47 protein-coding genes (1 of these 47 running past the window's edge) are annotated in these 57,671 nt (G+C 53.8%); 27 read left to right on the top strand and 20 right to left on the bottom strand.

Annotated features, from left to right (window positions below; translation table 11 throughout):
- From EKM86_RS01180 to EKM86_RS01150, 8 genes are all read right to left on the bottom strand, one after another.
- A protein-coding gene (locus EKM86_RS01180; RefSeq protein WP_125754687.1) for an oleate hydratase crosses the window boundary here: on the bottom strand, nt 1-1,394 show its 5' portion. It extends 301 nt beyond the left edge of the window; only the first 1,394 of its 1,695 coding nucleotides appear in the window; the start codon lies at nt 1,392-1,394; the stop codon falls past the left edge of the window.
- 52 nt (nt 1,395-1,446) lie between these two features.
- Entirely contained in the window at nt 1,447-1,581 is a 135-nt protein-coding gene (locus EKM86_RS12540; RefSeq protein ID WP_263853467.1) for a hypothetical protein, read from the bottom strand.
- An 88-nt stretch (nt 1,582-1,669) separates the two neighbouring features.
- Nucleotides 1,670-2,440 (bottom strand): hypothetical protein, encoded by a 771-nt coding sequence (locus EKM86_RS01175; protein WP_191988007.1) that lies wholly within the window; start codon nt 2,438-2,440, stop codon nt 1,670-1,672.
- A gap of 134 nt (nt 2,441-2,574) precedes the next feature.
- Nucleotides 2,575-3,132: a TetR/AcrR family transcriptional regulator C-terminal domain-containing protein gene (locus EKM86_RS01170; protein ID WP_125754686.1), complete on the bottom strand. Its 558-nt coding sequence runs from the start codon at nt 3,130-3,132 to the stop codon at nt 2,575-2,577.
- Between the two features lie 3 nt (nt 3,133-3,135).
- Nucleotides 3,136-3,798, bottom strand: a complete 663-nt coding sequence (locus tag EKM86_RS01165; RefSeq protein WP_125754685.1) for a histidine phosphatase family protein — start codon at nt 3,796-3,798, stop codon at nt 3,136-3,138.
- Between the two features lie 97 nt (nt 3,799-3,895).
- Nucleotides 3,896-4,849, bottom strand: a complete 954-nt coding sequence (locus tag EKM86_RS01160) for an aminoglycoside 6-adenylyltransferase (RefSeq protein WP_125754684.1) — start codon at nt 4,847-4,849, stop codon at nt 3,896-3,898.
- A gap of 82 nt (nt 4,850-4,931) precedes the next feature.
- A complete protein-coding gene (locus EKM86_RS01155; protein ID WP_125754683.1) occupies nt 4,932-5,837 on the bottom strand; it encodes a proline-specific peptidase family protein in 906 nt (301 codons plus the stop codon).
- 83 nt (nt 5,838-5,920) lie between these two features.
- Nucleotides 5,921-7,744: a monovalent cation:proton antiporter family protein gene (locus EKM86_RS01150; protein ID WP_125754682.1), complete on the bottom strand. Its 1,824-nt coding sequence runs from the start codon at nt 7,742-7,744 to the stop codon at nt 5,921-5,923.
- Nucleotide 7,745: 1 nt separating this feature from the next.
- Between EKM86_RS01150 and EKM86_RS01145 the strand changes: the two genes are divergently transcribed.
- The 3 genes from EKM86_RS01145 to EKM86_RS01135 all read left to right on the top strand — a co-directional run bounded on the left by EKM86_RS01145 (nt 7,746) and on the right by EKM86_RS01135 (nt 12,953).
- Complete coding sequence (locus tag EKM86_RS01145) at nt 7,746-10,031, top strand: hypothetical protein (protein ID WP_125754681.1); 2,286 nt, start codon at nt 7,746-7,748, stop codon at nt 10,029-10,031.
- 158 nt (nt 10,032-10,189) lie between these two features.
- Nucleotides 10,190-12,478 carry an RNA polymerase recycling motor HelD gene (gene helD, locus EKM86_RS01140; protein WP_125754680.1) on the top strand — a complete coding sequence of 763 codons (2,289 nt, stop codon included), beginning with the start codon at nt 10,190-10,192 and terminating at the stop codon, nt 12,476-12,478.
- Nucleotides 12,479-12,539: 61 nt separating this feature from the next.
- Nucleotides 12,540-12,953: an acyl-CoA thioesterase gene (locus EKM86_RS01135; RefSeq protein WP_164506111.1), complete on the top strand. Its 414-nt coding sequence runs from the start codon at nt 12,540-12,542 to the stop codon at nt 12,951-12,953.
- Between the two features lie 107 nt (nt 12,954-13,060).
- Here EKM86_RS01135 and EKM86_RS01130 read toward each other — a convergent pair whose 3' ends face one another.
- Nucleotides 13,061-14,932 (bottom strand): FAD-binding protein, encoded by a 1,872-nt coding sequence (locus EKM86_RS01130; protein WP_125754678.1) that lies wholly within the window; start codon nt 14,930-14,932, stop codon nt 13,061-13,063.
- A gap of 350 nt (nt 14,933-15,282) precedes the next feature.
- Between EKM86_RS01130 and EKM86_RS01125 the strand changes: the two genes are divergently transcribed.
- On the top strand, nt 15,283-16,311 hold the full coding sequence (locus EKM86_RS01125; RefSeq protein WP_125754677.1) for a branched-chain amino acid aminotransferase: 1,029 nt from the start codon (nt 15,283-15,285) through the stop codon (nt 16,309-16,311).
- 70 nt (nt 16,312-16,381) lie between these two features.
- Here EKM86_RS01125 and EKM86_RS01120 read toward each other — a convergent pair whose 3' ends face one another.
- Nucleotides 16,382-17,398: a D-2-hydroxyacid dehydrogenase gene (locus EKM86_RS01120; RefSeq protein WP_125754676.1), complete on the bottom strand. Its 1,017-nt coding sequence runs from the start codon at nt 17,396-17,398 to the stop codon at nt 16,382-16,384.
- A 191-nt stretch (nt 17,399-17,589) separates the two neighbouring features.
- On the opposite strand from EKM86_RS01120, the gene EKM86_RS01115 reads away from it, so the two are divergent.
- The 7 genes from EKM86_RS01115 to EKM86_RS01085 all read left to right on the top strand — a co-directional run bounded on the left by EKM86_RS01115 (nt 17,590) and on the right by EKM86_RS01085 (nt 25,568).
- Nucleotides 17,590-18,132, top strand: a complete 543-nt coding sequence (locus EKM86_RS01115; protein ID WP_125754675.1) for an HIT family protein — start codon at nt 17,590-17,592, stop codon at nt 18,130-18,132.
- Between the two features lie 77 nt (nt 18,133-18,209).
- Nucleotides 18,210-19,136 carry a type I pantothenate kinase gene (coaA, locus tag EKM86_RS01110; RefSeq protein WP_125754674.1) on the top strand — a complete coding sequence of 309 codons (927 nt, stop codon included), beginning with the start codon at nt 18,210-18,212 and terminating at the stop codon, nt 19,134-19,136.
- A gap of 84 nt (nt 19,137-19,220) precedes the next feature.
- The gene (guaA, locus tag EKM86_RS01105) at nt 19,221-20,771 is read left to right on the top strand and encodes a glutamine-hydrolyzing GMP synthase (RefSeq protein WP_125754673.1); all 1,551 of its coding nucleotides are present in this window, start codon (nt 19,221-19,223) and stop codon (nt 20,769-20,771) included.
- Between the two features lie 180 nt (nt 20,772-20,951).
- Nucleotides 20,952-21,827: a LysR family transcriptional regulator gene (locus EKM86_RS01100; RefSeq protein WP_125754672.1), complete on the top strand. Its 876-nt coding sequence runs from the start codon at nt 20,952-20,954 to the stop codon at nt 21,825-21,827.
- An 84-nt stretch (nt 21,828-21,911) separates the two neighbouring features.
- Nucleotides 21,912-23,402 (top strand): FAD-binding protein, encoded by a 1,491-nt coding sequence (locus EKM86_RS01095; protein WP_125754671.1) that lies wholly within the window; start codon nt 21,912-21,914, stop codon nt 23,400-23,402.
- Nucleotides 23,402-24,154, top strand: coding sequence for an SDR family NAD(P)-dependent oxidoreductase (locus tag EKM86_RS01090; RefSeq protein WP_125754670.1), 753 nt, complete (start codon nt 23,402-23,404; stop codon nt 24,152-24,154). The genes EKM86_RS01095 and EKM86_RS01090 overlap by 1 nt, the downstream gene beginning before the upstream one ends.
- Nucleotides 24,147-25,568, top strand: a complete 1,422-nt coding sequence (locus tag EKM86_RS01085) for an FAD-dependent oxidoreductase (protein ID WP_125754669.1) — start codon at nt 24,147-24,149, stop codon at nt 25,566-25,568. The genes EKM86_RS01090 and EKM86_RS01085 overlap by 8 nt, the downstream gene beginning before the upstream one ends.
- Before the next feature lie 305 nt (nt 25,569-25,873).
- On the opposite strand, the gene EKM86_RS01080 is transcribed toward EKM86_RS01085, so the two are convergent.
- The 6 genes from EKM86_RS01080 to EKM86_RS01055 form a co-directional block, all read right to left on the bottom strand.
- Nucleotides 25,874-27,175 (bottom strand): homoserine dehydrogenase, encoded by a 1,302-nt coding sequence (locus tag EKM86_RS01080; RefSeq protein ID WP_164506110.1) that lies wholly within the window; start codon nt 27,173-27,175, stop codon nt 25,874-25,876.
- 4 nt (nt 27,176-27,179) lie between these two features.
- Entirely contained in the window at nt 27,180-28,004 is an 825-nt protein-coding gene (locus tag EKM86_RS01075) for a homoserine O-acetyltransferase/O-succinyltransferase family protein (protein ID WP_164506109.1), read from the bottom strand.
- Nucleotides 28,005-28,344: 340 nt separating this feature from the next.
- Nucleotides 28,345-29,094: an SGNH/GDSL hydrolase family protein gene (locus EKM86_RS01070; protein WP_125754666.1), complete on the bottom strand. Its 750-nt coding sequence runs from the start codon at nt 29,092-29,094 to the stop codon at nt 28,345-28,347.
- An 85-nt stretch (nt 29,095-29,179) separates the two neighbouring features.
- Entirely contained in the window at nt 29,180-29,758 is a 579-nt protein-coding gene (locus EKM86_RS01065) for a histidine phosphatase family protein (protein ID WP_125754665.1), read from the bottom strand.
- 1 nt (nt 29,759) lies between these two features.
- A complete protein-coding gene (locus EKM86_RS01060; RefSeq protein ID WP_125754664.1) occupies nt 29,760-30,773 on the bottom strand; it encodes an aldo/keto reductase in 1,014 nt (337 codons plus the stop codon).
- 79 nt (nt 30,774-30,852) lie between these two features.
- Complete coding sequence (locus EKM86_RS01055) at nt 30,853-31,698, bottom strand: class C sortase (RefSeq protein ID WP_125754663.1); 846 nt, start codon at nt 31,696-31,698, stop codon at nt 30,853-30,855.
- Nucleotides 31,699-31,966: 268 nt separating this feature from the next.
- Here EKM86_RS01055 and EKM86_RS01050 point away from each other — a divergent pair, with 268 nt between their 5' ends.
- From EKM86_RS01050 to EKM86_RS01040, 3 genes are all read left to right on the top strand, one after another.
- The gene (locus EKM86_RS01050; RefSeq protein ID WP_125754662.1) at nt 31,967-33,895 is read left to right on the top strand and encodes a BspA family leucine-rich repeat surface protein; all 1,929 of its coding nucleotides are present in this window, start codon (nt 31,967-31,969) and stop codon (nt 33,893-33,895) included.
- 220 nt (nt 33,896-34,115) lie between these two features.
- Nucleotides 34,116-35,030 carry a helix-turn-helix domain-containing protein gene (locus tag EKM86_RS01045; RefSeq protein ID WP_125754661.1) on the top strand — a complete coding sequence of 305 codons (915 nt, stop codon included), beginning with the start codon at nt 34,116-34,118 and terminating at the stop codon, nt 35,028-35,030.
- 226 nt (nt 35,031-35,256) lie between these two features.
- On the top strand, nt 35,257-36,225 hold the full coding sequence (locus EKM86_RS01040) for a helix-turn-helix domain-containing protein (RefSeq protein WP_164506108.1): 969 nt from the start codon (nt 35,257-35,259) through the stop codon (nt 36,223-36,225).
- 418 nt (nt 36,226-36,643) lie between these two features.
- Here EKM86_RS01040 and EKM86_RS01035 read toward each other — a convergent pair whose 3' ends face one another.
- On the bottom strand, nt 36,644-37,453 hold the full coding sequence (locus tag EKM86_RS01035) for a class A sortase (RefSeq protein ID WP_125754659.1): 810 nt from the start codon (nt 37,451-37,453) through the stop codon (nt 36,644-36,646).
- The gene (locus tag EKM86_RS01030; protein ID WP_164506107.1) at nt 37,450-38,229 is read right to left on the bottom strand and encodes a class C sortase; all 780 of its coding nucleotides are present in this window, start codon (nt 38,227-38,229) and stop codon (nt 37,450-37,452) included. Before EKM86_RS01030 ends, EKM86_RS01035 begins: the two co-directional genes overlap by 4 nt.
- 417 nt (nt 38,230-38,646) lie before the next feature.
- Between EKM86_RS01030 and EKM86_RS01025 the strand changes: the two genes are divergently transcribed.
- The 12 genes from EKM86_RS01025 (at nt 38,647) to EKM86_RS00970 (ending at nt 48,449) form a co-directional block, all read left to right on the top strand.
- The gene (locus EKM86_RS01025) at nt 38,647-40,260 is read left to right on the top strand and encodes a SpaH/EbpB family LPXTG-anchored major pilin (protein WP_125754657.1); all 1,614 of its coding nucleotides are present in this window, start codon (nt 38,647-38,649) and stop codon (nt 40,258-40,260) included.
- 116 nt (nt 40,261-40,376) lie between these two features.
- A complete protein-coding gene (locus EKM86_RS01020) occupies nt 40,377-41,024 on the top strand; it encodes a prealbumin-like fold domain-containing protein (RefSeq protein ID WP_125754656.1) in 648 nt (215 codons plus the stop codon).
- A 688-nt stretch (nt 41,025-41,712) separates the two neighbouring features.
- A complete protein-coding gene (locus EKM86_RS01010) occupies nt 41,713-42,186 on the top strand; it encodes a PTS system mannose/fructose/N-acetylgalactosamine-transporter subunit IIB (protein ID WP_164506106.1) in 474 nt (157 codons plus the stop codon).
- A complete protein-coding gene (locus EKM86_RS01005; RefSeq protein WP_125754653.1) occupies nt 42,183-42,959 on the top strand; it encodes a PTS mannose/fructose/sorbose/N-acetylgalactosamine transporter subunit IIC in 777 nt (258 codons plus the stop codon). The genes EKM86_RS01010 and EKM86_RS01005 overlap by 4 nt, the downstream gene beginning before the upstream one ends.
- Complete coding sequence (locus EKM86_RS01000; protein ID WP_125754652.1) at nt 42,934-43,755, top strand: PTS system mannose/fructose/sorbose family transporter subunit IID; 822 nt, start codon at nt 42,934-42,936, stop codon at nt 43,753-43,755. Before EKM86_RS01005 ends, EKM86_RS01000 begins: the two co-directional genes overlap by 26 nt.
- Nucleotides 43,756-44,014: 259 nt before the next feature.
- Complete coding sequence (locus tag EKM86_RS00995; RefSeq protein ID WP_125754651.1) at nt 44,015-44,890, top strand: SDR family NAD(P)-dependent oxidoreductase; 876 nt, start codon at nt 44,015-44,017, stop codon at nt 44,888-44,890.
- Nucleotides 44,891-45,208: 318 nt separating this feature from the next.
- Nucleotides 45,209-46,183: an amidohydrolase family protein gene (locus EKM86_RS00990; protein WP_125754650.1), complete on the top strand. Its 975-nt coding sequence runs from the start codon at nt 45,209-45,211 to the stop codon at nt 46,181-46,183.
- Between the two features lie 27 nt (nt 46,184-46,210).
- Nucleotides 46,211-46,849: an NAD(P)-dependent oxidoreductase gene (locus tag EKM86_RS00985; RefSeq protein ID WP_125754649.1), complete on the top strand. Its 639-nt coding sequence runs from the start codon at nt 46,211-46,213 to the stop codon at nt 46,847-46,849.
- 10 nt (nt 46,850-46,859) lie between these two features.
- Nucleotides 46,860-47,303 carry a MarR family winged helix-turn-helix transcriptional regulator gene (locus EKM86_RS00980; protein WP_164506105.1) on the top strand — a complete coding sequence of 148 codons (444 nt, stop codon included), beginning with the start codon at nt 46,860-46,862 and terminating at the stop codon, nt 47,301-47,303.
- 24 nt (nt 47,304-47,327) lie between these two features.
- The gene (locus EKM86_RS00975) at nt 47,328-47,924 is read left to right on the top strand and encodes a hypothetical protein (RefSeq protein WP_125754647.1); all 597 of its coding nucleotides are present in this window, start codon (nt 47,328-47,330) and stop codon (nt 47,922-47,924) included.
- 4 nt (nt 47,925-47,928) lie between these two features.
- Nucleotides 47,929-48,105, top strand: coding sequence for a hypothetical protein (locus tag EKM86_RS12260; protein WP_164506104.1), 177 nt, complete (start codon nt 47,929-47,931; stop codon nt 48,103-48,105).
- 119 nt (nt 48,106-48,224) lie between these two features.
- The gene (locus EKM86_RS00970) at nt 48,225-48,449 is read left to right on the top strand and encodes a hypothetical protein (RefSeq protein WP_125754646.1); all 225 of its coding nucleotides are present in this window, start codon (nt 48,225-48,227) and stop codon (nt 48,447-48,449) included.
- Between the two features lie 248 nt (nt 48,450-48,697).
- Here EKM86_RS00970 and EKM86_RS00965 read toward each other — a convergent pair whose 3' ends face one another.
- Entirely contained in the window at nt 48,698-49,042 is a 345-nt protein-coding gene (locus tag EKM86_RS00965) for a GtrA family protein (RefSeq protein ID WP_225419325.1), read from the bottom strand.
- Entirely contained in the window at nt 49,035-50,465 is a 1,431-nt protein-coding gene (locus EKM86_RS00960; protein WP_125754645.1) for a hypothetical protein, read from the bottom strand. The genes EKM86_RS00965 and EKM86_RS00960 overlap by 8 nt, the downstream gene beginning before the upstream one ends.
- Nucleotides 50,466-50,979: 514 nt before the next feature.
- Between EKM86_RS00960 and EKM86_RS00955 the strand changes: the two genes are divergently transcribed.
- The coding region (locus EKM86_RS00955; protein WP_191988006.1) for a MucBP domain-containing protein at nt 50,980-57,671 on the top strand (6,692 nt) is incomplete at its 3' end.

Raw genomic sequence — 57,671 nt, 5'->3', positions numbered from 1 at the left:
ATGGCCTGTTCGTGTTCCTTGATGTTGATTGGACCTGAATCGACCATTGACAGTTGGCCAAGCAGCTCCTTGAGCATCTCCTCGCCGGTCATCTCGATGTATGGCTTCTGCACAAACTCACCGGTGCGACGCGGGTACAGGAAGTAGCCCCAAATGACGCTTTCGTTGGGCTTTTGTGTGGTGAAATGCGGCTGATGGTGAACCACAATCGACATGTTGACGTCGGGCTGACCAAGTGGGGTGATCGGCGCTGTACTCAAAAATGAGTTCAGCGCGTTGCCGGGCACCTGGGTCGTGATGCGCGTGATCTCGTTGAGCAGCAGGTGGTCCTTGGTGGTCAACGTGAAGCTGACCCACTCGGATGCATCCCGGTCGGCAAAGAACTTGTCCGGGTTGCCGAGGTTGTAGAAGTGACTCGCGGCCTTTTTCCACAGGCTGGCGGCGATGCCGTAGTCCATGTTCTCGCGCGCCGGGGTGTGGTAGTCGCCAATGGTGGCCGAGTCGGTGATGGAGCCGTTGGTGAAGATCACCGCGGTGTCATCGTCAACCTCGACATGCTCGACGTCGCCTGTGTTGGCATCAGTGACCTCAAGGCCGGTGACAGTAATTTCATCCTGCATCTTGGAGTCCTTGAAGTCCCAGTCGGAGACGATTTTGTCCAGGACGATGTTGACGCCCTGATCCTGTAAGTATTTGATCAGCGGCATCATGATGCTTTCGTACTGGTTATAGCGGGTGCGGTTGACCCCGACCAGATGCTCAATCTGAGTGAATTCGTACAGCATCATGTGCATGTAACGCCGCAGCTCCTGCGCACTGCTTTGGGTGCGGAAGGCAAAAGTGGTCTCCCACATGTACCAGAAGTTGGTGGTGAACATGTGCGGATCGTCCTGGAAGTAATCGGCGATGGTGACGTTGTCGAGCTGTTCTTCGTCCTTATCAGGCATCATGACCAGCTTGGTCAGCAGCATCCGGTCCTGGTTGTTGAGGCCGAGGTGCGAGGCGTTGACGATGCCTTCACCGCGGCGCAGCAGGCGGGCCTTATCGAAAGTGCGGTGCTTGCTGTCAAAATCGCGGGTGTCTTCAGCCGCGGTCATGCTGGGTTCGGTAACGGACTGCACGCGGCTGAGCAGATCCATCAAATCGACGTAGGTGCGGTAGTTGAGCATGCGGCCGCCGCGGGCGATGTAGCCCTTGGTGTTGTCTAGTGGGTGCTCTTTGTTCCAGTACTCAGCGGCCTGGTCAGTGGCGGCGCTGCCGTCATTGGAGCCGTGGTCGTCCAGACTGTAGAAGGTGATGGCCGAGCCATCCCATTTGCCTTCCTGAATTAGGTACACGGCCGCGGCCATGTTGGCCAAACCGGCACCAATCATAATTGCTTTGTGTTTGATCATGTAAAAACTTCCTTTCGTTAGAGGCTGCACGCAGCGTGACTATAAATACAGACTAGCTGCGCTGCGATTCAAAAATGGCGTAATCCTTCGCGTCGTCGTGGAACCAGTCCAGTTTCTTCAAGGTGTAGACGGTCGCGCCGGCAATGAAGCCGGCAACCAGGCCAAGGAGTAGGGTTTTCTTTTTCATCAGATGGACCACCTTTCTGTTTACGCTTTCAGTGTATGAGGAAAAATGACGCAAAAAAATAGGCAACCCGAGGGGATTGCCCAAAAAGTTATTGATTAATTGGCGTAAAAATTAATTTATCAGAATCGGCGTTTCCTTCAAAACCAGTTGCGTCGAAGCTGGTTGTAATTATCTCTCCTTCTTTTAGCTCAACCACCACATCATTGCTTGACGAGGTTAGCCGTTGATTACGTGACTCTTTAGTTTTATCGTCATAAATAGTAAAATCCCACCCCAGGTTTTCATATTCTGGGTCCAGGGTGACGTTCGTGCTAAGTTTATATGTTCCTGCCTTAATGTCCCGATTAACGACATAGTTCCCTTGCCCGAGTTCATTTGTTGGTGTAATTTTTTCGGGTACTGCTGTGAAATTCACTTTAGAGATGTTGGAGAAATCAATGCTGTCACCTTCCATGAGAATAATCCGGAAGATTGATGCGTTACCATTGTTAGACGCTGTTGCGGAGCCAATCCAGTTGATTGGCATTCCCGATAGGACCTCTTTTCGGTCACCCATAATGTTGCCAGAGCCACCAGTAATTTTCATGTCGTAGATTCCTGGCTTCAAAGTATTCTTACTTCCTACGGACATTTTTCCTGTTACATAAACGTCGCCTGTTGATACTGATTTACGAGCAAGTTGATTCATAACATTTGAAAGGCTGTTCTCCTTTTTCTTATTGCTACCACTTGAAGCCTTGATAGCTGATGAGGAGTTCTCTTGCTTATCTTGTGAATCACTACTGTTGCTACCACAGCCACTGAGTGTGAGAATCGCGGCTACACATAATAGACCGCCCTTTATGAAAATTTTATTCACGATAGGTGTCCTCCTTTTCTCTTTTATACTCAAATTGTATCAAGGTAACAATGCAAAAATAAAATAATTTGAATTTATTCAGACAAAAAAGCCCATTTAAATATTTAAATGGGCTAGCAGAGAGCTATTTTTCTTTAATGTAATGTACTTGCGTTGTGAATGGCGTTTTGCACCGCGCCGGTCAGCATGATGTCGCAGCGGTGGACGATGGCCTGTTTCGGCTCGGTCAAGCCCTTCATCAGCCACTGAATAATCTGCGCAACAATCGCCAGGCCGTAAAAATTGCAGATGTCATCGGTCAGCGGTTTTTGCAGGTTGGGATCGGCATCGTTAACGACGCGCTGCACAAGAGATTCCGCAACGGTGGCGAGCAGCTGCTCCAGCAGGTCGCGGCCGACTGAGTTAAACGAGGCCACGCAGAACGACCGGTTATCGTCGATGTAGTCCAGAAGCATGCGCAGTGCTTTTTGCCACTCACTGATCTGCGCGTACTTCGCCATTTGGACGATGATTTCCTGCTCGTAGATCCAGGCCAGCAGGGAATAGATGTCCTCGAAGTGGTAGTAGAACGTGTTGCGGGTCACGCCGGCTTTTTTCGTCAGTGCGCTGATGGTAATGTGCTCCAGCGCGGTGGTGGCCATCATCTCGCGCAGGGTGTGGGCGAGCTTCCGCTTGGTCGTGTCCGTCGCCATGGCCTAAACCAGCTTCAGCTCGTTGTAGCCGAGGACCTTGATGCCTTCGTCGGTGAGGGCGATGCGCGAGATGGAACCGTTGCGCGGCGAATCAGTGACGATCCAGCCGTCGTCTTTGCCAAACTTGTCGATAATGCTGCGAATGGTCGTGCCGTGCGTCACCAACAGAACGTTGTCGCCGTTCTGATTCTGGTCCCGAAGCAGCTTGAAGCCTTTCTGCAGCCGATTCCAGTAGGTCAAGGCGTCCTCGGCGTCGTGGAAGGGGTCGGCCTCGTGCATGAAGTCCTTCGTTGCGTCAACGCCGAACTTTTCGATCAGTTCCTTGAAGGTCCGCGCACCGTGGGGCATGCCCACCGCGTACCAGGTCTTCGGCGAATCCTCGCCTTCGTAGTAGCCGTAGAACTGCTCGCGAAACAGCGGGGTTTCGGTCAGCGCAACGTTGGTGTTGAAGTTTTGCTCGAGGATGTAGCCTGCCGTCCGCCGCGCGCGGGTGGTGTCGCTGCAGTAGGCGCGGGTGAACGTCACGTGGCGCAGCGCTTCGCCGGCGCGCTTGCCGTCTGCGATACCCTTTTCGGTCAGCGGTGAGTCCGACCAGCCCTGCATCTTGTTGAATTTATTGAACCAGGTCTGACCGTGCCGGACCAGGTAAACCGTAACAGTTTTCATGGCGCACCTCCGTGTGATTTACTTCAAGTTTACCACAGCACAAGCCCCCGCTGAGGCCAAAAAAGGGGGCGGCTGGCGGCCGTCCCCTTAGGTCGAACTACTTCTGCTGATTGCCTTCGTAATACGCCGCACGCTTGGCGGCGTGGCGCTTGGCAATTTCTTCCTTCTGCTTGGCGCTTGCGGCTTCCTGTGCCTTTTTCTCGGCGTTCAGCGGTGCGGTCAGGTCGAAGAACCAGCTGGTGACCTGGGCGTCGGCGGGGCCGAGCCAGGCCGGACGCAGCAGGGTCTGGTCGTCGTTAAACCCGTCCACCAGGCTTTCGACGATGACTACGCAATTTTTCAGGCTGGCCAGGGTGGCAGCACGACTGCTTTGATCGTATGTGGCCGCCAGCTGACTTTGCTCATAGGCCGCCAGCTTGGGCCAGACATTCTTGAAGTTAACGCCAGGGTCAAAGTGGCCATCTTGCGCCAGCGTTTCTCGGTAGGCGTAAAGCGTGAGCACCTGAGGCCGCAGGTGGGCGTTGAACTGCTCATTGGCGTATAGCAGGTTATTGCGCGAAAGTCCCTTGATCACATTGCCGGCAATCCAGAAGATTTCATTGAGGGTCGCTTCGTAGTCCGCCTGCGTCGGCACCGCGAGAAAATGGCTGGACGCGTCAGTGGCGCGTGGGGTGACGCGGCCTTGGCCCTGCTGCCAGATGATCGCGTTCAAGTGGTCGGCGGCCAGGTACGCGGCTTCGTCAGCGGCGGGCGCGATTTTCCAGTCGATCCGTCGCGTGCCCTGGTAGCGGGTCAGCCAGGATTCCCAGGCCCCGGTGGCCGGGCCGAACAGGTGAGTGTCGTGCAGGTGTTGAATCAGCTTGGACGCCCCCAGTGCGTTCACCCAGGCTTTGGCGTCCACCTGGGCTGGGTCAGCGGCAAACAAGGTGACGTCCAGATCGGTCCATTCGTCCGAGTTTAGGTCAGGATTGTTACCAGATCCTTCGGTCCCAATCGCCAGGATGTTGGGATCCTTTTCTGCACGCTCAATAATTTTATCGATGTCTGCCATGTGGCGCCTCCGTTAAAGTTTGTCCCCATTATAGCCCTTTGCAGGACGAAAAAAGCCAGCCGCAGCGGGCTGGCAATATGACTTAATCGTTGAAGTTGCCGGATTCGACGTCCTTGATAAACTGCTTCAGGTGCGCGAAGTAAACCGGGGCGTTGTCGATCATGTGGTGATGGCCACCGTCTGGCGTGGTGACCAAACGGGCATGCGGAATGTCCTCAGCCATGCGCTGAGCCGAGCGCAGCGGCATGGTTTCGTGTTCGCCGAAGGTCAACAGGGTCGGCACGGTGATGTTGTGAATCTGGTCGCGAATGTCCCAGTCCTTCAGCTTGCCGGTGACGACAAATTCGTTGTCGCCTTGGAAAGCGTTGTAAACTGGGGTGCCAGTGGTGTCAATCAAGTGGGAAATGGCAGGCGGCTGCTTGCGGTCAACGTAGCTGCGGTTCAAGACGTCGACGTACTTCTGGTACTGCGCGTCCTTCCAGTTGCCTTCTGCCTCGATCTTCTTCATGTACTTGACGGCCTTGGGCGGCAGGCACTCCTCACGCACATAGTTGACGTGATCGACGTATTCATCGATGTTGTCGATCATGGAGGAGATGATGGCGCCCTTGAGGTGCTCGCCGTACTTGAGCGCGTACAGCTGTGTCAAGGCACCGCCCCAGCTTTGCCCAATCAGGTAAAAATGATCCAAGCCGAGCTTTTGGCGGACTTCCTCAACTTCGCCTAAGAAGTAGTCCGTGGTCAGGTACTTTTTGGCAATTTCTGGGTCTGAGTAGTCCGGCTGATCCGAGTACCAGCTGCCGAGCTGATCGTACATGTGCACTTGGACGCCGAGGTCGCTCAGCTGCTCGCCGAAGTTTTCCCAGTATTCGTGGTTGCCGCCAGGGCCGCCGTGCAGGCAGAGCAGGTGAATGTCGCCCTCGCCCTGCGTGTTGGTCCAAAGGTGGTAGCCGTTATCAAGCGTCAAAATCGTGGTTCCTTGCTTCATTGTGGTCACCGCATTTCCTTAGAATAGTCTCATTCTATCACTTTCACTGCAGGCATGGTGGGATGCATCACACTTGCCTCAGCTTAGTTGACCTTTTCAAATTCTGCTCGCATCTGGCCGATTTGCGCCTTGTCGCCGGAGAAAATGATGTGGTCGCCCAGGTGGAGCTGGGTGTCACCATGCGGGGCGATGAAGTGGTCGCCGCGGAAAATCTGGCTGATGGTGATGTCGTTGACATAGGGCAGGTTCTTGACCTCCAGGCCGGCAAAGCGGCGGTTGTTGACGACGATTTCGAAGATGCCCGCGGTGGTGTCCTGCAGGATCTTGAGCGTCGACGGTGTTTCAATCAGGCTGCGCAGCATTGCGATGTTGGTCTCGAAGGTGTTGTAAACCTCAACGCCTTGCGCGGCCAGCTCATCGTAGCGGCCATCGGTGGCGTTTTTGGCGTCGAAGCGGGCGATGATGCGCGGCACCTTGGCCGCCAAGGCGAGTTCGGCAACGGCAAAGTTCTTATCTTCGTCGAAGTGGGCGAGGACGATGATGTCGGCGTCAAACACGCCGGCGTTCTGGAGCGTTGGCTCGGTCACGTCGGCCAGCAAGGTGACCGGCGCTTCGGAGTTGTAGGTTTTGAACTTGACCGGGTCGTCGGTGTACAGGCGCACCTCGTACAGGCCGCGGGTCAGCTGCTGGACGATTGGCACGGTCATCAGGTTGGCGCCGATGATGTGGACGCGCGTCTTTTTGACGTCGTCTTTTTCCGCAACGTAGAAGGTGTTGAATAGAATCGGGCTGGCGATGCAGGTGATGACCGCGGCCAGCGTGAAAGCGGCGCTTTGGGTGCTGGAGATGATGCCCAAGCTTTTGCCGATCGACAGCGCCGGAATGACCAGCGTGATCGTGGTCGACGTCAGCAGCATGCCGGCCAGCGCGTTGTGCTTGCGAAACCGCATCAAAAGCAGCGGGATCAGCAGCGCTTTGGCCGCATAAAAGGCGATCAGCAGCACAGGAATCAAGGCCAGGCTGGCCGGGTCCTTGAACATGGCCGGCAGGTTCATGTTCGCACCGGTCATAATGAAGAAAATCGGGATGAAAAAGCCGTAGCCAATGCTGGTCAGCTTGTCTTCCGTCTCCTCGCGTGGTTTGAGCAGTTTCATCACCATGCCGGCGAGAAACGCGCCCAGAATATTTTCGGCGCCGACGGACTCGGCCACGGTGACCAGCGTGACAATCAGGAAAAAGGCCAGACGGATGTCAAGCTGCGTGGTGCTTTTATCGATTTCGGCGAACCACTGGTAAGGCTTGCGAAAACGGTGCAGCAGGAAGATGGCGGCCACGAAAATCAGCAGCAGCAGCCACACGCTGCGCGAGGAGGTGCCGTTGAGGTTCTGGTAAACGGTCAGTGCAATCAGGGGCAGCACCTCGCCCAGTGCGGCCAGCAGCAGGACCGTTTGCCCGAACGGTTTGCTCAGCAGCTCTTTTTCCTTCAGCGCGGCGATGACCACGCCCAGCGCCACCGTGGCGAAAATAATCGCGGCAAACACGATGTGGTGATACAGCCCGAGCAAGTCAAGCACCCAGGCCGCAGCCAGTGCCATGAGGACGATGCTGCCGTAGCTGAGAAAGGCGAGGGGTGCTGCGCCAATCTTTCTGCCGGACTGTTTTTGCGGTTTGAATAAGGAAAAATCGATCTCCATTCCTGAGAGAAAAATTAGGACAATGACCCCCAGGGTGCGCAGTTCTTCGAGGACATCATTGCTGACGACCCAGCCGAAGAGACTTTTTCCCAAAATGATGCCGACAATAATTTCAGCCACTGCAGTAGGGAGACTGTGAATGTTGAACTTAGCCATCAGTAGCGGGGTGAGCAGCGCCGCGAACAGCACAACTAATAAGGAAATGCTTTGCATAATGCTTCCTCCAGAGACACATCTTGTTGTTATTTTACCGCACCCTCGTGGTTGGCGCTTAGCCGCCTTAATCCATTTTGCAATTAATTGCCATAATCCCCATAATAATAACGTTCCGTCGGCTTCGAAGCGACGGCTGGAGGGGCTAATCTTGATTCAAAAAACAAATGTGCAAAGTAGGCAGCAACGGGCAAAAAAAGATCAGAAAGGCGGTTCAATCGGAATTATCGTGCTGGTTGCCGTCGCCTTGGTGCTCACCTTTTTTGCTTTTTGGACCGCTCGGCCCCATCGTGTCGCATCGCTTCCTAAAAATGACACCATCGTTAATGTCATGGTCACTCAGGATGTTGACGGGGAGACGACTGGCTATCGCGCAAACCTGGCAGATGAGCGTCGGCAATATTCAGTGACGCGCGCAACTTACTTGCAGTGGCGGGCCTCCAAGCATCACGAATTAAACACGGACGAAGCGCTTTTGACACCGTCACCGCGGCGAATCAGCGCATACTGGGTGGTTACGCTACTGGCCTTACTCGCCGCCTTTTGTTGGGCGATCTTACTCGTGACTTTTTGGGGCGAGAAATTGCAGTCCGTTCAGCAGATCGGGTTGCCAGTACTCGCCTGGAGTGCTGGTTTGGTGGCCATTATTTGGCTCATTGGCTTGCCAGCGATTCGCCTTATTCCAAACCAGACTGCCGGCCCCAAACAATCTGCTGTTGTAGAGGGAAAATACGCCGAAGATGTGGGCTCTGGTCGGTATTCGTATACTGACTATTACCTGCTTTTGACGCTGCCGCACAAAGACGGCAGTGCGCTGGTGCAAGTCGACCATGGCGTTTATGCTGGCGCGCCCAAGCATGGCCAAATCGCGGTCAGGATGCCTGACCGGGCCGATCAGAGCGTTCAGATGATTGCGCCCAGGCGGACTAATTGGTTGCTGGAGGCCTTCGGTCGCTGGCCATCTTTGCTACTTATTGTCGTGCTAGGCGCGGGCGTGTGGCTGGGAATCAGGTGGTGGTGGCATAAGCGTGCGGTCACTCAGGGTGGTTCCAGTGGCGAGTCTGCTGCGGGTGTCTTCGAGCTGACATTTGAGCAACAACGCGCCCAAGACCAATTAACTTCTCGACATTTTTCCAGTTCTTTCGTTGGCGGCATTACCGCGACATTGGGGTTAATGGTCATTCTTTTCGGCGGCTTTGGTTGGTATCAGTGGTCCGCTCAGCAAGCTGAAAGGCGAATTCAGGCGGAGGTGCGCGTGATTCGCGCCCCGCAACTGCTCAGTGAAACGAAAGGTCGTGCCGTGATTCTCAAGGCAGCCCCTCATCAGCCAAAAGTGACACAAGGGGCTCAAGGCCCGCTGTTTCAACGGATTGCGAACAATTGGGCCCAGCTTGGGGTCACGCTGATGACCAACGCTGACACGGCGTCGCGAGCGACCCGCGATCGCGAACGGCGGGCCGCCCTGGTGCAAGGAAAGGCGCTATTGGCCCAAGTGCAAAACCGTGAAAGTCCCGAGGGCACAGCGCTGTATCGTTACGGCCAAAATGCCGTCGAAACGCTGACCTTTTTAAGCCACAATAAGGCCGCTGATTTTACCGATTACTTTACGGATTACCTATTGTACATGGGGGCTGAGACATTGACGCTGGCTCGGCAGTATTACAGTAGCCAAGTGCCACCAGCTTTGATCGCGTTTGGCAAGCTTTACCCAAACGAATGGGCGAACGCCAATGATGCAGCGGCCGCGTTTAAGGAAAATGCCGATCGCTGGGCGTATGCTGAACAGCTCAAGACCAGGAGGCAGATTCTGGCGCACCCCCGGCCATTGTTCACTCTGTTTCACAGTGAGCAAGTGTCCCAGGCAGAATATGACATCGCCGAGGTTAAGCTGCATGGCCGGACTATTAGCGCGCCAGGGTTAACCCTCACCATTGGCAAAGCACAACGGTATGGGGATCTGGTCTATGTTCCTTACACCGTTCAAAACCAGACCATGCATGTGGAGGAACAGCTGAATCTAGTCAACAATTTTGGCATCGGGTTTACGACCGATTCTCCAAGTCGTGGTGCCAAACGCGTGGCTCAGGAATATTCAGCGGTCAAAATTCATACGCTGCCACCCATTGTTCAAGCGCGAATTGCCCACAACCACGATTACTTGCAGCCAGGTCAGCAGTACACGGCGGGGATGGTCTTCAGCCTGCCCAAGCCGGATCGGTTTCATTATGTGGTTGGCGGCGGGAAAAACAGGCTTCTTGGCAGTATTCCACTTCTTAAAGGCGAGTAGCCGGCGAAGGCAGCACAGGCGACGCGACAGCATGAAGGGTTGGCAACGCCCGGCATGACAGGGTTACGGCGGCGATCCACGCCATTGTTTTCATTGCAGTGGCGCCGCGCAAGTGGTATGATTGTTCAACGATTATTTTACCTTAAGGGGGCCCTTGCGTGGCAGATCAGAAACAGCTCGAACAGGCACATCTTGACACCACAATGCAGGAACTGGCGGCAGCCGACACGAGGCTCAGTGCAGAAGTGGCACGGACCAAGGCAGAGGAAACCAATCTCAACAAGAACTTTTTCGCGGATACCAAGATCAACCTGACGAACGACGCGGAGACCATTGAAACTGCGGCCAGCATTCAACAGCAGCAACAGATGCTGGATGAGCGCAGCAACGCCTGGAAGCAGTCGACCTTGCAACTGGCGACTGTGCGGCGCCTCAAGCACAATCCGTACTTTGCCCGCATTGATTTTCAGGAAGGCGAGGAGAAGCCCGAGACCATTTACATCGGCCTGGGTTCTTTCACCAACGCCGCCGGCAAGTTTCTGATCTACGACTGGCGTGCCCCGATTTCTTCCATCTATTATGATGGCGGCCTGGGCAAGATCACCTACCAAACTCCAGACGGGCCGCAAACCGTGGACGTGTCATTGAAACGTCAGTTCGTGATCGCAGACGGCCAGATCCAGACGATGTTTGACACCACGGAAACCATTGGCGATCAGATGCTGCTGGAGGTTCTGAACGAAAAGTCGGATACCCAGATGAAGAGCATCGTGACGACCATTCAGCGCGAGCAGAACCAGATCATCCGCGACACGACAGCGGATCTCCTGTTCGTGCAAGGCGCCGCCGGCTCGGGGAAAACCTCGGCTGTGTTGCAACGGGTGGCCTACCTGCTTTATCGCTACCGGGGTAACCTGTCGTCTAGCCAGGTCATCATGTTTTCACCCAACCAGCTGTTTTCCGACTATATCGGCAACGTCCTGCCGGAGCTCGGCGAGCAGAACATGGTGCAGTTCACGTTTTACCAGTACGTGACCCGGCGCGTGCCGAACATCACGGTGCAGGACCTGTTCTCCCAGTTTGAAGCCAAGCTGACGCCAAGCCAGAAGAAGATTCAAAGCCTCAAGGCCAGCCTCGCGTTTTTCCAGGCCACCAGTAAGTACACTTCTTCACTGGAAAAAGGCGGCATGCGCTTTCGCGACATCCGGTTCCGCGACAAGGTCTTCATTTCCCGCAAGCGGATCGAGGATATTTTCTATTCTTATAATGAGAATTACCACCTGGGCAATCGCCTGGATGCGACCAAAAATCGCCTGATCTCCATGCTTAATCGCAAGGTCAATAGCGAAATGAAGGCGGACTGGGTTCAGGAGACGGTGCAGAACCTGTCCCAGGAGCAGCTGCGCGACCTTCAGCAGGACGGCCCGCAGGAATTTAAGGACAGCGATGCGGAGTACGGCTTTTTCGCCCGCAAAATCGTGATTCGCGCGTTCGGCGAGATCCAGCAGGCAATCGTCCGCAACCACTTCCTGAACGTGCGCGGCCAGTATGTGGCCTTTTTGCGCGAGCTGCCGCACTATCTGGATCTTGGCCAGTTTGACCTGACCGAAGCCGAGTGGGCGAACGAGGTCGAGCATTTTGTCGCCGAGTTCAAGGCGCGGCGGCTGGCCATTGCCGACGCGACGCCTTACATTTACCTGTACGACCTGATCACTGGCCGCCACGGCGAGCGCGACATGCGCTATGTCTTCATCGACGAGATTCAGGACTACACGCCCTACCAGCTGGCCTACCTGCAGCGCAGCTTCCCGAAAGCCAAGTTCACCCTGCTTGGCGATTTGAACCAGGCCATTTTCACCAAGGAGAACTCGCACTCGCTGATCGCCGATGTGTCCAAGCTTTTCAATCCGGAGAAAACACGGGTCGTGCAGCTCACCCGCTCGTACCGGTCGACGAAGCAAGTCACGGAGTTCACCAAGGCGATTTTGAAGTCGGGTCAGAAGATCGAGGCGTTCGACCGGCAGGGACCGCTGCCGGTGCTGTATGTGCGCCAGGATGAGGCGGCGCTGGTTGAGGCACTCCGCGGCCAGATCAAGATTGACAACGCCGCCCAGCAAACCACGGCCATCATCGCCAAGACGCTGGAAGAGGCCGAAAAGCTGCACCAAACGCTGCTTGACCAAGGCGTGAAGACCACGCTAATTCGCTCTGAAAACCAGCGCCTGGCCGCCGGTGTCATCGTCGTGCCGTCATACCTGGCCAAGGGGCTGGAGTTTGACGCGGTCGTGCTGTGGCAAGCCAACGAAGCGATGTTCCATCACGAGGACGAACGTGAGCTGCTGTACACCATTGCCAGCCGAGCGATGCACCGCCTGACGATTTTTGCCAGCCCAGCCTTGTCGCCGATGTTGGCCGATGTGCCAAGTGACCTCTACGAAACGAAGTGAGTCAGTAATGAAAATGTCGGAAACGTTATCGATCACGACCCACCGGATTTTTGAGGGGCAAATGAACGAGCACAACAGCCTGTTCGGCGGGCAAACGCTGGAATGGCTCGACGAAACTGCCAGCATCTCCGCACACCGGTTTGCGCGCAGCCACATGGTCACGGGGTCGCTGGACCGGATGGTGTACGTGAATCCGGTGGAGATCGGCCACGCGCTGACTTACGAAAGCTTTGTCACCGGCTACGGTCACCGCTCTATCGAGGTGTTCACCCGTATGGTGGGCGAGGACTTGGACACGGGCGAGCAGTACCTGGCCGCCTGGAGTCTGATGACCTTCGTCGTCGCAAAAGGTAGCCGGCTGCCATCCCTTGAGGCAGACACGCCGCTGGGTCAACAGCTTTCAGCGGGTTATGCGGCCCGGACTGCAGCCAATAAGGCCGCGCGCGCCGCCATGCCAGAGATTCCGATTGATTAATACTTCGCTCAGCCGTTTGGTGGCCGATCGCGATGCGCAAAAAAGCCGGCTCACGGAAATTCTCGTGGGTCGGTCTTTTTGCGCATCAGTTCAGAGCTTGGTTGGATCTAGGCCGTGGGTGCCGCGGCTTTTGCTTTGTTCAATGCGTCGGCCACGGCGTCTTTCAGCGCGTGGCTGGTGACAGACGCGCCGCTGACGGCATCCACCTCAGGAGAGTTGGCGTCGATCATTTCTTTTGGCAGGGTCTTGATTGCCTTCAGCCCGACGTCGGCACTTTCGCTTTGCTTGAGCACCTCGACGTTTTCAAGCTTGCCGTCTGTGTAGGTCACGCGAACCACGATTTCGTTGCCCATGCCTTCGTCGCTGACGCCGATGTACTGATTCGGCCCCGTTGGGTAGTCTGGCGTTGGCGCCGCGGTCGAAGCTTCAGAATGTTCGGAGGCGCCTGTGCTGGCGTCCGTCGTTTCGACTGACGCTTTTTCAGACGCACCACTGGTGGCGTCCAGGGTGGTTTCGTCATCAGTCGTGCGTTTTGACAGGCTGTGCACGGCGTTTTCCCCAGCAATCTTGCCCCAGATCAGGCATTCGGCCAGGTTGTTGCCGCCTTGGTACTGGTTGGCGTTGATGCCGCCGAGCTCACCGGCTGAGAATAGATGCGGGATCGGTTTGCCTTGCGGATTCAGGACCTCAGCGCGACTGTTGCGGCGCGGGCCGCCTTGCGTGTTGAGTACGACTTGGCGAAGCGGCAGTGCGTAGTACGGGCCGTCGGCGAAGGCCCGCATCGTGTCCACTGGCCGTTCGTAGGCGTAATCTTCACCGATTTCAATGAAGTGGTTAAAGTCGGCTTGCGCCTTGGCCAAGGCCTCGGGTTTAGCGTGAATCAGCTTGGCCAGGTCCTGCAGAGTGTCCGCCTTGACCGTTAGGGCGTCGAAGTTATCGACAGGTAATTTGGCATGATGGAAGTCTTCCCACTGCTGCTGGTCAAAGATCAAGTGCGGGTGATCATTGGCAATCGGTACTTGCCACATCCCGTGGTAGTAAATGTGGCCATGCCGGTTTTCCTCAGCTTCGTTGAAGTAGCGAGACCCGTCGTCACCGGCGACAAAGACACTGCCCTTGGCGGCCTCTGGCCAGTCGAGGATGAGGCGGCCGCGCGTACCGGCCGGCGTCGCGATAGTCAAGCCATGAAGCATGCCCAGAGATTCGTAGTTGGCCATGTGCCACATGTCGGCGCCGACCTCATAGCCCATCTTGATGCCGTCTCCTTTGTTGTACAGAGAGCCGACTGGTGACAGCCGTGACGCCTTCAGGTAATCTTGCACCATCTGCGGATTGTTTTCGAATCCACCGGTAGCCAGGATCACGCCGCCTTTGGCCTGAATGTTCAACAGGATGTGGTCGTGCTCGATTTGGGCGCCTTGAACTGTCTTGGTTTCCGGGTCCTGAATCAGATGCTTGGCTGGTGAACTATACCAGACCGTGATCTTGTCGTTGCGGTCGAGCACTTCCTTGCGTAGTTTCTTCCACAGCGCAGCATCGAACAGGCCATGGTGAACGAGCAGAAAGTCATAGGCATTGACGCCAGGATATTCAGGAAATTCGTGGACCGCGCTGCGCAGATCGAACTTGCTGTGGTCCCAGTCAGTGGTCACACTGACTGGCTCCGTGTTCAAGTAACGCCGCAGGTAGTCGGGCATCTTCATCATGCCGTCGACGTAGGTGTCAATCATCTGTTCATCGAGTTTCATCGGGGCAGTCAGCGCCTTGTAGTATGCCTTGAGCTGGTCGAAGTCGCGCCCTGCGCCGATTAGCTGAGCGGAGTAGCGCGTATTGCCACCTTCATGCCCTGCTGGTGCGGAATCCACCAGCAGGACTTTGGCCCCGGCGTCCGCAGCAAACCGCGCGGCGGTGGCGCCGGCCCCTCCGAAGCCTAAAACAACGACATCGTACGACTGATCCCATTGACGTTCCTGACTCATGTTATGATCTTCTTTCTTATCTCGATTGGATAATTGGTCAAGTTTCTCGTGCTCGGTGCAACCCGCATCGAGAAACTTGACCGTTGCCGGATTCTTCAACGAACCGGCGACTCTATTGTAGCGCTTTCAAAATATTCTGACTAAAATCAATGAACAGCGTGTCATTCATTTTTTGGGGTGTGAGATTGTACGACTGCGCGATAAGAAAGGTGGACTCTGCTGGCCGGGCTGTGCGTGTGATTAAATCCCGCGTTTTGTCAGATTAGCTGACAAGAAGGCTTGAGCCGGTGCGGTTTATCGCTTACCATGCATAGGGACGATGTAAGTCAATTTGAATGGAGGGTGCCAAGGTGACTGTCAACATTGACTGGAACGCGCTGGGCTTTAATTACATGGAGTTGCCGTATCGTTATGAGGCCCATTACCGCAATGGGGCTTGGGACCAGGGCGGTTTAGTTCAGGGTAATGAGCTGACGCTGAATGTCGGCAGCCCGGCGCTGCACTATGGTCAGTCGGCGTTTGAAGGGATGAAGGCGTACCGGACGAAAAATGGTACCATTCAGCTTTTCCGGCCGGATTTGAACGCCAAACGGCTCCACGACTCTGCAGAAAAGCTCCTGATGCCGCCCCTTTCGGCCGCGCAGTTTCTGGACGCGGCCATGCGGGTCGTTTCGGCCAATGCCGATTACGTTCCGCCATATGGCACTGGGGCAACGCTGTATCTGCGGCCGCTGTTGCTTGGCGTCGGGCCAAACATCGGGGTGGCGCCGGCCAAGGAGTACCTGTTCACGATTTTTGCCATGCCAGTGGGGGCGTATTACAAAGGCGGCATGGTGCCGACCAAGTTCATGGTCGCGGATCACGCCGACCGTGCCGCCCATTACGGCACGGGCCAAAGCAAGGTTGGCGGCAACTACGCCGCTAGTTTGCAGGCCGGTAAGTACGCCCACGAGCACGGCTTCGGGGATGCGATTTACCTTGACCCGATTCAGCACCGCTACATTGAAGAGGTCGGCAGCGCCAACTTCTTTGGCATCACCAAGGATGAACAGCGGTTCCTGACACCCAAGTCGCCTTCGATTTTGCCAAGCATCACGCGGCGGTCGCTGCTCGCGCTGGCTCGCGACCGGTTTGGCCTGGACGCCGAGGAGACTCGCATTCCCATCGACAGTTTGGCTCAGTTTGGCGAGGCCGGGGCATGTGGGACGGCGGCGGTGATTACCCCAATCGCCAGCATCACCTACAACGGTGAGGTGCATCAGTTCGGCGACGGCGGCATCGGGCCAATGACCCAAAAACTTTACAACGAGCTGACCGGCATCCAGTTTGGCGATGTCGAAGCTCCAGCGGGCTGGACCGTGCCGGTGCCGTTGGATTGACTTGCCCATCAAAAAGACGCACATCCGCTCGCAAGCACAAAGGCTGCGAGAAGGTGTGCGCCTTTTTTCGTTACTGGGCCTGGCGCAGCCGCTGGTCGGGGAAGACCTCGCAGTCGCTGGCTTGCCGCTCGGCCAGGTCGTGAAGCGCCTGCATCGCCGTTTCACACATGTTGCGCACCGCCGTTTCAGTGTAATAGGCGATGTGCGGGGATAAAATGACGTTGGGCATGGCCAGCAGGCTCTGCCACTGCGGGTCGACAAACTGGCCGGCTTCGGCCAGCGCCAGCAGGTCTTCGGTTTCGTGTTCGAAGGTGTCGATGCCCACGCCGCCTAGCTGACCAGATCGCAGCGCGGCGATCACCGCCGTTGTATCAACTAAGTTTGGCCGACCGGTGTTGATCAGCAGAGCGCCGGGCTTCATCTCGGCAATCGCCGCTTGGTCGATCAGATGCGTATTTGACGGCGTGCCAGGAATGTGGAGCGTGACAATGTCGCTTTGCCGCAGCAGGGTCTGCAGGGTCACTGACTCAAAGTGCAGCTGACAATCGGCTTGCGGGTGTGGATCATAAGCCAACACCTTGGCGCCAATGCCGTTGAGGCTGGAAATCAAGCTTCGCCCGATGCGCCCGGTCCCGATCACGCCTACGGTCGAGCAGCGCAGTTCGCGGCCGATGTGCGTCGTGGCCTGCCGGTAGTGGTCCTGCTGCAGGTCGCGCTGCACCAGACCGGTTTGCCGCAGTAGGTACAGCATATCGGCCAGCGCAAATTCGGCAATGGCATTCGGTGAATAAGCCGGGACATTGGTGATACGGATCCCGTAATGCTGGGCGGCGTCAAAGTCGACATTATCGGTGCCGGTGTTGCGCAGTGCCAAGGCCTTGATACCCAGTTTGCGCATGGCTTTAAATACGCCGGCTTCGTACGGGACCGTTTGAAAACAGCTGATGCCCGTGCTGCCTGCCGCTTTTGCCACCGAGTCAGGCGTCAGCAGCGCAGTGGTTTGCACCAATTCATCGCCGCGCTGCTGCGCCCATCGTTCGAGGTGCTGGCGCTCATCTGGCCGCACCCCGAAAACGGTAATCTTCATAAGGAAAAACTTCCTTCCGGGTTGGGATAGAAACCTCAGTTTAGCAGGGTCTGGCCAAAAAATGAAAGCGGCAACACTTGGCTTTAGACAATTCTTTGAAGTTTAGGCGCAGGCGGCCCGTTGATAATTGGCATACCCCAGAGAAAGGGGTACATTAGATAAAACTCTGGTCACGCCTAAGGAGGCAGTCTATGCCGAAAGAATGCCTGATCTGTCAACGAATCGCCGCCATCAAGCAACATGAAAATCCCTATTTCGTTCGCGAACTGGCAACCGGCTACGTGGTTTTGGCCGATAGTCAGTACTTTGAAGGCTACACCTTGTTCTTGGGCAAGCAGCATGTCACCGAGCTTCACCAGCTGGCGCCGCAGACCAAGATCGCATTTCTCGAGGAAATGAGTCTAGTGGCCGAGGCATGCGGCCAGGCGTTTCATGCCGACAAGATGAACATCGAGCTGCTGGGCAATGGGGATGCACATGTTCACTGGCATCTATTCCCACGGCATGCCGGGGACACGGCGAAAGCTGGTCCGGTGTGGTGGACGCCGCTGGAGACGATGTACGGCGATGACGTGGCGGCCGACCCGGTGCGGCTAGCACGCCTGAAGACCACCTTGAATCAGGCGCTGGATGCTGTGCTGCTCAAGCGTGCTGGCGAACTACGCGCAGTGCACGACCTCACCCTGAACAATCACGCCCGCGCCGGTCATACCAGGCCGCAGGCGACAGACTGAGGCTTTTTACCCAGGTTGGCCCACAAGCGGGGGCGAAAGCGCTAAACTAGAGAGTAAATCAGCATCAAGGAGTCGTTATGGAATCAGAAATGAATTACTACAAGTTCAGCCGCACGGAATGGGCGAACTTTCACGCGCATAATTTTGCCTCGGTCACCGATGATGAGCTGACGCAGCTGCGCTCGCTGAACGATGTCATCAGCATGGACGATGTGAAGACGATTTACTCGCCTTTGCGTCACCTGATCCACATCCGCTACAAGGATTACCAAGACGACGAGCGCACGCTGGCCCAGTTTTTGAGCCTGCCTTACCACAGCCATCCGTTCATCATCGGCATCTGCGGTTCAGTGGCGGTGGGCAAAAGCACGACGGCCCGCTTGCTTCAGCTGTTGCTGTCGCGGGCATATCCCGACCGTCGGATCCAGATGATCACCACCGACGGTTTTTTGTACTCGAACGCCGAGCTGGAAAAACGCGGTATTTTGGCGCGCAAGGGGTTCCCGGAAAGCTACGACATGAACCTGCTGATTCATTTTCTCAACAATGTCAAAAACAATACCGGGGTCGTGCGAGCGCCGAAGTACAGTCACCAAATCTACGACATCGTACCCGGCGAGCAGGAGGTCATCGACCATCCGGACATTCTGATTGTCGAAGGCATCAACGTGCTGCAGCTGCCGAGCCAGCAGCCGATTTACATCAGCGACTACTTCGACTTTTCCATTTACGTCGATGCCGACCCCAATAACATCGAGCAGTGGTACCTGGAACGGTTCGGTATGCTGCTGGACACCGCGTTCACCGATCCGACCAACTATTACTACCAGTATGCGATCGGCAACCGGGACGATGCGTTCAAGATGGCCAAGGAAGTCTGGCGCGACGTCAACCTCAAGAACCTTAACGAGTACATCCTGCCGACTAAGAACCGCGCGGATGTCATTTTGCATAAAACTGCCAATCATTTGATCGATGAGGTCGCACTGCGCAAGTTTAACTAATGAGGCTTTTCTCATCGAAAATTGACCGGCGCCAAAATTTTCCGTATAGTGGTAACAATTCAAAACAAGGGAGTGTGGGCACACTTGGCAAACCAGAGCCAGGACTACGACAAGATCATCGTCCTCGATTATGGGAGTCAGTACAATCAGCTGATCACGCGGCGTATCCGCGAATTTGGCGTCTATTCTGAACTCAAACCGCATACCATCACTGCGGCGGAAGTCCGCAAGATTGCGCCAAAAGGCATTATTTTCTCCGGCGGTCCGAATTCGGTGTACGACGAAGCCGCGCTTGGCGTGGATAACGAGATTTTTGAGCTCGGCATTCCGATTCTCGGCGTTTGCTACGGCATGCAGCTGATGGCCCAGCGCCTCGGCGGCGACGTGGAGCCAGCCGACAACCGCGAGTACGGCAAGGTCGATATCACGGTGACGGATAAAACCGCCAAGCTATTCCAAGATCTTCCGGAAACGCAGACTGTGTGGATGAGCCATGGCGACCTCGTGCAAAAGGCGCCAGCCGGCTTCCGCGTAACCGCGACCTCGCATAACTGCCCGATTTCCGCGATGGACGACGATGCGCGTAAGTTCTACGGCATCCAGTTCCACGCCGAAGTTCAGAATACCAAGTACGGGCATGAGATCCTGCATCATTTTGCCTTCGACGTTTGCGGTGCCCAGGCCAATTGGAACATGGGCGACTTCATTGACGACCAGATTGACGCGATTCACGCCGAAGTTGGCGACAAGCAAGTCCTGCTCGGCCTTTCCGGTGGGGTGGACAGCTCAGTGGTGGCCGCCTTGCTGCACAAAGCCATCGGCGAGCAGCTGACCTGCATCTTTGTGGATCACGGCCTGCTGCGCAAGAACGAGGCCGACCAGGTCATGGAAAGTCTCAACGGTCGCCTCGGCGTGAAAATCATCAAGGTCAACGCCGCAGACCGCTTCTTGGGCGACTTGAAAGGTGTTACTGATCCAGAGCAAAAACGCAAAATCATCGGCCGCGACTTCATCGAAGTCTTCAACGACGAAGCTCGCAAGTTGCACGGCATCGAGTACTTGGCCCAGGGCACGCTGTACACTGACGTGGTCGAGTCTGGCACTGACACGGCGCAGACGATCAAGTCGCACCATAATGTTGGCGGCCTGCCTAAGGACTTGAAGTTCAAACTGATTGAACCGCTGAACAAGCTGTTCAAGGACGAAGCCCGCGAGCTCGGCGAACGTCTTGGCCTGCCTCATGACCTGGTATGGCGCCAGCCGTTCCCGGGTCCGGGCCTGGGTATTCGCGTGCTTGGCGAAGTCACCAATGATAAGCTGGAAATCGTCCGCGAGTCCGACTGGGTCCTGCGGGATGAAATCGCCAAGGCCGGCTTACAGGAAAAAATCTGGCAGTACTTCACCGTTCTGCCGGGCTTCCGTTCGGTTGGTGTGATGGGGGATGGCCGCACGTACGATTACACCATCGCCATTCGCGCCATTACTTCGATTGATGGCATGACCGCTGATTTTGCCCGCATCGACTGGGATGTGCTGCAGAAGATCTCAGCTCGCATCGTCAACGAAGTCGCGCACGTCAACCGCGTTGTCTACGACATCACCTCGAAGCCGCCGGCAACTGTCGAGTGGGAATAAGCTTATTGCACGTCCAAACGCTGGTCAATCAGCGTTTGGACGTTTTTTGTGTGAAATCTGAAAAGTGTGGGGTCAGAAGCGGTGGTTGAGATGACAACGATGGGATTGCGGCTGTTAAGGTCAGTCATCTAACAAGTCGTATAATTAAGTTAGCATTGTCACAACTTTGGAGGCGCCCAAATGAATTACAACTTAAAGCCCATGAAATATTTTGTGGACGTGGTGCAGACCCACGGTTTCAGCTCGGCAGCCAAACGCAACTATGTCTCAGAGACTGCTGTCTCCACTGCAATCAAGCATTTGGAGGATGATTTGGGGGTCCAGCTCATCAACCGCACCCCAACTTCACTGTCACTGACCGCCGCCGGCCGATTCTTTTATCTGCGGGCGATTCAAGTATTGGATGCCTATGGTGAAATTTGGCGTCATCCGGAACAACAACCAGCAGGTCTGCTCAGGATTCACTTTCTTCAAGGCTTGGAAGCTGACGCAGCCGCCTTTGCGCAACATCTCGGGGCAACTAGGCAATTGAGTTTTGATGAAGAACCCTTTACTGACGCTTTCACTCGGCTGCTGGCGCATGATTATGATATTTTGATCGGATTTGAGCTGGCGTTTAGTGGCAACACGAAGCTCCAGACCTTTCCGCTGCGCAAAGTCGGTTTTGATGTGCTCTGCAACACTCAGGCGCTGGCGACACAGCCTGATGCGCCAACGCTCAGTCATGCCGGCAAGCTGTATTTACAGCACTGGAAGTCCACCGGCATTGCTGATATTCAATCAGCCATGGTCGAAAAATATGCGCAGAAAGGCTGGGGCTATGCCTCCATCGCGCAGGTGAATAGTTTTCAAGCCGCCGCTTTAGCAGTGAATTTTAAAGGAGGCGTGGCGCTGGTGCCGGATGACTTCAGATTGCCTGAACACTGTAACAACCTCACACGGCTATCACCGAAGCATTTGGAACAAGCCTTCAACGTGGTCGCGGCAATTAGTCGCGATCGGCAGGAACTATTTGAAGGGATGATTCTTAAAGCGATAAGTTCAAGTTATCGCTGACAACTATTCGATGTTGGCAAGCTTCGTGAAAACGCTTTATCCTTTACTTGTTGGATACTTCACAATAAGAAAGGATGCACCACCATGAAGACGTTAAAGACTCAAGTCGTGATTGTTGGCAGTGGTTCCGCAGGTTTGTCGGCGGGGTTTGATTTGTATCAGAAGAAAATCCCGTTCATCATGTTGGAGCGTGGGGATAAAGTCGGCGGTGCCGGGAAGTTTGGGGCCCATGGTGTGTTTGCGGTCCACTCTAAGCAGCAACTTGAAAAGGGTGTGACCTACGACTATGCGGATGCGTTCAAGGGGTTAACCAGCTATAATCACTATTTTGTCAACGGCGAACTGCTGGCGCGCTTTCTCAAAGATTCCGGTGAGAATATTGACCGGATGGCCGCAATGGGATTAGCCACTACGGTTGAGCAAAGTGAACAGAAAGCGCACCTCAATGACCCACTGGTTTATCACAAGTTCAATAACTTCAAATCAAAGATGGCCACTTGGGATGCTTGGCCACAGAAATTTGGGGACTCCGGGAACCCTGTTTTGACTGAAACCTGGGCGGTCGGATTGGACTATGATCCACAAGCAGGCCTTAAAGCCGTGCTCGCCAAACAAGCTAGCGGCGAAGAGCTGCGCATTGAAGCCAAGAAAGTGATTTTTGCCGACGGCGGGTATTGCGGCAGTCCGGAAATGATGGCGGCTAAATACGCTGATAATGACGCGTTGCTGAATTTGGGTGAGCGCAAGGCTGACGGTACTGGAATCAAGCTCTGCGCGAAGTACGGGGCCAACGTGGCTCACAATCCGGTCTTATTCGCCCATGGGTGTGCGCCAAGCCTGCGGATCAACCCGATGCGGCGGCAAAGCAGTGTGGAAACTTTGACCAACTTGCCGCTGCTTTGGGTCGATCAAACCGGGAATCGGTTTGTTAACGAAGACATTGTCTATGACTTTGCGATGTGGGCCAATGCTGCGCACAACGTTCAAGGCCAATATAGTGTGATCCTCGATCAAGCCACGCTGGACCATTTTCGTGATCACCTCGTGCCAATGGAAGATACTTTTGAACGGCAATTTCTCGAACCCGGCCAAACGCCAACTGGTACAGTCGGGCCGATCCCCGCGATTCAAGCAGACTTTGAGGATGCCATCGCACATGGTGAAGTCGTCAAAGCCGATACCGTCGAAGGACTTGCGGACAAGTTGGGCCTGCCGATCGCGGCCTTTGAACGCACCCTCAAAGTTTATAATCAGGCCGTTGCCGATGGGCAAGATGATACTTTCTTAAAGCCGGCGGCGGAGCTGAAGTTTGGGGTTCATCAAGGCCCGTTTTACGCGATCAAAGAGCACTGCGCGATTTTGGGCACGCTCGACGGGGTCGCTGTCGATCGCAATTGCCAGCCGGTGACCAAAGCCGGGCAACCGTTAAAGGATCTGTACATCGTCGGCAACAATGTCAACGGCTTGTATTCAGATGGTTATCCGAGTTATGAAGGAATCGCCAACGGGTTTGCGTTTGTCTCGGGCTGGATCGCTGCGACCGAGGCGGGTAAGGCTGTTCAGGAGGCAGAATAATGTTAGAAAATAAAGTGGCATTGATCACCGGTGCGGCGCAAGGGATCGGTTACGGGGTGAGTGTCGCCTTCGCTAATGCTGGGGCAAACGTCGTGTTGACCGATTATCAACCCAGCGTGGTGGAAGTGGCGCAATCCCTGAATGGGCAAGCCTCAGGGACAGTGATCGGTTTGGTCATGGATGTGACTAAAGACGACTCGATCGATGCGGCGCTGGCTCAGGTGATGACGCAGTTCGGCCGCTTGGATTATGTCATTAATAACGCTGGTGGCGGTGTGCTGAAGCCGTTTGCTGAGCTCACGAATGAGGATTTTGACAAGACTGTTGGCCTGGATCTGGTCGGCACGTTCAAGTGCATGCGCGCGGAAATTAACTTATTCCTGAAACAAGGCTTTGGGTCGATCGTCAATACCGGCGCGCTGGGTAGCTTCTACGCACCAGGTGGTTTTGGCGCTTATAATGCGGCCAAAAATGGCATCATGGGTATGACGCAAGCCGCCGCGGTCGACTATGCGGATCATAATATTCGTGTCAACTGTGTGGCCCCAGGACTGACTAAAACGCCGCTGAACGATGGGGCGTTCATTGATACCATGACGCCAACGGTCCCAATGAAGCGTTATGAAACGGTTGAAGAGCTGGCCAAAGTGTTCGTCTTCGTTGCGACAGAAGCGACCTTCATGACCGGGCAAACTGTCGTGGTCGATGGCGGGGTCAGTGCTGGATTGAAACAGGAGGCGCCACATGCCTGAAGTTGTCATCATTGGCGGCGGCCTATCAGGACTGGTCGCCGCAATTACTGCGCGGCAGGCTGGACTGTCCTGTGTGGTGATTGAAAAAGGGCGCAGTCTCGGCGGCGACGGCAACTATGTGGAAGGTGCGATGGGCGTGGATTCAAAGCTTCAACAACAAGCCGGCATCACCATCGACCGCACACAGTTGTTGCAAGATGAGCTGAATTATTCCCATTTCGAAGCCAGCGCGCCGCATCTCAAACAGTTGATCGACCATTCTGGCGAGACCATCGACTGGTTAGCAGACCAAGGGGTGAAGTTTGCCAGCGTCGGCCCGCAAGGGAAAAGCTGGCCCACCATTCATGCCTTTGCCGGCGGCCACGCGGCGGTGGCAACGTTGGTGGCCAAAGCGCGGCAACTCGGCGTCGAATTCTGCACGAGTACCAGTGCCCAAAAATTATTGCAGACTGCCGGGCATCTGTCAGGCGTTGAGGTCATGAACGAGGTCACCGGGCAAACGACAGAAATTGCCGCTGACAACGTGATCTTAGCCACCGGCGGCTACGTGGACAATCCTGAATTGATCAAAAAGCAAACGCCATTATCAAACCGGTTGATGAGTGTCAGTGATGGCAAATCCACTGGCGATGGCATGCAGTTGGCCTGGGCGGCCGGGGCGATGCATGACAGCATGGGGGCTCTCCAGTTTGGTGGTGGGGCCATTTATGACCCGATGCTGCCGCCGTTCATGCATATGAGCTCTGAAATTGCCGTGGCCGCAACTCAAGAAGCAATCTTGTGGGTCAACCAGGTCGGTGACCGTTTCGTGAACGAAGATGTGAACGACAACATGTGTCACGCAGGGAATGCGCTGCTTGGCCAAGCGCGGACATTTGCGATTTTTGACGGGGAAGCCGTCAAACATTTGAGCACGGTCGGGTTGTATAAGGCCGTGGGCAATTCGCCATTTTCGCCGGATACCTTAAGCAAGCTGCCTGATGAATTAGCCTCGGACCTAGCAGCGCATCGCAAGTATTTGGCGAAAGCTGATACCTTGGAGGCCTTGGCAGACCAGCTGCATTTGCCAAACCTGGTTGATTCCGTTGCCCGTTATAATCAGCAAGTTGCGGCGGGCGTTGATGCTGATTTTGGCAAAGCTTCAGCTTATCTCACGCCGGTTAAGGATGGCCCATTTTATGCGGTGACCTTAGGCGTGGGGATGGCGTGTGCGATTGGTGGTTTGCGCATCGATACGCATAATGCGGTGCTGAATGCCCAAGGGTATCCGCTTCCTGGACTTTATGCGATTGGCAACGATGCGGCAGGGATGCTGGTCGGCGATACTTATGCGGTGACCTTGCCAGGAAGTACCGCGGGATTTGCGGCCTTTTCAGGGCGCAACGCGGTCGCGGCGATTGTTCAACACAAATAATCTTGAGACGTTAACCACTTTCATCACCAAGTACGAGTGCCTCTGGGCCACGATTCCGGAATAGAATCGCGGCGCAGGGGCATTTGTTTGCTTTATGAAAGGTGAAGAGGTTATCTTGCTGGGTAGGCTTTTGAAGTGCGTGTTGTGCTCCCTTCAAAGGGTATGGCCTTCATCGCCATTTTTCTTAATGAACGATATTGTGAGTACTGTTTCGGGCACCGATTTTGGTTTCGCCTAATTATGGTCAGTTCATTTTGATTGATCCGTCTTTGCTTGGTATCGATGTTCTTCATGCTCTGATTTAATCAAAATGATTGGCTCTCGGTCTCTGACGTCGTCGTCAGATTTTGTAGTTGAGTTTGGTGAGCGCGGCCATCGGGGTTAAACACGGGCAGAACGTGTTGCACTTTCACGTGCTTGAGCCTATTCAAGGTGGCGCGCCACGTGTCGATGGTCTCATCAGTGACCGCGGGGGATAGGAGAGTAAGCTCATTGTTGTGTTGATAGGTGACGCATGACAGGCCGAGGTGGTCGGCGATGGCAGCGCCAGTAATTGACAGATCAGTGTCCAACACAACAAGTTGGGGCGTTTTTAGTTCTAATGCTTCGGCCGTTAGCAGAACCTGAGCCGCGATGGTCGGCGTTTGATGGCCGCGAATATCGTGCGCGACGGCCTGCAGGTCCGCGACGACCGCGTTCGCCGTCGGCAGGCTGCCGGCGCCAGGGCCGATGAGCACCAGCGACTTGGTATTGGTTGAGGTCAGCTCAATGGCATTGAACTCGTCGTCAACGTGACTTAGCGGATTGGTATTCGGCACCAGGGCTGGCGCGACAGTTAGGCTGAGCTGATTGCCGCGGCGAATAGCCCGGATCAGCGGCTTGATGGTGCAGCCGAAGTGTTTGGCCGCGGCAAAATCAGCGGCGGTGAGGGTCGTGATGCCCTGGCGATGGATGCTGGCCAGCGTGGCGTCGAGGCCAAACGCCAACCGACACAGGATCAGCAGCTTGTAGCTGGCGTCGAGGCCTTCGACGTCGTTGGTCGGATCAGCTTCGGCAAAGCCTTTTTGCTGCGCGTCGGCAAGGGCGCCTTGGTAACTGCGGCCGCGTGCCATCTGCGACAAAATGAAGTTAGAGGTGCCATTGGCGATGCCGGCGAGTGACGTGATGGTATCGCCAGCAAAGCTGGTGTTCAAGGTGCGCAAAATGGGAATGCTGCCCATGACGGCGGCCTCGTAATTCAGGGCCACGTGCTGGCTGGCGGCAAGTGCGGTCAGTGCTTGACCATGCGTGGCGATCAAGTCTTTGTTGGCAGTGATGACGTGCTTGCCGTTTCTCAGTGCCTGCTGGATCAGCGCATACGGCAGGTCAATGCCGCCAATCGCCTCCACGATAATTTGAATCTCAGGGTCATTGACGATTTGAAACGCGTCGGTTGTCAGCTTGATGTCCGGAAAATGTGCCTGACGCTCTGGTGTGATAGTCCGCACCGCTGCCCGCGTGATTTTAAGCCCGGCGGACGCCAGCTGAGGCGACTGGCGCGCAACGATGGTGGCAACGCCTTTCCCAACGGTCCCAAGGCCTAGCAATCCGACATTGATTTTGGTCATTAGATCACTCCTTTCCATAGGTTAAGCCTGAGCTAAGCGCCTTGACCCGCCGCGGCACGAGCGTCTGAAGCCAGCCTGCATAGACGCGGGCAGCGTCGCGTCGCCATGTGTTTTGCGGCTGCCGATTTTGATCAAAATAATGCGCGGGTTTCGGCGTGGTCGGATCCTTGCGGCAGTCGCGCTGATATTCAGCCAGCAGCGTGTCGGTTTGGTACTCCAAGTGGCCGGCCAGATACCAGCTGTTGGTGGCCAAGTCTTTGATAAAAGTGGCGCCAAGGGCCGAAGAGCCGGTGATGATCTGCCCGCGACGGACGCTGGTCAATGGAATCTTGAAAAAGCGGGACTGTGGCATCGTCAAGCCGCCGGTCGTGTAAACGCCTGAGATTTTATCCGTCAGCGGCTGGCCGGTAAAAAGGCCATCGATTGTGCCTGCCGCATACGCGCCCCAGCAGATAAACAGGGAACCGGTGACATGCGTTTTGCGCCATGCCAGAATGCGGTGCAGCTCCGGCCAAAAATCCACTTGTTGAAACGCAAGGCGATCCAGTGGGGCGCCAGTAATGATCAGGCCGTCAAAATGCTGGTCCTCGATATCGTGAAAGCCGGCGTAGGCGCGGCGAACGGCCGCCGCGTTGTGGCGAAGATGGTGGGTGTCCGGCACACAGAAAGTTAATGCGACCGGCCGCTTGCCCGCGGCCAGCACTTGCGCGAGTTGCTGCTCCGTCTGCGCCCGGTTCGGCATGAGGTTCAAGACCAACAATTGCAGCGCACTCGGGGCTGTGGCCTCGGCCGTGCGGGTCAATCCGCGTAAAATTGTCACTTGTGCCATTTTCATCACCTCCAGAACAAACAAAAATCCCGCGAGTCTTCAATCAAATGAAGACCCGCGGGACGCCAATGCGTGGTACCACCCGTGTTCTGACAATTGTTATCAACTGCCACTCAAGCCGTACGGCGCAGCTGCGCGATACGGTCACGCGATAACGGGCGGACCCGGCGACTGCTCACGACAAAGCTCACAGCGGCAATACTCGGAGACCATGTTCAACGGGCCAGCGCCACTGACTTTCACCACTTGCCAGCTCTCTGCAGACGCCGCGTCGTTTACTTATCTCGTCAACGTGTTTTTAGTTAACGTCATACTATGGCATTTCCTCATCAAGGTCAAGCTATTTTCTCATGAGTAGTTCAGAAAGCTGCGCCCGAAAAATTGGCGTCCAAAGTTTGAGATAGCCTTGCTGGGTTGGGTGGGCATCATCGAGCATGGCGAAGGGCAGCTGGCTGGTCGCGCTGGCCAAAGCTTGATCGTGCTTCAAATCGAGAATGGCAAAGCCGTATTTCGCCTGCAGCTGATAAAGGGCAGCAATGAGGTTCTCGTAGTCTGCTTCTGGCTTGCGCACACAGGTGTAAAACAAAATGGGGCAGTCCCAGTCTTGCTTGACCCGCGCGATGATGGCTTCGATCGCGCCAATGGTCGTGGTCGTGTCAAACTCGGTCGCACCGGCTTCGGTAATCGTGCCCACTGGCTTGCCGGCGCGTCCGTCATTGGTGGACAGTTGGCAAACAAACGCATCTGCCGCCGCCTTGGGGTGAAAATTTTGCAGCCGTGAAACGTAGCTGCTTGGCTCTGGGCCGGCGAGCGTGGTGCCAGTAATGGCAAGCTTGTCCGCAATCAGCCCGTCGCTGGCCTCGAGATCATCAACGAACGATTTGCCAAAAGCGCCGGCGCCGTATGTGATCGACGAGCCTAAAAAGACGATGTATTTGCCGTACAAAGACGATGCTGGATTCAGGGTGAGTGCGGCCGGTGAATACTGGGGCAGATTGCCAAGCACTACACGACTTATAAACTTGTGCTTGGTCGCCAGAAACACAGCGGCCGCCCCGACTGCAGGTGTGATCAAAACAGCTTTTTTCATGATGAAGACCTCCCGAACCAAGGATATGGCGAACCCTTGCCGCTTTCAAGCCATCAGTGGCCGGTAGCGGCGCAGTTAAACAGACTCACAGGTTTTGGGCAGTCTGCCGATCAACGCGGAGCAGGTGAAAGCCAGTTATGTCGTAGTCAAAGACCAGCACGGCGCCATTTGGAAAACCACCAGCCAAAACTTCGGTTGGGTCTTGAAGCTGCCGCAGAAAATTAAAGCACGCGGCGCTGTGGGACACGGCTAACACGTTCTGGTGATCCGGCTGCTGCATGATCTCAGTCAAAGCCTTGAGCAGACGCTGACCGGTGGTGTTCGAGGACTCGCCGCCGTAACGGACGAAGAAGGTCTCGAAGTCTTTGGGCCGCGCCGGATTAAGCGATTGGCTTTCACCCTCAAAAACGCCGTAATTCATCTCCTTGAGGGCCTTCAGGTGACAGACTGGCAACCGGCCATGGATGATCAGTTCCGCAGTGTCCACGGCCCGCTCGGCAGTCGAGCTGTACGCGTGATCCAGCGGGAGCGGGTCAAAATAAGCGGCCAGTCGTTTGGCCTGCGCGATGCCGCGGGCCGTCAGCGGGGAGTCGCACCAACCCTGAATTTTGTGCTGCACATTGAACAGGGTTTCGCCGTGGCGTACCAGATACAGCCTCCCCATCTTACTTTTCCTTCTTTTCGTCGACCAAAATTGTGCCGGCTGGCGGGTTTTTATCCAACGCGCCGACGATGGGGTGCGGCGAATACGGCGCCTCTAGCGCTTTGATGTCAGCATCGTCGAGCTCAACTTGCTGAGCTTCTGCCGCCTCGCGCAGGTGGTTTTCCTTGGTGGCACCAACGATTGGCGCGGCGACGCCCTTGGCCCACAGCCACGCCAAGGCGACCTGGCTCATGGTGATGTGATGTTTTGCCGCCACGACTTCGACCTGCTTAATGATCGCCAGGTCGTTTTCTTCCATGTTGTCATACTTGCCCTTGGCCACCTTGTCGGTGCGGCTGCGCAGGGTGTCCGTGTCCCAACCGGGATGGCTGAGGTGACCAGCAGCCAGCGGGCTGTATGGCATCAGTGAGGCGCCCCACTTTTTGGTCAGCGGGATCAAGGCCTTTTCGTCCTCTCGGTACAGCAGGTTGTAGTGATTTTCCATCGTCTGAAAAGTGGCCCAGCCGTGCTGTTTGGCGATTTGCTGCATCTGGTCAAACTGCTCGGGGTACATGGCACTGGCACCGATGGCCCGCACCTTGCCGGCAACAACGAGGTCGTTGAGGGCGGCCATCGTTGCTTCAATCGGGGTGTCATAGTCGAAGCGGTGGATGATGTATAAGTCCAGATAGTCGGTCCCCAGGCGCTTCAGACTGCCGTCAATTTCGCGGTGAATGGCCTCACTGCTGAGCCGGCCTGGGTTGAAATAGACCTTGGATGCGAGCACGACTTGGTCGCGGGGTACGCCGTTGTCCCGCAGCGCCTGGCCCAGATATTCTTCGCCGGTGCCTTTTGAGTAGGAGTTGGCGGTGTCAAAGAAGTTGAGGCCGAGATTAAGCGCCGTTTTGACCATTTTCGTGGTTGCTGGCTGATCCAGTGTCCACGCGTGCATGGTGCCGGCTTGGCCAAAGCTCATGCCGCCGACGCAAAGCCGGGAGACGGTGATGTCAGTGTGACCCAATTTTGCCTGTTCCATACTAAAGCCTTCTTTCTTCAAATCGGAACTGGTGCTGTCAGTTAAATTTTAGCATGGAATGCTTCAGAAGAACGCACGGCTATGACCGCTTCGCTATTAGATGACGGTCGCGTAATTCAGTCACCATAAACCAGATAATAAACAGGATCATTAACAGTGAGATCGCATACAGCCAAATGTTTAACGGAGTGAAAGCGTCTCTGGCGTGCGTGGCAGTTGACTTGGCCGCCGCAATCGGAACGCGTTTGCCGTAAATCAGGAGGCGGTGAGAATTGACGAAGATCGGGGTACAGGTTAGCAGCACGGCCCGATCCTTCCCTGGCTGGACCTTGACCACATCGGTTGCATGCGGCTTAGTGGGATCGACGATGAGCCTTTTATAGACGCGGTACGCAATCTCCGGACCACCGAGTGCCGAGAAGTAAAAGACATCACCACGCTTGAGATAGCGAATGTTGTCGAAAATCACCCGGTTGGCCAGCCCGCTGTGGCCGGAAACAACGCTTAGCGTGTTGGTCCCGCCCACCGGCAAACTGGTGCCACCCATGATCCCAGTGCCCTTGGCCAAGACCCGGTCTGAATCGCCAAAATAAATTGGCGTACTGATCAGATGAATCGCGGGAATCCGGACAAAGCCAAGCGGCCGCTTCAGATTTTTCTGAACATGCTTAATTGATTGGTGGTACTTGACGGGCTGGCCTTGTTGGCGCGCATAAATGTCCGCATTATAGCGTCGTGCGGCTTTTAGCGCGCCGCTTTTGACTTGTGCATGCTGGTACTGGTTGGCCAGCGTCAGCTCGTGATGCTGCACGGCCTTGCTGTAAGCCAGCGGCACGATCAGCAGCAATGCCCCAATGATGAATAGGGTGAAAAATAGATGATAGCGACGGCGAGTGCGTCGACGCTGAAGCCTCGAATAGGTCATTTGGGCGGTCCTTTCTTATCTAGTCAAATAGTAACATGGCTTGACCCTTCAAACCGAGACACTTGTGACCTGGTCACAAGTGTCCGGAAGCCAGAGACCGTCAAGTTTCCATGTTAAATTACTAACAGGTAACCGTTTCGATGGGGTTGCTGCGGCCGGGTGGGTAAGCCGGTGATGGCAGATAACCAACCGCTCTCAGCGTGCAAAGCAGGCCGAGCAGTGCCCCAGACCCAACGGAGGAAAAAGTGTGGGTAAACGAGGTGGCGCGATGACAGATCGACGAGCTTCATGGTGGCTCAGGCTAAGGCCTGTGATTCTGACGATCATGCTCTGCATGATGGCATCGTTTAGTGCACCTAAATCAGTCCAGGCCGCAGCATGGAACCAAGCCGCATACAACAGCGCCAGTGTGAAGGGCACCTGGAAAGTTGTTGGGGCTACTGGTATCGCTGACGGTGGGACGGTTGGGGGGCCAAAGTATTATCTCGATAACAGTGGGACCTTGCACTTTGGGCCTGCAACAAAACCTATCGCAAGTACAGTCTCGAGTACTGTTGATGCAGGCACATCCCACCTTTCTAGTAATGCAGCCAACGTCAAGGCCATTAGTTTTGACGGTTCCAACTTTTTCGTCGATCAGACGAATGGTTTTTTTCAGCAGTTTGAAAATCTTGAAACCATCACCGGTCTAGAAAACGTTGACGTTAGTCAAATGACGAACATGTCATTCTTGTTCTCTGGCGAGTCAGGAGACGGTAATGCCAACAAAATGCCAAAGCTGACGACAATTTCGGGCTTATCCAACTGGGACGTGAGCCATGTCACCACAATGGCTGACATGTTCCAGAAAAATCCTGTTTTGACTCATGTAGACGGCATTGCCAACTGGGATACCAGTGCAGTGACTGACATGAACCATCTATTTTACGGTGATACTTCAATGTCGACGTTACCAGATTTGAGTGCGTGGAAGACTAATCGCGTCACTGATTTCGATTTTGCTTTTTCTGGCATGACCAACCTGACAGAAGTGACAAGCCTCAACAACTGGGACGTTAGCAGCGGTGTTAAATTTTGGGACATGTTTTCTAACGACCCCGCATTGACGACGCTGAATATTCAGCAGTGGAATCCCCAAAATGCCGAAGAATTGTACGATATGTTTCAAAATGATACTAGCCTGACATCTCTCAATCTTGCTCATTGGAACGTGGCCAAGGCGAAAGATTTTTACAACATGTTTTATAACGACACAAGTTTGACTTCGTTGGATTTAACCGGCTGGCAGCCGACAGCAGGCGAACAATTTGATCACATGTTTGCGGAGGATGCAAAGCTGGCCTCATTGGATGTGTCTGGCTGGACGATGGCAAATGCAGAGACTTTGCAAGCAATGTTCCAAGACATGACAACGGTCAAGGCCCTCGATGTTTCAAAATGGGCTGTACCTCTAAAGGCTAATGTGACGGATATGTTTGACGGTGACAACGCCTTGACCAAATTGGATTTAACCAACTGGCGGCTAGGGACCACGTGGGGCGTCGGTGATCATGTCTTTCCCAGTTACAGTTACTCGCCTGACCCGAAAGCTCTCAACCAGAAATCCCAACTGCAGAGCATCACATTTGGGCCGCTGATGTCGGGAAACATTGCTTTTCCACAATTTACGCTGGGGAATGGAATTTATGGTGTATGGCGCGGGGTCAGTACCGATAAAACTCAGGTGAGAAATGCCGGCAACGCTAACGAGAGTTACGTTCCTGCGACCACTGGGACAAAGGGTGACACCTACCGCTTCGCCTGGGACATTCAGGCCAAGCTGGTCGACAGTCAGGGTAACCCAGTCACTTTGGCAGGGGTGCAACTGACGGTGACCAATGCCTCGGGTACGCAGGTCGCGACTGCGACGACCGGCACTGATGGCACCGTTGATATTCCCCTGAATACGGTGGCCGGCAGTTACACTGTGAAGATTACCGGCGGGATTGATGCCGGCCATACGATTACCAAAGGCACCGCCACCACAACGATTAACCAGGCCGATGGGCAGGTGGCCTTGGTGGTGGATGAAGTTCACGATGAAGACATCATTAAACAATTCCCTGCCGCCGGGGGGCACGGCCCAATCACATTGCTACTTTCCACACTGCTGATACTGGTTGGCGGCTATGGAGTTTGGCGGGAGCGCAACTTTTAAACAAGGTTAATTCTGTGCTCGAAGCCAACTGACGAGCCGTGAGGAAGCACCTGGATCTGTGATGGTCTGGGCGCTTTCGCCGTTGATGGGGACTTTTGCTGGCGATGGTCTGAACTGCCTGTATTAGATTCTAATGTAGTGATAAGATAATTCATTGCCACGGGTTGGGGAACATTCAGTGGCAGCGGTTTTCGTGGGAGCTTATAGAAAGGTGTGCGTAATGGCAGCAACAACTATTGGTCAGATAATTAAACAGATTCGGCAAAAGCGCGGGTATACTGCCAAAGCGATGTATGACCATCTGATGTCCCGGGCAAATTATGCCCGGCTCGAGGATGGCGAAATTGACACGTCGGCGGAAAACTTGTACGAACTCACGAAACGCTTAAACATTTCCATGCCGGAATGGAATCAGGTTTACAACGAAAATCTCGGCCGCGATACGGGTGGGAAGACCACGGTGCGGGTGAACCAACTGCTCAATGAGGGGTGGGTCAACCAAGACCCTAAGCCTTTACGAGAAGCTGCTCAGCTCTGCTATCAGCTATTTGCAAAGTATCATTACCCGAATGAGCGACTCAGTGGACTGACCGCGGATGCCTTGGCAACTTATCTTGAAAATGGGCAAGATAAATCAAAGGCCAACGATTTTTTGGTCCAAATCATTGCGTATCTCGATCGCATCGATACTTGGTACAGCAACGACGTCGGTTTGATGTTCAACGTGTTGCAGATTCTTGACGTTGAGATGTTGATGAAGCTGGTGACGCGCTATCTTTACATGGTCAAGAACAATCGCTGGTTGGCGCAAGGCAGTGCCTACTTGCCTTCGGAACCAGAAGTCATTCAACAGTGTTTCTGGACGACGATTCAGAGCCAAGATTTCAACACGTTCAAACGCTTGCTAGACTACTTCAACGCGATTCCAATGTCCGAACGATACATCTACCCAACTTTGATGAGGCAAATGTACCGAGCTTTTGCGCAGTATGCCCAGGACCATGATCAGAAACGCTTGGACCAGACCATTCAGCCCGTGGGCCAGGTCCTCAGTGAGAGCGAGATGCCATCGAACCATCATGAATTTGTCACTCAGGTAGCCGCACTGCGCCAGTGGTTGATCAAGGCTGAATGACTGAACCGGTTTAGAGGAAAGAGCAGCTGAGCAGGCTGCTTCTTTTTTGCGCCGAAAACGTCGCAAATAAGAGGCATCTGGGTCTATAACCGGGAAGTTCGTGGTATCTTGTCAAAGAATCGATTTCGCCACGCTGGGGTTCGGGGGAACACCGAGCTGGTTGATTAAATGTGGGCTTAAGGTCTTCTCTGCCTTCTTAATGCTTTTCAACGGGGGGAACCTAAAGATGGAAAACAGTACGATTATTGGCGAATATTTTAAAACGTTACGGTTAATGCATGGCCTTTCACGCGCGGAGCTTGCGAGTGCACTGGCGATGTCAGAAAAAACTTTACAGCGAATCGAACTCGGTCAGGTGGATGCCAAAGCTAGCCAGTGCTTGGCCTTTTTAGAGTATTTCGGGGTCTCGCTGGCCGAGATAACGGAACGATTACCAACTGTCATGCCGAGTCCTGAACAGATTGAGCAGCAAATTTGCAAGGCGGCTGGATCTGGCGACCAGCTGGCACGGCTCCAAGAGCAGCTGACTCAGCTGGCTCGAAAAAACCGACGCGAATGGCTTAAAAATAGCCTGGTGGTTTGTCAGGTGCTGGCACTTAAGCTAGCACGTAAAAACACTGAGGCCCGAGAGCTGAGTGACCGGTTGGCGGCGTGCCTGCTCAAAGGTGACTTCATGACCAATTTTGATTTTTGGCTGTTGAGCCAGGTCGCCGATCAAGTCAGCTATGCTAAGTTAAATGCGCTTTTAGCCAGCGGCCAGGTGAAGCAGCACCTGATCAATCCGGGAGAGCGCAGTGTGGCCGTGGACTTCTATTGCCAAACGCTTGATAGTGCATTGACAGCTGGCGATGCGGCCGCCGCGCTGACTGTTTGTGAGATGATCGACCGGCAAGGCGGGACACTTGAAACCTATCGACTCGGGGCCTATCAGCAGTTTTCAAAGTTGGTCGAGGCGGTATTACGCAACCAAGAATTCAACGTGGATGAGAAACTCACGACTTTGACAGCGGCATTGTCGGTCATCTGCCCGACCGATGATGCCGCGCGGATGACGGCCAGGTTTGAGCGGGATCTGAGCCTGGCTGATCACATTGTCGGGGCCCGGCCGGCCTATCAACTAGTCAGTCTGCCAGTTCACCGCGAGACCGATATTGCGGTAACACTCAATCGTCTGCGTGACGTGCAAATCAATTGAAGGAGCGGTATCGGTATACAATCTGAGCAAATGGACCTCAACGGGTTGGACGCTTGCTGGTTGAGGCGCTGTCCGGGTGATACGCGATGAGCAGTTCACGTGTCGGAGAATATTGGCGAACTGCCCAGAAGTGACCAAGTCACAACCGGCCTAATCGACCTGGTTTGATGGGGACGATTGTACAATGCACTTGTTGTAGGGCTTGGTTCGTTTCAGCATAACGCGGCCTTACAACGTCGCCAATGATAGTTTTGATCGTCGCTGCACCCCCCAATCACAGCGACGAGGCGTTTGACTCAATCGGGTCATGTTTGAGCAAATGCAAATGTGTCTTGCGTGATGCTGGTGATGCCAGCGTCGCGCTTTTTGTTAGTGCGACGCAAAAAAACGCCTCTTCAGCGAGAGGCGTGGTGCGACCTTATCTTCGTTGAGCCTGAGTTTCGCGATAGTAGCCGCGGCAGCTGATTGCGAGGAGCCCCACAAAAAGCAACAGGATCAAGCCAATGGGCCACTTGACGGCTTGCCAATGAAACAAGGTGGCAGTGTGTTGCTGAGCGTGTGCCAACCTGGCGTCAGCCTTGGCTCCGGTGGTTTGGTAAGGCGTGACCTTGCTCAGGCGGCCGATGACCACCCGCCGATAACGGCTGTGGTAAGGGCCCTCACAGCGAATCAGGGTGATGCGGCTTTCGTCGGTTTGGTTGAGCACGGCAATTTCCGTCATCTTGACGACGCGGTTGTATATGACATGGTACTGATAGACGTGTTTGAAGTCCGTCTGGCTGATTAATGCGCCTTTTTTTAGTTCGCCGATGCGACTCAAGAGTACCCCGGCACCGTCAAGGTTATGGGCCGCATACACGTTGTTACCTTGGCCCATCGGCCGGTCCGGAAAATAGCGCGAAACGCCGGTTGCAAGCGTGTGGTTTGTGACCACGCTATAAATTGTGAGATCAATATTGACCGACGGAATCGTCAGCTCCCCCATGCCATACTGTTGTTGCAGCGCCTGTGCCTTCGCTTGGGAGCGGGCCAGGGTTTCTGTGTTCAGGTCCTTGATGCGCGCTTTGTGCGTTAAGTGCTTAGCTGCGTTGGGTGTCGCTGCGTCGCGCCAGTGGCTTAGATCAAGCGGCACGTCACGATTGACGGCTGACCAGGCACTAAAAAGAATTCCGGCGACGGCGGCGAACATCAGAAGCGGGGGCCAGAACCATTTGAGAAAACGAATCATGATTGTGCCTCGCTTTCTGCCTTAGCCTGGCGGCGCTGCTTGCGGTCCTGGAGCCAGTAATACAGCCACCACAATAAAACAAATATCAGCAGCAGAATAATCGCGTCGCGCCAGAGATTCATCGGGCTGAACGCGTCGCGCGGAATCGTCCTATGATCCTCGGCTGTTTTCAGTGGGACGCGCTTGCCGTAAATCAGGAGACGATGATCATTGATCCCGATGGGTGTGCATGTCATCAAAATTGCTCGGTTTTGCGCACCTTTGACGTAAAAATTGGTCGTGGCATCCCGCTTGAGCGGATCAATAACTTTCCGCCCGATCACCTGATACCCCATCCGGTGTGCGAAGACATCGATGATGAAAACATCGCCTTTTTTCAGGTAGCGAATATTGTCAAAGAAGATGCGGTTTGCGACCCCGGTGTGGCCAGTGACGGAAGAGGTCACGTATTTGCCTGGTGCTGGGAGCGAGGTGAACGGCATAATACCAGTACCCTTGCTGAGAATTTCGTCACTGGTCCCATAGTAAATTGGCATCGCTTTGAGGTCGATTGCGGGAATGTTAATGTAGCCAACTGGCAGCTTGGCATTCTTTCCCAGAATTTGCTCGATGGTCGTCTTGCCATAGGGTTTGGTGCGTCCCTGCTGGGTGGCCAGCGCGTTCGCGTTGTACTGACGGATCAGTTCATCGCGCTTCTCATCAGCAGGATAGAGACGCCGCCGATAGCTGCTGGCAGTTTTGATTCGCAAATTGGACTGCTGTGCCTCATAAATCATTGGGGCAAAAAAGGCAATCGCCCCTAGGACGAGAAGCGTGCCGAAGAACCATTTCAGCCACCCATGTTTAGGTTTACTTTGTGATGTTGCTGGCTGCTTGGCCATGAGTAGGTTCCTCTCCCCAGCGTGACCGTAACCACAAATCCGGTCACGCTGGTCAAATTAATCAACCTATAAAAGTGTAGCAAATAAAGCGTCCCAAAAGGGCGAGCCGCTGCTTGTTTCTCCAGTCGGAAAGCCGGCAAAAGCTGGTTTCATAGGCTTAACTGCTGGTCAGAAGTGACCAGGTCAGATGTGACTTGGTCACTTGCGGCCGCTTTTGCTTTTTTACTTTTGTCAGATGCTAATCTTTGAGCATGCAAACATGCCAGCAGGTTTGGATGGGTTGCGAAAAGACTACTTAGGAGGAACCTATATATGAAAAAAGGGAAAATTATCCGGTTCGTAGGTGTCTGCGGGCTGGCTCTGGGTGCGCTAGGTGCAGCCACTGCGCCCGTTCTGACAACGAATCATGTCGCCACAGTTACCGCTACAGCAATTGAAGATAACACGAGCGATCGTGCAATCACGATTCATAAGTACGGGACCGATGATGCAACACAGGTCGGACAAAATGGCGGCACGACTCTGCCAGGGGCCCCGAGTGATTCGACAAAGAACCCACCTCTGGCCGGCATCAGTTTTAAGGTGGAAAAGATTACCAAAGCCGGTACTGAGAAGCTTAATGCAGCGGATTCCAGCACCTACAGTGTTGACGCCAGTTTTTCTGCAAAGACCGTGACAACAGATTCTACCGGTACTGCAGTTGCTGATCTAGGTTCGGGGCAGGCAGCAGATGGTTACTATCTGGTGACTGAGCAAGCTAGTGCAGCAATTGCAAAGGCTTCAGCTCCGTTCATTGTTCATATTCCGCTTAACGTCAAAGGGGCTGCCGGCAGTGATGACTCCTTGGAATATAACGTTAACGTTTATCCTAAAAACCAGGTAGCGTCGATTAAGTTAAATCCGACTAAGACCTTTCCTGACGGTACTATGGCCGACAGTGTTAAGAGTGGCGCCTCTGTCAGCTGGGATCTGACAATTGATCGGCCAGTCGATATCCATGGATCTGGTGTTGTTGACGATGGGACATCAACCAGTACTTCTGATTCTGGTGATGGCACAACTACGACGACAACCAAAAAGTGGACCACGTATGCTAGTGAGTTGAAGATGACCGATGTGCTAGACGACACCAAGATGTCGGTTGGCGATAACCCAATTAGCAGTGTCACAATTACTTCTACCGATGAAGGCGGTACTGAGGCAAAAACTGCTCTGACCGCTGATGATTATAAAGTCGAGAAGACTACCGCAGACGGTAAGACAACCGTTACTGTTGAGCTGACTGATAGTGGGATTCAGAAGTTTGCAGCTGCCCCGGATGGTAGTAAGCTGACTGCTACACTCGATACGACCGTAAAAGCAGATAGTTCAGCCGCGATCGACAATACCTTTAGTACTGACTATAAAGGGACTGCAACGCCTAATGGGGAGACCGAGACGACGAATACGCCAGGGAACCCGAAGCCAACCGTTTACTTTGGTAATGTTGACGTCATGAAGACAGATGATGCCGGCAAGGCTTTGGCTAAAGCGACATTTACCCTCTATCCAACTGAAGCTGATGCCAAGGCTGGTACGAACCCCGTCACCACGGAAAAGGGAGATCCCGTCACTGTCACAACTGACGATAGTGGGAAAGCTGAAATCACTGGGTTGGAAGTTGACCCAACGAGCAAAACAAAAGATTACTACTTGGTTGAAACTGCGGCGCCTGTTGGCTACGATGTTGATCCTCAAGTCTTCAAGGTTACTGCGACGCAGGATAGCAAAGTTGACGCAACCGTTAAGGATCACGATAACCTGATTCCTAACCTGCCACTGACTGGTTCGCAAGGTCGGATTCTTCTTTACGCATTGACGACTGGTTTGATTGTGATTGGCGCTACTGGTGTCATCGTGATCAAGAAGCGGCAGCGTAACGCATAACCTGTGAGCATTGTTTAAATGGGTGTAGACCTTGGCCTACGCCTGTTTTTGGCAGAGTCGGACCGTTGATGATGGCGTTTTTCAAAGGTATCGCACGAGGAAAGGAGGCACGACCCATGAAAAGATGGTTTGCCATACTGATGGCGTTATTGAGCTTAATTCTCGTCAGTCGTGCCCATCCTGTAATCGCAGCGACAGCAACAGGCACTTTGACCATTGAGAAACGGATCAGCGTCGATAATAACTCAGCCATTACGCAACAAACTCAACCGCTTGCCGGGGCAAAGTATCAACTGGTGCGCGTGCAGGCGGCAGCGGGCAATCAAATCGATGCGACTAGACCTGGGAGCTATCATGCGCTGCCAGGCGCTGCGGCACTCAACGTCATTCTGACGACAGACGCTAGTGGCATTGCCCGGCTGGACGGGCTCGTGATCGGTGCTGATTACATTTTGACCGAATTAGCGGGTAACGGGGTGACAAAGCCGGCAGCGCCAGTGCTGCTACGCTTTTCGACTCAGCGCACCTCGTATATCTACAGCCCCAAGTCTGGGCTGCTCACCACGTCTCCTGAACCTAGTCAACCGGTCCCGCGCGAGGAGATTGGTAATGGCACTATGCCGGCCAAGCCGAAAACCATTCTGCAGACTGGCGGGGTGATGACGCATCCGCTGGGGTGGTTGCTCGCGGCCATGATTGGTGCGCTGGCCTTGGCGATGCTTGGAATGACCAGCTGGCTGCAGTTGCAGCGCAAAGGCCGCTAGTCGGGCAATTGCGGCAAGAGTCGGAAAAAAAGTACGTGGATGCTATCAATGCTGACAGCACTCACGTGTTTTTTTGCCACCTACATGGTTTTGGTCTGTCCGATTAGTGACTGACAGTGATATGGTCATACGTCGGAGTTGGCGGATTTTAGAAGGATCAAATTGTCTGGACGAGAGACTGGATGACCAAAAAGTGAAATTAGATTAGAATTAGATGTTGATTTTCTAATCCAGTCGTTGTACCGTGTACCTAACAAAATAATTCGTCCATAAACCGTTGATGTGGAGATCAAAACTGTTGTGCACGCACAGAGAGCGACCGGAGCTGGGAATGTCGTCGAACGCAAGCAGTCAAATGGACCACTGAGGGACAGGCCAAAAGTCAAGAGCGGAGGTGCCGCGCACTTTGGACTTCGGCTAACCGATCACGAGCGCAGCGTGCAACGCACGCAAGCAGTGATGGTTAGACGTAAGTCCGTTGCGGCACCGCAGCTCGCCGTCAAGTCAGCCTGTACGTGAGGCATACGTCAGTTGTCGGAAGGGTGTTAGCCCTTCGCTAAGCGGGATGAGGCACGTGTTTGTTGTACCCATCCAATTAAGGTGGCACCGCGGAATAATCCGTCCTTAAACAGTAATGAGCTGTTTATGGGCGGATTTTTTGTGTATCCGGTTCAATGGAGGCTACTTTATGGCAATCAAGTTCGCACGCGTAGATGAACGGCTGGTCCACGGACAGATCATGACCAGCTGGATCAAGCAGCACCCGGTTTCACATATCTTAATTATCGACGACACCTTGGCGGCAGATGAGTTCACGTCATCGGTTCTCGCAATGTCGGCGCCGGCTGATATTACTATCGACATTCAGCCGGTGGCTCAGGCGGCTAAAATGCTTCAGGACGCCAGCCAGCCGGACTTCTTCGTCCTGTTTAAAACGCCGGTTGCGGCGGTTGCACTGGTCAAGGCCGGCGCAGCACTGACCAGCCTCAACATTGGCAACATGGGCAGTGCGCCGGACCGCACGCCGCTGACTCGTCGCGTTTTTGCCAATGCCGCTGAACGCAGCGCCATGCACGAATTGCAACAACTGGGCACCGATGTTTATTTGCAGATGCTTCCCAGTGACCGGCGCGTGGCCTATCAACAGGAGGTGAGCGCATGAACACCTTCTTCATTGCGATCATCATTGCAGCTTTGTGCTGGTTGACCAGTTCGGCGCTGCCGATGTGGTCCCGCTGGGCGTTTTACTTCGGCGCGCCGCTCGTCGCCGGTCTGATCGACGGGCTGCTGCTCGGCCAGCTGACATACGGCCTGCAAGTTGGCGCAACGATTCAAATGGCGTACATTGGGCTGCTTGCCGTCGGCGGCACGCTGCCGAATGAAATGGCCATCGCGGGTTACCTTGGCGTCGCGATGACGATGCTATCAGGCAGTTCGGCCGCGACGGGGCTGGCGATTGCCACGCCGCTGGGGCTGCTCGGGGTGCTGTGTCAGAATGCGAAAATGGCGCTGAATCCGATCTGGGTCCACCGCGCTGACACTTATGCGGCGGCCGGGGATGTGCGCGGCGTGCGGCGGATGAACCTGTTCGCGTCACAAATCGTGCCGTTCATCACCTACTTTATTCCGGCGTTTCTGTGCGTGTATTTTGGTGGTCACTACTTTGCAGCCTTCATGGCGGCACTGCCGGTTCAGATCACCAATATTTTGATGTTGATCGGTAAAATGATGCCGGCGCTGGGACTCGCAATGCTGATGCAGGTGTTGGCCAAGAAGTCGACGATTCCGTTCATCTTGATCGGGTTCGCCCTGGCGGCGTACTTGAAACTCGACGTGATGGCCATTGCCATTATCGGGACGGGACTCGCGCTGCTGCACTATTACTACATGCCACAAGGAGGTCATCGTGATGGAACAGACGCCAAAAAAGCTTAGCAAGAAAACCCTGCGGAAGACTTGGTTTGCATGGCAGTCATGGGGCCAGATTTGCTACAACTACGAGCGGATGATGGGGCTCGGATTTGCCCACGCGATGTCTTATGTGCTCGAAGACCTGTACCCAGACGACAAGGACAAGTTGGCCGAGGGGCTGACTCGCGAGCTGACGTATTACAACACCGAGAACACATTCGGCTCGATGATTGCCGGCATCGTGGCCTCGCTGGAGGAGAAAAAGGCGAATGACGATTCACTCAGTGGGGATATGATCAACAACCTCAAGGCAGCGCTGATGGGGCCAGTTGCCGGCATTGGCGACACCATCACGCAGTCACTGGTCAAGGTCATTCTGCTGGGGATCGGCATTGACATGGCTAAAAACGGCAGTGCGCTCGGGCCAATCTTATTCGTTGTCCTGTTTTGTGCCTACGCGCTGATTGTTGGCCACATCTGCTTCTACTCGGGCTATCACCTGGGTCAGGCCAGCGTTACCGGTCTGCTCAAAGGCGGGAAAATCGCGCGCGTCACGGATTCGCTTGGTGCGCTTGGGATGATGGTGCTCGGCGCCCTGATCCCGACTACCATCACAGTGGGCACACCGCTGAAATTTGCGGTGGGGCAGGTTAAAATCAATCTGCAGTCGATTCTTAACAGTATTGTGCCGGATCTGCTGCCGGTGCTGCTATTCCTCGGCCTGTTTTATCTTCTGCGCAAAGGCCAAAAGCCGGTGCGGCTGATGGGCCTGATTATCGTGGCGGCCATCGTGCTGTCACTCACCGGTATCTTAAAATAACCAATGATGCCGTCAACATCGTCTCGCAAAGCTTCGAACTCTATGACCGACTGGAGTTCGAGGCTTTTTGATAACAAAAATTAAAACACTATGCACGTGCATATAAACGTGGTACACTATTTTTTGCTTACCAGTTTGCACTGGTTCCTCGATTCATTCATGAGGCCAAGTGCAAATGAAGTCTGAGCAGAAAATTACGTTTAAACCAGTGCAAAAAGGTTAGCAGCTGTTTGAAGCTGACCACCAAGGAGACAGACAGATGACAAAAACAATTATTATTACGGGCGCAAACTCCGGCTTGGGGTTTGAGACGACAAAACAGATTGCTGACCAGGGAAGGGACTACCACCTGATCATGGCCTGCCGCAATATGACGAAAGCAAGCGCGGCGCGCGACGAAATTCTTAAGGCGGTACCAGACGCCAACTTGACGTGTCTTGAGTTGGACACCTCCTCGCTGGCTAAAGTGCGGGATTTTGTTGCTGCCTTCAAGGCGCTTGACGAGCCGCTTTACGGGCTGGTTTGCAACGCCGGCATCGCTGGGCGGACCGCAACGGTGACCGCTGATGGGTTCAACAATATTTTTGAGACCAATTACCTTGGCCACTTTTTGCTAACACAGCTGCTGCTGCCGCTGATGCATGACGACAGCCGCATTGTGACGGTCAGCAGCGAGCGGCATGACACGCCGCTTCGGGGTGTGGCCTGGCCAGGGGTTGAGGCAATCGCATATCCTGGCCGCGACGCCATGGTGGATCAGCGCAGCTATGTTTATTCCAAGCTTTGCGCGATTCTGTTCACCTATAAATTGGATCGGCGGCTGACGGCAGCTGGCAAGTCGATCGTCGTGAACACTGTTAATCCTGGGCTTATGGTCGAAACTGGGCTGTCCAAAAACAAATCGCGCTTCACGCCGGAAATGATGGTACAGGTAGCAGATTTACTCAGTACCGCGAAGGACTCGGCCACGATGATCAAGAATTTGATGGTGGATGACAAGTTCGCCAAGGGTCCGGCAAGGTATTTTGACCGCAGCAGTGACAAGCCGATTCGCTCGTCGAAAATGACTTATGATCAGCAGATCCAAGATGAGCTTTGGGATTTCAGCATGAAGGCTGTGGGTTTAACCAAGTAGTTCAAACCAATTGTGTCAAGTAAATTTCCTCTTTGCTAGCGACTGGTACGTCACTGACAGTGGATGTTTTGATTTCGGCGCAAGGCCATTCCTAACTCGCCATGATGCCATAAAAGCTGGTGAGAAGGCGCTTGAAATTAATTTTGGGAAAACACTATGCGCATGCATACAAATGTGCTATACTCAGTTTGCGTTAAAAATTAGCTACTTTTGGTAAGCAAATTGTCAAGACGATAAGGCCGGGTCTCTTCCGACCAAATTTTTTGGCCAACACTATGCACACGCATATAAATCAAACGAATTTTTGGAGGGTTTACGATGAAACTTATTACCGTTGAAGAGCATTACGACACAGATCGGAACATCAAGGAATTTAACCAATACTCAGAAGTGAAAAACAACAATCCGCGTCAGGACCAACTGCGTCCGGACCTTGTGGATTTCAGCAACAAGGTCGCGTACATGGATAAGAACGGAATCGACATGCAGGTGATCTCGGATGCTGGCAATTCCCCGCAAGTCCTGCCTGACCAGTACGCGGTTGACGGCGCTCACGCCCAAAACGAGACCCTGGCAGCAAACATTAGTCAGTACCCAGACCGGTTTGCCGGTTTGGCCACCCTGCCAGCCAACACGCCAGATGAGGCCGCCAAAGAACTCGAATACGCCGTGACCAAGCTGGGCATGAAGGGTGGCATCATTTCTGGCAGCATCAATGGTCAGTTCTTGGATGATCCCCGCTTTGAGCCGATCTTCGCTGCCGCTGACCAGCTAGGCACCACACTTTATCTACATCCAGGCGTCATCACGAACGATCAAAAGGCGATGCTGTACGACAGCAAGGCATACAACGCATTAGGCGCCACGATGATGGCCGGGGCCATGTGGGGCTGGCACATGGAGCAGGGCATTCAGATGCTTAGGATCATCACGTCCGGCATCATGGAGAAATACCCGCACTTCAAGATTGCCTCCGGTCACTGGGGCGAATTTGTCCCAATGTTCCTAGAACGGATCGATGGCTTCAGCCCAATTATCACTGATCTGCCGCTGAAGTTCTCGGATTACTACAAGCGCCAGGTTTACCTGTCACCATCCGGCATGTTCACCGCGCCGCAGATGCAGCTGGTGCTGACTGAAATGGGCGCCGATCACGTCATGTGGTCCGAAGACTTTCCTTATGTTCAATCCGGAAATGAAACGCGTCAATTTCTTGAACAGGCGGACATTACGGCTGCCCAGCGTGAAGCAATTGCCCACGGCACCGCCGAAACAGTGTTTAACTTAAACTAATCTCACCCGATAAAAAGGAGAAACCATATGACAAAAATTGGTATTATTGGTGCGACGGGTCACGTCGGCCAGGCAATCATGAAGGAAGCGCTTGACCGTGGTCTGCAGGCCACAGCCATCGTGCGCAGTGCAGAAAAAGCAAAAAAGCTGTTCGGCGACCAGGCTGCGATTCTGGCCAAAGACGCCATGGCACTGACGCAGGCCGACTTATCAGATTTTGATATTATTGTTGACGCGTTTGCTTCCGCCAAGCCGTATGAACACGTTGATTTAGCCACCGGCCTGATAAGCTTTTTCCGTGAGGATCAAGCGACTCAGTTATTCTTTGTGATTGGCGCCTCAACGCTGCTCAAGCCAGATGGCAGCACACTGCTCACCGACACGATGAAGCGCTTTGCCGGCGAACCTTGGCTCGCAGGGATGATTGAGCAAAACCGGGAATTTGAATTTTTGCAGTTAGTCGATGACGTGAACTGGACGGCAATTACACCATCCACTGATTTCACCGATGGGCCGAAAACGACCTATCGCGTGGGTGGCAGCCACATTATCAACAGTGCCGCCGGGAAAAATGAGGTATCGGTGGCTACCTTTGCCGCGGCCTTGCTTGACGAAAGCGCGCAACCCAAGCATACACGGACTCAGTTTTCGGTTGTCGATGCCTAGGAGGGACATCATGATTCCAGACAAAAATGATCAGACCATCATCAAGCAGCTTCACACCGCATCGAACAATGCGCTGCGCGTGCTTGACCGGCGCCTGAAACCGCTGGGGGTAAACAGCAGCCAGTACTTTTTTGTGCTGAAGCTGCATGATGATCCAGGCGTGACGCAGGATCAGTTGGTGCGGGCGGACAGCCGCCACCAAAGCAATGTTAACCGGGAAATCACCCGGTTGGTTACTCTGGGGCTGGTGGACAAGCGTCAATCTGCTACCGATGGCCGAAGGTTCGAGCTTTGGCTTACCAAGGCGGGTGAGGACTTGTATCCGCAAGTCAAAGCCGCGTTGGATGCGGAGGAAAAGGCGCTTAGTCAGTGCTTGGCCGCAGCAAACGGCCGGGTGAGCCAGCAGGACCTTTTGGCCGTGCTTCACCGCATTGCACAGTTGGATAATCAGTGAATCAATAAAGAAAGCAGGAGAAATATGCCGGCTTTGAAACTAAATGGCCACACATACCCGGCGCTACAGATTCCCCACGGCTACCAGATTGTGGTCGAACAGATGGTCCCACGAAACGGCGAGCAGGTTCACCTGCGGCGGTATCAGCCAGCCGCCTTGCAGCAGGAGGCACTCAATCGGGAACATGTCACCGTCATCTACGGTGACAATGGGTACCTCTATTCTTATAACGCCTTGACACAGCCAATCGCGGGCAAGCTGCCTGATGAGACCCAGGCGTTTGCGATTGCGGAGCGAGTGTGGCAAGAGGTTGATTCCACCTACCGTCAACGGCTTGAACCGCTTCGCAGTTTGACCGGTCAGACGCGGACGTACATCAATGCTGACGGCCAAGCCGTCACTGTGCCGGTGGAATGGGCGAAGTACGTCAACACCGTGGACGCTGGCAGCTATGAATGGGTCGGCCTCGCCCCGAACAACGCGGTGATCGAGTTCGAACGCCTGAGTTTCTGGGATTTTTCGGCTAATCGCCAGAAAACAGAAATGTGGAACGGTGATGATTGGATCCTGGCGCGCCGCGGGTTGGGGCCTCAATTGCCGGCGCCGCTGCCAGTGGCCTAGCTGGTTGACCAGCAAGTTTGACCAAGTCGTGTCGTTGAATCGGGTCAAGCGGGCCTCGTTTCTGACCTACCACAACAATGCGCTTTACGTCGGCTTTTTTGACCAAAGTACCCAGGGCAATTTCGCGGCGTTGCCGCTGACGAAGCGGGCCTGCCCGATACCGCGAACCGGCGCCGAGTAGAGCTTCGCGGAGCCAATCAAGCGGGCAATTACACGACCAGTAAAAAGCTGCAGGGCGTCACGTTCTATCATGGCCAGATCCTGTTTTCGCAGTCGTTCGGGCCTAATTCGTCCAGCATCTTGGCGTTTGACAATGACGGCCAGCGGACTTGGCTTGATTTTGACGGTGATGATACCCTTAAAACCGTCACGCTGCCCCCGTATCTTGAGCAGATCTATGCAGACGGCGAGGATCTTTACGTGTTGTTTGAATCAGGCGCGACGCACTACCGTAAGGCCAAGTTGGGCTTTCACGCCGATCGGGTGGTGAAGCTCGATTTAGGCAGCCTGATGCATTCCAGGTAAGGGGCTGGCACTTGAGCCATCGAAGAGCGGTTTTTTGTCCAAAGCATGAAGGCCTCTGTGCCACGATTCAGTTAGCGAATCGCAGCGCAGAGGCCTTTGTGGACTTGGCCGTTCGATTAAGTAACGCGCCGAAGCTGCTGTGTGTTGCAGTCGCCTTTTTGACGTGAGCTGGTGCCCAGCTTCGGTGGGTTAAGAGAAAATATGCTTGCTGAAGACGTAATTCAGACCGATCACGACCACCTGGTCAATCACTTTGACATGATTGGCGAGCCGTGAAGCAGCGTTAGCCCCACGAACAAGATGGCGGTGTCAGCTAGCAGTGAGGCCCCGCGCAGCGTGAAGAAGCTGACGGCTTCTTTCACGACTGTTCTGGGGGTCATGTCGGCAGCGCCAAACACAAGCTTTTTATTCGCAATAAAAGCAAACAGGACGCTGAGCACCCAGGCGACGATGTTGGCCCAAAACCAGGCAGTGCCCAGGTGAGTTAGGCTGAAAAACAGCACGATGTTAATCACCGTGGTCAGCCCGCCGACGACCAGGTAGCGCAGGGCTTCCCCGTACCGGTCATAAATTGTTGTCACACGTTTATCCATTGATTGACCTCCCGTGAGCATGAAGCAAATTAGTGTAAATGAGGGACGCAGTGTGGGACGCGGTGCCGTTGATCACGAGCGGAGAGGCACTCAGTTGATAATGGGCAGTGCGCACCACATCGACCGCTTGGCTGGTGGTGCGCCAGTTGTGTACGGTGATTTGGTAGCGGCCGGACTCCACTGGGTGATGCAGCCGATAGACGGCTCCCGCATCGGTTAAGTGGTAAGTTTGGCCGCTGGTCAGCTTGGTCAGCGTGACCGCCACGACTGAATGCGCATGAATCTGCACGGAAAAGTAATCGGCAGGACCGTTCAGTGTCACGTTCTCGGTCATCGTAGCGTTTGGCCTGAGTCGTTCAGGCTTGGCGTGATACTTCTCGGACAGCTGGCTGCGCTGGGCCGCCACCACCAGCGGTTGCGGGTGCACTGCACCCACCGCGTGGCTCAGGCCAAGCACGCTGATGCAGGTCAGGCCCAACAAAACCGCAGGACGCCAGACGAGCCGGTGGACCGCCGCTTTTGCTTTTACCGGCTTGGGGATGCTCGCCAAGGTGAACAGCAGTGAAGGCAGAATGATCTGACCGTAGCGGGCCTCGGTTTCCCACAGGAGGGTGTGGCAGGCCAAGTAGCCCAGGGCGGTGACCACAGCCAGCATACTGGCTGTGTCGCGGGCTTGGCGCCACTCGGGCTGCCACGTGAGCAGGCGCAAAATCAAAGTCAGCCACAAGGTGAGCGTGGCCGTGGTATAGCTGATGGCGGTCAGGGCAGCCAGTGTCTGGACGTGCTTTTGATAGACCGCCGGTGCCGACCGGAACCCACCGTTGTACCAGGACTGAATCCCTTGAACATTCAGCAGAATGCCCAATTTGGTGAACCATAGCTTGATCAGTCCCGAACCCCCCAGATGCTTCACGCGCTGTTTCAGCAGCACCAAGTCATGATGCTGACGGGCCGCCTGGTCAGGAAGCTTGATCGCGGCGAGGACGTCGTGGGCGGCATACATGCCGTGGCTTTTTGCGTTGGTTCCCATCAGCAGCCAATTGGAAACGGGAAACGCAAATTCGGTCTTGGGGGTGTAGTGGCTGGCGGCGTCGATAACGCGGGTAGCCGGTACGCTGAGGCCAAAGCCGACCACCACGAGCAGCATCGGCAGCCAGAGCTTCAAAGGCTTGAGGAGATGCTGGTGGTGCAAAATTAGCGCGACAATGGCAGCCGCTGGTATCAGTACAATCAGGTTTGGTTTGATCAATGCGCCAAGAAACACCGCAACGGTCAGGCCAATGCCTGCCCAAATCTGGTGACTGCGCGTTTGTTCTGGCCACCGCCAAAAAATGCGCATGATGATCAGCAGAAGCAGCATCGACGGCAGGTCGGAATAGAAACCCTGTTTGTCACTGCCAAGCAGGCAAGTAAAGTTGTCCAATTGCAGTGACAGAATCGCTCAAAGCCAGCTTACCCTCCCTCAGATATATTCGCCAGCCATGAATTCTGAATCAATTCTGATACTTTTTTAGAAAAGGGCCCCGACCGTTGCCCACCAGCGGCAGTGTTTGTTGCCGCCTGGCTGCTGTTTGGTGGTGGAGAAAACAGTATTCTGGAAGATTGGCAGGAGCGCCTGACGCGCTGACTAACAGGTCTTAGAAGGGGAGAAAGTGGGAAATTAAGAGTAGTATGATTCAAGAATATTCTGTTATCAGAATCTTGAAAGTATTTTGTTCCCATGAATCGACTATCTGTGTACAAATTTTACATTATGTCCATTCTCTATAAGGAATAGGGAATTCCTAAATAAGCCCAGTTCAAATAATATAAAAACAATTTTTCGAAACTGGTTTAGCCTTGCAATTCTCTAATGCTATACTCATCTCAACCAGGGGGTTGTCAACCCCACTAAGCATCTTCGCTTTGATGGCGCAGTGCAAGAAATGAGGAGGAGTATGATGAAAGCAAGTCCCAAGAGTAACTCTTTAAGAGTTGATACTGATCGGAAAATCCATTATAAGATGTTCAAAGATGGCAAGAAGTGGGTCTTTACGGGCTTGGTAACGACCTTCTTCACAGTTCTGCCATTTGTACAAGTCAACACTGTCAAAGCTGACACAACTACGAACCTGGAGCCGACAGCGCAGGTGACGAACTCAGATTCCAGTGCAACGGCGGCGAACGTTTCGAACACAGCCGTTCTTGAGACGCAAGCCGCCACTGCTGCAATCCCGGAGACCACACCGGCGAAAGCACTGCTTGAGATTAAAAATGCCCAGGCAACCACGACTGAAAGTGGTCTGGTCACCGTCACAGGGACGACGACGGCCAATGCACAAGTTACAGCCACTGCTGAAAATGGCATTACCCGAACGGTGACCGCCGATGAAAACGGTTATTTTAGTGTTGCGCTGAATGGCACATCCACTGTTATTTTGAAAGCCTCGTTGGATGGGCATTCAAGCGAACCGGCCGCTGTGGTAGTTCCAAAAGCGAAGACGACAGCTGAACAGGAAACAGCGACGCCCACATCGGCGGTTGCTTCGAGAGCAGCATTAGCCGAGGTTGCTGACAATTCCCAAGCTGAAGACACTCAGTCGGCGGGCAACGCAATTCGCTTAGTAGATCCTAGCGATGACGAGATTGCGGCTGCTAAGGCATCCGCAACCGACTCATTCAACAAGACGGGTCTTCCACAGACTATTCAAGTGCTCATGGCTGACACCGATTCTTCTCAGGTGGAAGAGGTTTATAACAAGAGTTTCTTGCAGACACTCCAGCTGACTAAATCAGATGCATACACCAGTGTCGATGGTCAAATCATAGTTAAAGCCGGTGTCCGGGAAGTCAAGGATGGGGACACGACCAAGAAATATCTTGCTTATGATCAGCCAATTACGATCACGTTTGATCATTTTTCTAACTTAGGTTCGCTCAATACCCTGAAAGATAAAACTAAGGATTCTGGTTTTAAATTGTTTGATCCGTCCACATGGGCGCCCGCCGTGGCACATATGATCGCTCAATTTGCTGTTGGTAACTTGACAGCGGAGCAAATTCAGCAGATGTCGGCTGGTACCAGTGATACCGCGGCATTAACGGATATCAATAAAAACACCGACATACTACTGCATGGCAATGAGGCTGAGCAGTCAACACTTAAGCCAGATGATTTGTTCCGTCTAGCCCCAGTAACTGGGGCTGGTCAACTTCAGGTCGGTGTTTTTAGTGCTGAGGCCTTAGACAAGACAGTGCTCAATCAAATTTCGGATGTCAGTTATGCTGATCCAACTTTTGATTGGGATACATTGGCAAAAACGGACAATGATGACAACTCTACATCGCTGACATTTACCTTGTCAGCTGATCAAGTCAAGCAAGCTTTTGGAACCCATGGTGGTTATCTTTACGTCAAGATTCCGGGCAAAATGAGCAGCTTGAAGATAACCGACCTGCTTGTCCCTGCTGAAGATGGCAGTATCGGGACAGATGCGAAAGTTGAAGTCGTCGATACGCCGACTGATACGACCACGGATACGCCAACTGATACGCCTGCCGAGGCTAATTTCCCAGTTACTTATAAGTATGTCGATGGGAACGGCAATGAGATTGCCAACAGTCAGCAACAGAAGAAGCTCACTTCTGCAGAATCGATCGATTTCAGCCCATTGAATCCACCGGCTGGGTATACTTTTGACCCGAAGAAAACAGAAGTCGATATTACCAGTGCGTTTGATGATCAAATTAAGTCTGACATTAGCAGTGCAACTGATTTTGCTGGTTTGAGTTCAGCACTGGCTAAATTAGGGATTGCCAAAGTCAGTGCTCTTGAAGGCAGCAACACCCATCAGGTGACCATTACCTATCACGGCACCAAAACTGAAGTGAAGAAATATACTGCCAAGGTCATTTATGTGGACCAAGCAGACGGTCATGAGATTCGGGATGCTGCTCCTTTAGGCTCGCAGCCAGCAGGACAACCGGTCGTGACGACAAAAATTCCCAAGACTGTTGAAGGGTACACGATGGTTGGCGAGGACCCAATCAAGGAACGCTATGTCTTCACGGATCAGCCTGACCAAGTTGTTACCCTCACGTACAAGAAGAATGATGCCGGTGGTACCGGTACCGGCACTGGCACCGATACGCCTACAGCACAAGGCAAGATCACTGTCAATTTGGTGGTGGGTGAAAATCACGACGCGCTTGTCGTACCCAGTGATCCCAATTTTCAACAGACGTACTATCTTGACGGTGATATTGGGACGGGCATCCCAGCTGGTGCCGTCAACAAGACCGCCCCAGGTTTTACAATCATAGAGGATGGAACGCTCAAAGCTAAGTTTACTGATAAAGACCAGACGATTCTGATCGTTTACGCGCCAGTCGCAACCAAGGGTACGATCACTGTTAACTTAGTGGACGAAAATAACCAGCCAATCAAGAATACTGACGGCCAGTCTTCAATTGATCTCGAGGGCAATATTGGCGATTCAATTACAACCGTGACCCTCAACAAGGACGTCACCAGTCACAAGATCACCACCGATGGCACGACCGATGCGACGTTTACTAAGACTGCCCAGACGTTCACGATCAAGTACGCGCCAGTCGAAACAAAGGGTACGATCACTGTTAAGTTGGTGGACGAAAATAATAAGCCGATTTCGAATACTGATGGCCAGTCTTCAATTGATCTCAAAGGCAATATTGGCGATTCAATTACAACCGTGACCCTCAACAAGGACGTCCCCGGTCACAAGATTGCCACCGATGGCACGACCAATGCGAAGTTTACTGAGACTGCCCAGACGCTGACGATTAAGTACGCTACAGACGGGCCTAGAGTATACACTCCGGGCAATCCTGGCTCGGCTTTGAATGGGGACCCGACCACAGTAACGTCCCGGTATTTGATTGGGACGGTGCAGGCTATTGTTAAGTACAATGGGGACGGTGCACCAGCTGAGAAGAAAGGCTCACCTATTCAGATTTACCGGACGGCAACCCTTGATGCTAGTGGCGCTCCAGTGTACACGCCATGGACAACGAATTCAACCGGTGCTGGCGGCAACGACACTGATGTTTTGCTGACGCCAATTACTGAAAGCGATATTCCAACAGTCGCGAACAAAGTCGGTAAAATCGTGGATGAGACGAACAAGACTATTACGTCCGCCGACTTACCATTGGTTGGTAAAAAAGTAACAGCTAGTGATGGTTCGGTTCTCATCGATGGTACCCAGAACACAAACATTGGTGGAAAGTACCTGACGAATTTCATTGCGACCCGCGTGGTCAATTACGGCGCGAACCAGCCTGACTTGCAGTGGCATGACGCACCGACAGACCCGACAGATCCTCTCTACAACGACACGCATAAAGTCCTGCACCCGATCATGATGATGATAAAAGACGGTGTAACGACGAAGCAAGATGATAACGAAGATGAGGTCGTTTTGACGCGTCAATATCAGATCGATGATAACGATCCTGACAGTGGCGTGAAAGATTATGGCCCGTGGATTGTTGATGACACTGGCAAGTTCATGACCGTTGGCTATACACCGGTAATTTACGATGGTTATAAGGCTTCACCAGCAAACATCGACCAGAATACCCAAGATGATGATCACAAAACCGTCACGGAAGAACTTGCGGCAATGGCGGCTGAGACAGCAGACCAAGATAAAGAAATCACCTTCACCATTAACTATGACAAAGAAAAGGCTGAATTGGTCGAGCACCCTGCACCAAATGAACCACGTGATGTGAACTATGATGATACACATAAGTTCCTGAATGTCACAATTAACGGTGATCAGAACGGTCAGAAGAAGCTGCTAGAGACTGGGAAAGTTGTGTTCAATCGTACTTACTACACAGAAGGCGACACGACTAACAAGGTCGTTAAGTATGGCGATTGGAAGCAAACTGCACCCTTTGCAACTTTCACTCCTGAGCCAGTGGATGGCGCCACGCCAACTCCAGCACAAGTGACCGAAACAACGGTAGGTGACGATGGTCAGTCCATCAAACAAGCCGCAGCTGGTTTACTTGCCGCAGCCGACGACGAAGATAAAGACATCACGATCACTGTAACCTATGCCAAGGCTGAAGCGGCCAAAGGCACAGGGACTGTTCACTATGTCTATCAGAACGTTGACGGTATCGAACTGAAGGATCCTGAGACGGTATCTGGTGAAGTCGGGTACAATTACTCCAATGATTATTCGGTTCCTGACACCTTAAGCGGCGAAGGCAAAGGCTTGTCTGATGCTGACGGCACACTTGATACCAGTGTTCTGCACTACTATGCGACTGCCGATATTAACGGCGGCCAGATCAACAATTTACCTGATGACAGCACGGCCGATGGGACCTTTGGTACTTCAGGCCAAGACATCTGGGTTATTTATGTTGCCAAGCCAAAAGCAAGTGCTGCGGATACAGTAACTGCTGAGGAAATCGAAGGTGACGCTGATCATCCAAATGGCGGGACCAGGATCACCGTTAAGCACGTTGACGGCAGTCCCGACACCGTGACGACAGTATGGAATGGTAATGACGGGGTAACGCCAGTTGTTGATCCAAATGGCACCGACAATGGCGACGGGACGACTACGTACCAGATCACCGCAGATGGACAGCCGGCAGGCTCGTTCACCGTTAAGAATGGTGAAAAAGGTAAGGATGGTGTAGACGGTCAGACGCCTCAGATTAAGACAACTGATGATGGTAAGATCGTGTTCTATATACCGGGCTCGAAGGGCGATGGTACTAATGACACGAAGTTGGCTGAAATCGATGCTCCTAAGTCCGGAGATACGATCACCGCAACGCCGGCAGGAGTTACTGAAGATCATCCAAACGGTGGAACCACGATCACTGTTAAGCATGGTGACGGCAGTGCCGACACTGTGACGACGGTATGGAATGGTAACGATGGGGCAACTCCAGTTATCAGTCAGACCGGTAAGGATAACGGCGACGGGACAACCACTTATGACGTGACGGCCAACGGGAAACCAGCTGGGACGATCACAATTAAGAATGGTAAAGACGGCGCGGATGCGAAGACGCCATTAGTTCGTGACGGCAAAGATGGTAAAGTTGAATTCTATCTTCCAGGGACTAAGGAAGATGGCAGCGATGAGACTGTTCTCGGCTCGATCGAACCACCAAAGGATGGAGACACGATCACAGCAACGCCAGTTGATGGCGACGATACTCATCCAAACGGTGGGACTAAGATCACTGTTAAGCATGGTGATGGCAGTGACGACACTGTGACGACGGTATGGAATGGTAACGATGGGGCAACTCCAGTTATCAGTCAGACCGGTAAGGATAACGGTGACGGGACAACCACTTATGACGTGACGGCTAACGGGAAACCAGCCGGGACGATCACAATCAAGAATGGTAAAGACGGCGCGGATGCGAAGACGCCATTAGTTCGTGACGGCAAAGATGGTAAGGTTGAATTCTATCTTCCAGGGACTAAGGAAGATGGCAGTGATGAGACTGTTCTCGGCTCGATCGAACCACCAAAGGATGGAGACACGATCACAGCAACGCCAGTTGATGGTGATGATGCGCATCCAAACGGTGGGACTAAGATCACTGTTAAGCATGGTGACGGCAGTGACGACACTGTGACGACGGTATGGAATGGTAACGATGGGGCAACTCCAGTTATCAGTCAGACCGGTAAGGATAACGGTGACGGGACAACCACTTATGACGTGACGGCTAACGGGAAACCAGCCGGGACGATCACAATCAAGAATGGTAAAGACGGCGCGGATGCGAAGACGCCATCAGTTCGCGACGGCAAAGACGGTAAGGTTGAATTCTACCTTCCAGGGACTAAGGAAGATGGCAGCGATGATACTGTCTTAGGTTCGATCGAACCACCAAAGGATGGAGATACGATCACGGCAACGCCAGTTGATGGCGACGATACTCATCCAAACGGTGGGACTAAGATCACTGTTAAGCATGGTGATGGCAGTGACGACACTGTGACGACGGTATGGAATGGTAACGATGGGGCAACTCCAACCATTGAGCCAACCAAGGACAAAGACGGCAACGAAACTGGTGAAGGATTTGACATCAAGGTCAACGGCCAAACTGTTGGCACCCTGAAGAATGGTGTTGATGGGAAGACGCCTGAAATCAAAGCCGTTGAAGGCGAAGATGGCAAGACGACTAACCACTTCGTGATTCCGGGTGATGCAAAAGATGGCAGCGACGATGTCGATCTTGGCGAAGTGCCAACAGTAGCAGGTGACACGATCAGTGTCACTGACTACAAACCAGCTGACGAAAATGATAAGAAGACCGGTTACACGGTCACGATCACGCACGCCAATGGGACTACCGAATCCAAGGATCTGTTCAACGGTAAAGATGGTGCAACGCCAACTCTTGAACCGACTGAGGATGCGGACGGCAACGTAACTGGGTACGACATCAAGGTCAACGGCCAAACTGTTGGCACCCTGAAGAATGGTGTTGATGGGAAGACGCCTGAAATCAAAGCCGTTGAAGGCGAAGATGGCAAGACGACTAACCACTTCGTGATTCCGGGTGATGCAAAAGATGGCAGCGACGATGTCGATCTTGGCGAAGTGCCAAC

The organism is Lacticaseibacillus hegangensis (assembly GCF_003946465.1).
In the GTDB taxonomy this organism is placed as follows: Bacteria; Bacillota; Bacilli; order Lactobacillales; family Lactobacillaceae; genus Lacticaseibacillus; species Lacticaseibacillus hegangensis.
This window is presented reverse-complemented; position numbering and strand designations above follow the sequence as displayed.

Bases quoted from the DNA above. Each gene is read 5' to 3' on its own strand.
- EKM86_RS01095 (WP_125754671.1), top strand. From the start codon at position 21,912: ATGAAGACGTTAAAGACTCAAGTCGTGATTGTTGGCAGTGGTTCCGCA.
- EKM86_RS01065 (WP_125754665.1), bottom strand. From the start codon at position 29,758: ATGGGGAGGCTGTATCTGGTACGCCACGGCGAAACCCTGTTCAATGTG.
- EKM86_RS01035 (WP_125754659.1), bottom strand. From the start codon at position 37,453: ATGATTCGTTTTCTCAAATGGTTCTGGCCCCCGCTTCTGATGTTCGCC.
- EKM86_RS01150 (WP_125754682.1), bottom strand. From the start codon at position 7,744: ATGCAAAGCATTTCCTTATTAGTTGTGCTGTTCGCGGCGCTGCTCACC.
- EKM86_RS00980 (WP_164506105.1), top strand. From the start codon at position 46,860: ATGATTCCAGACAAAAATGATCAGACCATCATCAAGCAGCTTCACACC.
- EKM86_RS01040 (WP_164506108.1), top strand. From the start codon at position 35,257: ATGGAAAACAGTACGATTATTGGCGAATATTTTAAAACGTTACGGTTA.
- EKM86_RS01075 (WP_164506109.1), bottom strand. From the start codon at position 28,004: ATGGCACAAGTGACAATTTTACGCGGATTGACCCGCACGGCCGAGGCC.
- EKM86_RS01115 (WP_125754675.1), top strand. From the start codon at position 17,590: ATGCCGAAAGAATGCCTGATCTGTCAACGAATCGCCGCCATCAAGCAA.
- EKM86_RS01165 (WP_125754685.1), bottom strand. From the start codon at position 3,798: ATGAAAACTGTTACGGTTTACCTGGTCCGGCACGGTCAGACCTGGTTC.
- EKM86_RS00990 (WP_125754650.1), top strand. From the start codon at position 45,209: ATGAAACTTATTACCGTTGAAGAGCATTACGACACAGATCGGAACATC.
- EKM86_RS01145 (WP_125754681.1), top strand. From the start codon at position 7,746: ATGCTTCCTCCAGAGACACATCTTGTTGTTATTTTACCGCACCCTCGT.
- EKM86_RS01155 (WP_125754683.1), bottom strand. From the start codon at position 5,837: ATGAAGCAAGGAACCACGATTTTGACGCTTGATAACGGCTACCACCTT.
- EKM86_RS01170 (WP_125754686.1), bottom strand. From the start codon at position 3,132: ATGGCGACGGACACGACCAAGCGGAAGCTCGCCCACACCCTGCGCGAG.
- EKM86_RS01050 (WP_125754662.1), top strand. From the start codon at position 31,967: ATGACAGATCGACGAGCTTCATGGTGGCTCAGGCTAAGGCCTGTGATT.
- EKM86_RS01000 (WP_125754652.1), top strand. From the start codon at position 42,934: ATGGAACAGACGCCAAAAAAGCTTAGCAAGAAAACCCTGCGGAAGACT.
- EKM86_RS00975 (WP_125754647.1), top strand. From the start codon at position 47,328: ATGCCGGCTTTGAAACTAAATGGCCACACATACCCGGCGCTACAGATT.
- EKM86_RS01080 (WP_164506110.1), bottom strand. From the start codon at position 27,175: ATGACCAAAATCAATGTCGGATTGCTAGGCCTTGGGACCGTTGGGAAA.
- EKM86_RS01060 (WP_125754664.1), bottom strand. From the start codon at position 30,773: ATGGAACAGGCAAAATTGGGTCACACTGACATCACCGTCTCCCGGCTT.
- EKM86_RS12540 (WP_263853467.1), bottom strand. From the start codon at position 1,581: ATGAAAAAGAAAACCCTACTCCTTGGCCTGGTTGCCGGCTTCATTGCC.
- EKM86_RS00995 (WP_125754651.1), top strand. From the start codon at position 44,015: ATGACAAAAACAATTATTATTACGGGCGCAAACTCCGGCTTGGGGTTT.
- EKM86_RS01030 (WP_164506107.1), bottom strand. From the start codon at position 38,229: ATGATTTATGAGGCACAGCAGTCCAATTTGCGAATCAAAACTGCCAGC.
- EKM86_RS01160 (WP_125754684.1), bottom strand. From the start codon at position 4,849: ATGGCAGACATCGATAAAATTATTGAGCGTGCAGAAAAGGATCCCAAC.
- EKM86_RS01100 (WP_125754672.1), top strand. From the start codon at position 20,952: ATGAATTACAACTTAAAGCCCATGAAATATTTTGTGGACGTGGTGCAG.
- EKM86_RS01070 (WP_125754666.1), bottom strand. From the start codon at position 29,094: ATGAAAAAAGCTGTTTTGATCACACCTGCAGTCGGGGCGGCCGCTGTG.
- EKM86_RS01130 (WP_125754678.1), bottom strand. From the start codon at position 14,932: ATGAGTCAGGAACGTCAATGGGATCAGTCGTACGATGTCGTTGTTTTA.
- EKM86_RS01045 (WP_125754661.1), top strand. From the start codon at position 34,116: ATGGCAGCAACAACTATTGGTCAGATAATTAAACAGATTCGGCAAAAG.
- EKM86_RS01010 (WP_164506106.1), top strand. From the start codon at position 41,713: ATGGCAATCAAGTTCGCACGCGTAGATGAACGGCTGGTCCACGGACAG.
- EKM86_RS00985 (WP_125754649.1), top strand. From the start codon at position 46,211: ATGACAAAAATTGGTATTATTGGTGCGACGGGTCACGTCGGCCAGGCA.
- EKM86_RS01085 (WP_125754669.1), top strand. From the start codon at position 24,147: ATGCCTGAAGTTGTCATCATTGGCGGCGGCCTATCAGGACTGGTCGCC.
- EKM86_RS01120 (WP_125754676.1), bottom strand. From the start codon at position 17,398: ATGAAGATTACCGTTTTCGGGGTGCGGCCAGATGAGCGCCAGCACCTC.
- EKM86_RS01020 (WP_125754656.1), top strand. From the start codon at position 40,377: ATGAAAAGATGGTTTGCCATACTGATGGCGTTATTGAGCTTAATTCTC.
- EKM86_RS01135 (WP_164506111.1), top strand. From the start codon at position 12,540: ATGAACGAGCACAACAGCCTGTTCGGCGGGCAAACGCTGGAATGGCTC.
- EKM86_RS01025 (WP_125754657.1), top strand. From the start codon at position 38,647: ATGAAAAAAGGGAAAATTATCCGGTTCGTAGGTGTCTGCGGGCTGGCT.
- EKM86_RS01005 (WP_125754653.1), top strand. From the start codon at position 42,183: ATGAACACCTTCTTCATTGCGATCATCATTGCAGCTTTGTGCTGGTTG.
- EKM86_RS01090 (WP_125754670.1), top strand. From the start codon at position 23,402: ATGTTAGAAAATAAAGTGGCATTGATCACCGGTGCGGCGCAAGGGATC.
- EKM86_RS00965 (WP_225419325.1), bottom strand. From the start codon at position 49,042: ATGGATAAACGTGTGACAACAATTTATGACCGGTACGGGGAAGCCCTG.
- EKM86_RS01055 (WP_125754663.1), bottom strand. From the start codon at position 31,698: ATGACCTATTCGAGGCTTCAGCGTCGACGCACTCGCCGTCGCTATCAT.
- coaA (WP_125754674.1), top strand. From the start codon at position 18,210: ATGGAATCAGAAATGAATTACTACAAGTTCAGCCGCACGGAATGGGCG.